Annotated in this window: 67 protein-coding genes and 1 pseudogene (1 of these 68 running past the window's edge); 12 read left to right on the top strand and 56 right to left on the bottom strand. The window is 69.8% G+C overall.

Annotated elements, in window-relative coordinates; all coding sequences use genetic code 11:
• Positions 1–215, top strand: the end of a protein-coding gene (locus tag QMF80_RS21735; RefSeq protein ID WP_283455897.1) for an ester cyclase. 475 nt of this gene lie to the left of the window's left edge; only the last 215 of its 690 coding nucleotides appear in the window; its start codon lies off the left edge, out of view; it ends in the stop codon at positions 213–215.
• Between the two features lie 108 nt (positions 216–323).
• Here QMF80_RS21735 and groL read toward each other — a convergent pair whose 3' ends face one another.
• On the bottom strand, positions 324–1,946 hold the full coding sequence (gene groL, locus QMF80_RS21740; RefSeq protein WP_283455898.1) for a chaperonin GroEL: 1,623 nt from the start codon (positions 1,944–1,946) through the stop codon (positions 324–326).
• 132 nt (positions 1,947–2,078) lie between these two features.
• On the bottom strand, positions 2,079–2,387 hold the full coding sequence (gene groES, locus QMF80_RS21745) for a co-chaperone GroES (protein WP_283455899.1): 309 nt from the start codon (positions 2,385–2,387) through the stop codon (positions 2,079–2,081).
• A gap of 245 nt (positions 2,388–2,632) precedes the next feature.
• Between groES and QMF80_RS21750 the strand changes: the two genes are divergently transcribed.
• From QMF80_RS21750 to QMF80_RS21765, 4 genes are read left to right on the top strand one after another with little or no spacing between them, the layout of a single operon-like run.
• Positions 2,633–3,322, top strand: a complete 690-nt coding sequence (locus tag QMF80_RS21750) for a response regulator transcription factor (protein ID WP_283455900.1) — start codon at positions 2,633–2,635, stop codon at positions 3,320–3,322.
• A gap of 3 nt (positions 3,323–3,325) precedes the next feature.
• The gene (locus tag QMF80_RS21755) at positions 3,326–4,744 is read left to right on the top strand and encodes a sensor histidine kinase (RefSeq protein ID WP_283455901.1); all 1,419 of its coding nucleotides are present in this window, start codon (positions 3,326–3,328) and stop codon (positions 4,742–4,744) included.
• A gap of 56 nt (positions 4,745–4,800) precedes the next feature.
• Positions 4,801–6,018: an LCP family protein gene (locus QMF80_RS21760; protein WP_283455902.1), complete on the top strand. Its 1,218-nt coding sequence runs from the start codon at positions 4,801–4,803 to the stop codon at positions 6,016–6,018.
• Positions 6,006–7,394: an FtsW/RodA/SpoVE family cell cycle protein gene (locus tag QMF80_RS21765; protein WP_283455903.1), complete on the top strand. Its 1,389-nt coding sequence runs from the start codon at positions 6,006–6,008 to the stop codon at positions 7,392–7,394. Before QMF80_RS21760 ends, QMF80_RS21765 begins: the two co-directional genes overlap by 13 nt.
• Before the next feature lie 42 nt (positions 7,395–7,436).
• On the opposite strand, the gene QMF80_RS38085 is transcribed toward QMF80_RS21765, so the two are convergent.
• Genes QMF80_RS38085 through QMF80_RS21780 form a run of 4 tightly spaced genes read right to left on the bottom strand, consistent with a single transcriptional unit; the run spans position 7,437 to position 10,094 of the window.
• Positions 7,437–7,850 carry a GNAT family N-acetyltransferase gene (locus QMF80_RS38085; protein WP_349372228.1) on the bottom strand — a complete coding sequence of 138 codons (414 nt, stop codon included), beginning with the start codon at positions 7,848–7,850 and terminating at the stop codon, positions 7,437–7,439.
• A gap of 1 nt (position 7,851) precedes the next feature.
• Positions 7,852–8,211 carry a hypothetical protein gene (locus tag QMF80_RS38090; RefSeq protein WP_349372229.1) on the bottom strand — a complete coding sequence of 120 codons (360 nt, stop codon included), beginning with the start codon at positions 8,209–8,211 and terminating at the stop codon, positions 7,852–7,854.
• Positions 8,212–8,253: 42 nt separating this feature from the next.
• A complete protein-coding gene (locus QMF80_RS21775) occupies positions 8,254–9,150 on the bottom strand; it encodes a polysaccharide deacetylase family protein (RefSeq protein WP_283455904.1) in 897 nt (298 codons plus the stop codon).
• Positions 9,147–10,094, bottom strand: coding sequence for a polysaccharide deacetylase family protein (locus tag QMF80_RS21780; RefSeq protein WP_283455905.1), 948 nt, complete (start codon positions 10,092–10,094; stop codon positions 9,147–9,149). The genes QMF80_RS21775 and QMF80_RS21780 overlap by 4 nt, the downstream gene beginning before the upstream one ends.
• Before the next feature lie 100 nt (positions 10,095–10,194).
• Here QMF80_RS21780 and QMF80_RS21785 point away from each other — a divergent pair, with 100 nt between their 5' ends.
• Positions 10,195–11,379 carry a class I SAM-dependent methyltransferase gene (locus tag QMF80_RS21785; RefSeq protein WP_283455906.1) on the top strand — a complete coding sequence of 395 codons (1,185 nt, stop codon included), beginning with the start codon at positions 10,195–10,197 and terminating at the stop codon, positions 11,377–11,379.
• On the opposite strand, the gene QMF80_RS21790 is transcribed toward QMF80_RS21785, so the two are convergent.
• From QMF80_RS21790 to tsaB, 5 genes are all read right to left on the bottom strand, one after another.
• Positions 11,309–12,064 carry a hypothetical protein gene (locus QMF80_RS21790; RefSeq protein WP_283455907.1) on the bottom strand — a complete coding sequence of 252 codons (756 nt, stop codon included), beginning with the start codon at positions 12,062–12,064 and terminating at the stop codon, positions 11,309–11,311. The genes QMF80_RS21785 and QMF80_RS21790 overlap by 71 nt on opposite strands.
• 48 nt (positions 12,065–12,112) lie before the next feature.
• The gene (locus QMF80_RS21795; RefSeq protein ID WP_283455908.1) at positions 12,113–12,391 is read right to left on the bottom strand and encodes a hypothetical protein; all 279 of its coding nucleotides are present in this window, start codon (positions 12,389–12,391) and stop codon (positions 12,113–12,115) included.
• Positions 12,388–13,530, bottom strand: coding sequence for a tRNA (adenosine(37)-N6)-threonylcarbamoyltransferase complex transferase subunit TsaD (tsaD, locus tag QMF80_RS21800; protein WP_283455909.1), 1,143 nt, complete (start codon positions 13,528–13,530; stop codon positions 12,388–12,390). Before tsaD ends, QMF80_RS21795 begins: the two co-directional genes overlap by 4 nt.
• Entirely contained in the window at positions 13,523–14,038 is a 516-nt protein-coding gene (gene rimI / locus QMF80_RS21805) for a ribosomal protein S18-alanine N-acetyltransferase (RefSeq protein WP_283455943.1), read from the bottom strand. Before rimI ends, tsaD begins: the two co-directional genes overlap by 8 nt.
• Positions 14,039–14,109: 71 nt before the next feature.
• The gene (gene tsaB / locus QMF80_RS21810; protein ID WP_283455910.1) at positions 14,110–14,772 is read right to left on the bottom strand and encodes a tRNA (adenosine(37)-N6)-threonylcarbamoyltransferase complex dimerization subunit type 1 TsaB; all 663 of its coding nucleotides are present in this window, start codon (positions 14,770–14,772) and stop codon (positions 14,110–14,112) included.
• Positions 14,773–14,915: 143 nt separating this feature from the next.
• Here tsaB and QMF80_RS21815 point away from each other — a divergent pair, with 143 nt between their 5' ends.
• Positions 14,916–15,482: a hypothetical protein gene (locus tag QMF80_RS21815; RefSeq protein ID WP_283455911.1), complete on the top strand. Its 567-nt coding sequence runs from the start codon at positions 14,916–14,918 to the stop codon at positions 15,480–15,482.
• Positions 15,483–15,537: 55 nt separating this feature from the next.
• On the opposite strand, the gene QMF80_RS21820 is transcribed toward QMF80_RS21815, so the two are convergent.
• The 8 genes from QMF80_RS21820 to QMF80_RS21855 all read right to left on the bottom strand — a co-directional run bounded on the left by QMF80_RS21820 (position 15,538) and on the right by QMF80_RS21855 (position 23,919).
• Positions 15,538–15,765, bottom strand: a complete 228-nt coding sequence (locus tag QMF80_RS21820) for a hypothetical protein (protein ID WP_283455912.1) — start codon at positions 15,763–15,765, stop codon at positions 15,538–15,540.
• A gap of 141 nt (positions 15,766–15,906) precedes the next feature.
• Entirely contained in the window at positions 15,907–16,494 is a 588-nt protein-coding gene (gene tsaE, locus QMF80_RS21825; protein ID WP_283455913.1) for a tRNA (adenosine(37)-N6)-threonylcarbamoyltransferase complex ATPase subunit type 1 TsaE, read from the bottom strand.
• Positions 16,454–17,626: an alpha/beta fold hydrolase gene (locus tag QMF80_RS21830; protein ID WP_283455914.1), complete on the bottom strand. Its 1,173-nt coding sequence runs from the start codon at positions 17,624–17,626 to the stop codon at positions 16,454–16,456. Before QMF80_RS21830 ends, tsaE begins: the two co-directional genes overlap by 41 nt.
• 145 nt (positions 17,627–17,771) lie before the next feature.
• Complete coding sequence (alr, locus tag QMF80_RS21835) at positions 17,772–18,911, bottom strand: alanine racemase (protein WP_283455915.1); 1,140 nt, start codon at positions 18,909–18,911, stop codon at positions 17,772–17,774.
• A gap of 359 nt (positions 18,912–19,270) precedes the next feature.
• Complete coding sequence (locus tag QMF80_RS21840; protein ID WP_283455916.1) at positions 19,271–20,725, bottom strand: NAD(P)H-hydrate dehydratase; 1,455 nt, start codon at positions 20,723–20,725, stop codon at positions 19,271–19,273.
• Positions 20,726–20,793: 68 nt separating this feature from the next.
• Entirely contained in the window at positions 20,794–21,162 is a 369-nt protein-coding gene (locus QMF80_RS21845; protein ID WP_283455917.1) for a holo-ACP synthase, read from the bottom strand.
• Positions 21,163–21,181: 19 nt separating this feature from the next.
• Complete coding sequence (gene glmS, locus QMF80_RS21850; protein WP_283455918.1) at positions 21,182–23,032, bottom strand: glutamine--fructose-6-phosphate transaminase (isomerizing); 1,851 nt, start codon at positions 23,030–23,032, stop codon at positions 21,182–21,184.
• Between the two features lie 107 nt (positions 23,033–23,139).
• Complete coding sequence (locus QMF80_RS21855) at positions 23,140–23,919, bottom strand: hypothetical protein (RefSeq protein WP_283455919.1); 780 nt, start codon at positions 23,917–23,919, stop codon at positions 23,140–23,142.
• A gap of 302 nt (positions 23,920–24,221) precedes the next feature.
• Between QMF80_RS21855 and coaA the strand changes: the two genes are divergently transcribed.
• The gene (gene coaA, locus QMF80_RS21860; protein ID WP_283455920.1) at positions 24,222–25,268 is read left to right on the top strand and encodes a type I pantothenate kinase; all 1,047 of its coding nucleotides are present in this window, start codon (positions 24,222–24,224) and stop codon (positions 25,266–25,268) included.
• Positions 25,269–25,291: 23 nt separating this feature from the next.
• The gene (locus QMF80_RS21865; protein ID WP_283455921.1) at positions 25,292–26,263 is read left to right on the top strand and encodes a DUF389 domain-containing protein; all 972 of its coding nucleotides are present in this window, start codon (positions 25,292–25,294) and stop codon (positions 26,261–26,263) included.
• Positions 26,264–26,276: 13 nt separating this feature from the next.
• Here the strand turns inward: QMF80_RS21865 and glmM are convergent, their stop codons facing one another.
• From glmM to rpsJ, 36 genes are all read right to left on the bottom strand, one after another.
• Positions 26,277–27,635 (bottom strand): phosphoglucosamine mutase, encoded by a 1,359-nt coding sequence (gene glmM / locus QMF80_RS21870; protein ID WP_283455922.1) that lies wholly within the window; start codon positions 27,633–27,635, stop codon positions 26,277–26,279.
• Positions 27,636–27,771: 136 nt separating this feature from the next.
• Entirely contained in the window at positions 27,772–28,296 is a 525-nt protein-coding gene (rpsI, locus tag QMF80_RS21875) for a 30S ribosomal protein S9 (protein ID WP_283455923.1), read from the bottom strand.
• A gap of 42 nt (positions 28,297–28,338) precedes the next feature.
• Entirely contained in the window at positions 28,339–28,782 is a 444-nt protein-coding gene (gene rplM, locus QMF80_RS21880; RefSeq protein ID WP_283455924.1) for a 50S ribosomal protein L13, read from the bottom strand.
• Positions 28,783–29,020: 238 nt separating this feature from the next.
• Positions 29,021–30,268 carry a glycosyltransferase family 87 protein gene (locus QMF80_RS21885; RefSeq protein ID WP_283455925.1) on the bottom strand — a complete coding sequence of 416 codons (1,248 nt, stop codon included), beginning with the start codon at positions 30,266–30,268 and terminating at the stop codon, positions 29,021–29,023.
• A 68-nt stretch (positions 30,269–30,336) separates the two neighbouring features.
• Complete coding sequence (locus tag QMF80_RS21890; protein WP_283455926.1) at positions 30,337–31,965, bottom strand: ATP-binding cassette domain-containing protein; 1,629 nt, start codon at positions 31,963–31,965, stop codon at positions 30,337–30,339.
• Positions 31,966–32,018: 53 nt separating this feature from the next.
• On the bottom strand, positions 32,019–32,870 hold the full coding sequence (gene truA / locus QMF80_RS21895) for a tRNA pseudouridine(38-40) synthase TruA (RefSeq protein ID WP_283455927.1): 852 nt from the start codon (positions 32,868–32,870) through the stop codon (positions 32,019–32,021).
• Positions 32,871–32,978: 108 nt separating this feature from the next.
• Positions 32,979–33,443, bottom strand: coding sequence for a 50S ribosomal protein L17 (gene rplQ, locus QMF80_RS21900; protein WP_283455928.1), 465 nt, complete (start codon positions 33,441–33,443; stop codon positions 32,979–32,981).
• A gap of 82 nt (positions 33,444–33,525) precedes the next feature.
• Positions 33,526–34,548: a DNA-directed RNA polymerase subunit alpha gene (locus QMF80_RS21905; RefSeq protein ID WP_283455929.1), complete on the bottom strand. Its 1,023-nt coding sequence runs from the start codon at positions 34,546–34,548 to the stop codon at positions 33,526–33,528.
• A gap of 139 nt (positions 34,549–34,687) precedes the next feature.
• Positions 34,688–35,092 (bottom strand): 30S ribosomal protein S11, encoded by a 405-nt coding sequence (gene rpsK / locus QMF80_RS21910; RefSeq protein ID WP_267751561.1) that lies wholly within the window; start codon positions 35,090–35,092, stop codon positions 34,688–34,690.
• Between the two features lie 66 nt (positions 35,093–35,158).
• Positions 35,159–35,539, bottom strand: coding sequence for a 30S ribosomal protein S13 (gene rpsM / locus QMF80_RS21915; protein ID WP_053682609.1), 381 nt, complete (start codon positions 35,537–35,539; stop codon positions 35,159–35,161).
• A gap of 200 nt (positions 35,540–35,739) precedes the next feature.
• A complete protein-coding gene (gene rpmJ / locus QMF80_RS21920; RefSeq protein WP_003956441.1) occupies positions 35,740–35,853 on the bottom strand; it encodes a 50S ribosomal protein L36 in 114 nt (37 codons plus the stop codon).
• A gap of 73 nt (positions 35,854–35,926) precedes the next feature.
• Entirely contained in the window at positions 35,927–36,148 is a 222-nt protein-coding gene (gene infA / locus QMF80_RS21925; RefSeq protein WP_003956442.1) for a translation initiation factor IF-1, read from the bottom strand.
• A 176-nt stretch (positions 36,149–36,324) separates the two neighbouring features.
• The gene (gene map / locus QMF80_RS21930) at positions 36,325–37,176 is read right to left on the bottom strand and encodes a type I methionyl aminopeptidase (RefSeq protein WP_283455944.1); all 852 of its coding nucleotides are present in this window, start codon (positions 37,174–37,176) and stop codon (positions 36,325–36,327) included.
• A gap of 125 nt (positions 37,177–37,301) precedes the next feature.
• Complete coding sequence (locus QMF80_RS21935; RefSeq protein WP_283455930.1) at positions 37,302–37,949, bottom strand: adenylate kinase; 648 nt, start codon at positions 37,947–37,949, stop codon at positions 37,302–37,304.
• A complete protein-coding gene (secY, locus tag QMF80_RS21940) occupies positions 37,949–39,262 on the bottom strand; it encodes a preprotein translocase subunit SecY (protein WP_283455931.1) in 1,314 nt (437 codons plus the stop codon). The genes QMF80_RS21935 and secY overlap by 1 nt, the downstream gene beginning before the upstream one ends.
• A 185-nt stretch (positions 39,263–39,447) precedes the next feature.
• Positions 39,448–39,903 carry a 50S ribosomal protein L15 gene (rplO, locus tag QMF80_RS21945; protein WP_214946842.1) on the bottom strand — a complete coding sequence of 152 codons (456 nt, stop codon included), beginning with the start codon at positions 39,901–39,903 and terminating at the stop codon, positions 39,448–39,450.
• Between the two features lies 1 nt (position 39,904).
• Positions 39,905–40,087 carry a 50S ribosomal protein L30 gene (rpmD, locus tag QMF80_RS21950; RefSeq protein WP_041985698.1) on the bottom strand — a complete coding sequence of 61 codons (183 nt, stop codon included), beginning with the start codon at positions 40,085–40,087 and terminating at the stop codon, positions 39,905–39,907.
• The gene (rpsE, locus tag QMF80_RS21955; protein ID WP_214946843.1) at positions 40,087–40,692 is read right to left on the bottom strand and encodes a 30S ribosomal protein S5; all 606 of its coding nucleotides are present in this window, start codon (positions 40,690–40,692) and stop codon (positions 40,087–40,089) included. Before rpsE ends, rpmD begins: the two co-directional genes overlap by 1 nt.
• Positions 40,693–40,737: 45 nt before the next feature.
• A complete protein-coding gene (gene rplR, locus QMF80_RS21960; protein ID WP_030026334.1) occupies positions 40,738–41,121 on the bottom strand; it encodes a 50S ribosomal protein L18 in 384 nt (127 codons plus the stop codon).
• 2 nt (positions 41,122–41,123) lie between these two features.
• Positions 41,124–41,663 carry a 50S ribosomal protein L6 gene (gene rplF / locus QMF80_RS21965; RefSeq protein ID WP_283455932.1) on the bottom strand — a complete coding sequence of 180 codons (540 nt, stop codon included), beginning with the start codon at positions 41,661–41,663 and terminating at the stop codon, positions 41,124–41,126.
• Between the two features lie 20 nt (positions 41,664–41,683).
• Positions 41,684–42,082, bottom strand: coding sequence for a 30S ribosomal protein S8 (gene rpsH / locus QMF80_RS21970; RefSeq protein ID WP_007265911.1), 399 nt, complete (start codon positions 42,080–42,082; stop codon positions 41,684–41,686).
• Between the two features lie 223 nt (positions 42,083–42,305).
• Entirely contained in the window at positions 42,306–42,491 is a 186-nt protein-coding gene (locus QMF80_RS21975; RefSeq protein ID WP_003956452.1) for a type Z 30S ribosomal protein S14, read from the bottom strand.
• A gap of 5 nt (positions 42,492–42,496) precedes the next feature.
• Positions 42,497–43,048 (bottom strand): 50S ribosomal protein L5, encoded by a 552-nt coding sequence (gene rplE, locus QMF80_RS21980; RefSeq protein ID WP_030388859.1) that lies wholly within the window; start codon positions 43,046–43,048, stop codon positions 42,497–42,499.
• Positions 43,048–43,371: a 50S ribosomal protein L24 gene (gene rplX, locus QMF80_RS21985; protein WP_283455933.1), complete on the bottom strand. Its 324-nt coding sequence runs from the start codon at positions 43,369–43,371 to the stop codon at positions 43,048–43,050. The genes rplE and rplX overlap by 1 nt, the downstream gene beginning before the upstream one ends.
• A 2-nt stretch (positions 43,372–43,373) precedes the next feature.
• Positions 43,374–43,742 carry a 50S ribosomal protein L14 gene (rplN, locus tag QMF80_RS21990; protein WP_003956455.1) on the bottom strand — a complete coding sequence of 123 codons (369 nt, stop codon included), beginning with the start codon at positions 43,740–43,742 and terminating at the stop codon, positions 43,374–43,376.
• 119 nt (positions 43,743–43,861) lie between these two features.
• On the bottom strand, positions 43,862–44,143 hold the full coding sequence (rpsQ, locus tag QMF80_RS21995; RefSeq protein ID WP_283455934.1) for a 30S ribosomal protein S17: 282 nt from the start codon (positions 44,141–44,143) through the stop codon (positions 43,862–43,864).
• A complete protein-coding gene (gene rpmC / locus QMF80_RS22000) occupies positions 44,143–44,367 on the bottom strand; it encodes a 50S ribosomal protein L29 (protein ID WP_073912892.1) in 225 nt (74 codons plus the stop codon). Before rpmC ends, rpsQ begins: the two co-directional genes overlap by 1 nt.
• Positions 44,367–44,786: a 50S ribosomal protein L16 gene (gene rplP / locus QMF80_RS22005; RefSeq protein WP_030026326.1), complete on the bottom strand. Its 420-nt coding sequence runs from the start codon at positions 44,784–44,786 to the stop codon at positions 44,367–44,369. Before rplP ends, rpmC begins: the two co-directional genes overlap by 1 nt.
• 5 nt (positions 44,787–44,791) lie before the next feature.
• Positions 44,792–45,631 carry a 30S ribosomal protein S3 gene (gene rpsC, locus QMF80_RS22010; RefSeq protein WP_283455935.1) on the bottom strand — a complete coding sequence of 280 codons (840 nt, stop codon included), beginning with the start codon at positions 45,629–45,631 and terminating at the stop codon, positions 44,792–44,794.
• Positions 45,631–45,978 carry a 50S ribosomal protein L22 gene (gene rplV / locus QMF80_RS22015; RefSeq protein WP_026249422.1) on the bottom strand — a complete coding sequence of 116 codons (348 nt, stop codon included), beginning with the start codon at positions 45,976–45,978 and terminating at the stop codon, positions 45,631–45,633. The genes rpsC and rplV overlap by 1 nt, the downstream gene beginning before the upstream one ends.
• Before the next feature lie 43 nt (positions 45,979–46,021).
• A complete protein-coding gene (rpsS, locus tag QMF80_RS22020) occupies positions 46,022–46,303 on the bottom strand; it encodes a 30S ribosomal protein S19 (RefSeq protein ID WP_023539342.1) in 282 nt (93 codons plus the stop codon).
• 12 nt (positions 46,304–46,315) lie between these two features.
• A complete protein-coding gene (rplB, locus tag QMF80_RS22025) occupies positions 46,316–47,152 on the bottom strand; it encodes a 50S ribosomal protein L2 (protein WP_283455936.1) in 837 nt (278 codons plus the stop codon).
• 39 nt (positions 47,153–47,191) lie between these two features.
• Complete coding sequence (gene rplW / locus QMF80_RS22030; protein ID WP_215143989.1) at positions 47,192–47,515, bottom strand: 50S ribosomal protein L23; 324 nt, start codon at positions 47,513–47,515, stop codon at positions 47,192–47,194.
• Positions 47,515–48,165 (bottom strand): 50S ribosomal protein L4, encoded by a 651-nt coding sequence (gene rplD / locus QMF80_RS22035; protein WP_283455937.1) that lies wholly within the window; start codon positions 48,163–48,165, stop codon positions 47,515–47,517. Before rplD ends, rplW begins: the two co-directional genes overlap by 1 nt.
• A gap of 4 nt (positions 48,166–48,169) precedes the next feature.
• Entirely contained in the window at positions 48,170–48,814 is a 645-nt protein-coding gene (gene rplC / locus QMF80_RS22040; protein ID WP_215015311.1) for a 50S ribosomal protein L3, read from the bottom strand.
• 14 nt (positions 48,815–48,828) lie between these two features.
• The gene (rpsJ, locus tag QMF80_RS22045; RefSeq protein ID WP_003948644.1) at positions 48,829–49,137 is read right to left on the bottom strand and encodes a 30S ribosomal protein S10; all 309 of its coding nucleotides are present in this window, start codon (positions 49,135–49,137) and stop codon (positions 48,829–48,831) included.
• 785 nt (positions 49,138–49,922) lie between these two features.
• Between rpsJ and QMF80_RS22050 the strand changes: the two are divergent.
• The 3 genes and pseudogenes from QMF80_RS22050 to QMF80_RS22060 form a co-directional block, all read left to right on the top strand.
• Positions 49,923–50,265: pseudogene (locus QMF80_RS22050) on the top strand (RHS repeat-associated core domain-containing protein); the annotation flags it as partial.
• 316 nt (positions 50,266–50,581) lie between these two features.
• Positions 50,582–50,959, top strand: a complete 378-nt coding sequence (locus QMF80_RS22055) for a hypothetical protein (RefSeq protein ID WP_283455938.1) — start codon at positions 50,582–50,584, stop codon at positions 50,957–50,959.
• A 404-nt stretch (positions 50,960–51,363) separates the two neighbouring features.
• Positions 51,364–52,131 (top strand): helix-turn-helix domain-containing protein, encoded by a 768-nt coding sequence (locus QMF80_RS22060; RefSeq protein ID WP_283455939.1) that lies wholly within the window; start codon positions 51,364–51,366, stop codon positions 52,129–52,131.
• Here the strand turns inward: QMF80_RS22060 and trpA are convergent.
• Positions 52,128–52,783 (bottom strand): tryptophan synthase subunit alpha (trpA, locus tag QMF80_RS22065; protein ID WP_283455940.1); only part of this gene is annotated, 656 nt, incomplete at its 5' end. The two genes, QMF80_RS22060 and trpA, sit on opposite strands and share 4 nt — an antisense overlap.

Here is a 52,783-nt window from a genome sequence, read left to right on the forward strand (position 1 = left end):
CCTTCGACCTCGGTCACCAGCTGGCCGAGGGCGACCACGTCACCACCCTGTGGACCTGGAAGGGCACCCAGAAGGGCCCGTTCATGGGCGCGCCGTCGACCGGCAGGACGGTCAGCATGAAGGGCTGTACGACCTTCCGGATCGCGGACGGCCGGATCGCCGAGGGCTGGTGGTACTACGACGCGCCGGGCCTGATGCGGCAGCTGGGCGCGTGAGCGGGGGGGCCGGGACGGCAACGCGGAAGGCCCCGCTCCAGGGGAACGGGGCCTTCTCACGGTGCTGTCGGATCACCGGGCTACCGGATCACCGGGCTACTGACGAGGTCAGTGGCTGTGGCCGTGGCCGTGACCGGCGTCGCCCTCGTCGTCAGCGGGCTTCTCGACGACCAGAGTCTCGGTCGTGAGCAGCAGCGACGCGATGGAGGCGGCGTTCTCCAGGGCGGAGCGGGTGACCTTGACCGGGTCGATGACGCCGGCCTTGACCAGGTCGCCGTACTCGCCGGTGGCGGCGTTGAAGCCCTGGCCCTTGTCCAGCTCGGCGACCTTCGCGGTGATCACGTAGCCCTCGAGGCCCGAGTTCTCCGCGATCCAGCGCAGCGGCTCGACGGCGGCGCGGCGGACGACCGCGACACCGGTGGCCTCGTCGCCGGTCAGGCCGAGGTTGCCCTCGAGGACCTTGACGGCGTGGACGAGCGCGGAGCCACCGCCGGAGACGATGCCCTCCTCGACCGCGGCGCGGGTCGCCGAGATGGCGTCCTCAAGGCGGTGCTTCTTCTCCTTGAGCTCCACCTCGGTGGCGGCGCCGACCTTGATGACGCAGACGCCGCCGGCGAGCTTCGCCAGGCGCTCCTGCAGCTTCTCGCGGTCCCAGTCCGAGTCGGTGGACTCGATCTCGGCCTTGATCTGGTTGACGCGGCCGACGACGTCCTCGTGGCTGCCGCCGCCGTCGACGATGACGGTGTCGTCCTTGGTGATCGTGACGCGGCGGGCGGAGCCCAGTACGTCCAGACCGGCCTGGTCGAGCTTGAGGCCGACCTCCTCGGCGATGACGGTGGCGCCGGTGAGGGCGGCCATGTCCTGGAGCATCGCCTTGCGGCGGTCACCGAAGCCGGGGGCCTTGACGGCCACGGCGTTGAAGGTGCCACGGATCTTGTTGACGACGAGGGTGGAGAGCGCCTCGCCCTCGACGTCCTCGGCGATGATCAGCAGCGGCTTCGAGGCGCCCGCCTGGATGACCTTCTCCAGCAGCGGCAGCAGGTCCTGGATGGACGAGATCTTGCCCTGGTTGATCAGGATGTACGGGTCGTCGAGGACGGCCTCCATACGCTCCTGGTCGGAGACCATGTACGGCGAGAGGTAGCCCTTGTCGAAGGCCATGCCCTCGGTGAACTCCAGCTCCAGGCCGAAGGTGTTGGACTCCTCGACGGTGATGACACCGTCCTTGCCGACCTTGTCCATCGCCTCGGCGATGAGCTCGCCGACCTGGGTGTCCTGCGCGGAGAGCGCGGCCACGGCGGCGATGTCGGACTTGTCCTCGATCGGGCGGGCGGTCTCCAACAGCTCGGCGGAGACGGCCTTGACCGCCGCGTCGATGCCCTTCTTCAGGGCGGCCGGGGAGGCACCCGCGGCGACGTTGCGCAGACCCTCGCGGACCAGGGCCTGGGCCAGCACGGTGGCGGTGGTGGTGCCGTCACCCGCGATGTCGTTGGTCTTGGTCGCCACCTCCTTCACGAGCTGGGCGCCCAGGTTCTCGAACGGGTCGTCCAGCTCGACCTCACGGGCGATGGTGACACCGTCGTTGGTGATGGTGGGGGCGCCGAACTTCTTGTCGATGACGACGTTGCGGCCCTTGGGGCCGATCGTCACCTTGACCGTGTCGGCAAGCTTGTTGACGCCGCGCTCCAGAGCGCGACGGGCATCCTCGTCAAACTTAAGAATCTTCGGCATGGGAGCGGTTCAGCCCTCTCGTTGCGATCCCCGGCCGCTCACCGCGACCGCCTTGAACGAACTGCGCCCCTCGCCGCCCGGCATCAGCAGGGGAGACCAGGGGCGCAGCTCAAAGCAAAACTGGAGAAGTGATTACTTCTCGACGATCGCGAGCACGTCGCGGGCCGAGAGGACGAGGTATTCCTCGCCGTTGTACTTCACTTCGGTGCCGCCGTACTTGCTGTACAGCACGACGTCGCCGACGGAGACGTCCAGCGGAAGACGCTGGCCGTCCTCGAAGCGACCCGGGCCCACGGCGAGGACGACGCCCTCCTGGGGCTTCTCCTTCGCGGTGTCCGGGATGACCAGGCCGGAGGCCGTGGTCTGCTCGGCGTCGAGCGGCTGGACCACAATGCGGTCCTCGAGCGGCTTGATGGCAACCTTGGAGCTGGTGGTCGTCACGTTCCGGTCTCCCCCTTCGGAGATCTCACGGGGTTAACTGTTTGGGGTGGCGACCAGGTCGATCCGTCGTCGCGGGTGCCGGACCTGCCTGTCGCTGTGTTGGCACTCACCAGTGGTGAGTGCCAGGTGCGACACTATTCCGGCGATTAGCACTCGGTCAAGCGGAGTGCCAATTACGAGCGTCCGGCGTTGCGTGCGATCCCTCGCCCCCAGGGGTTCGCGGCCCGATATGTGACGCTTGGCGGGTGCGCATTCTCGTGGTCGAAGACGAAGAGGGGCTGGCCGAGTCCCTGCGGCGCGGACTGTCCACAGAGGGCCACTGGGTCGAGGTCGCGCACGACGGCCACCGCGGCCTGGACCTCGCGCTCAGCGGCGGCCCGTACGACGTGGTCCTGCTGGACCTGATGCTGCCCGGGCTCAGCGGGTACGAGATCTGTACCCGGATGCGCGCCCACGGCGATTCCACCCCCGTGCTGATGCTCACCGCCAAGGACGGCGAGTACGACGAGGCCGAGGGCCTGGACTCGGGCGCCGACGACTACCTCACCAAGCCGTTCTCGTTCGTCGTACTGGGCGCACGCGTCCGGGCGCTGGCCCGGCGCGCCGGGGCCCCCGCGCGCACCACCCTCCAGGTGGGGGACCTCTTCCTCGACCCGGAGGCCCGGCGCTGCCGCCGGGGCACCCTGGACATCGAGCTGACCGCCCGCGAACTCGGCGTACTGGCCTGCCTCATGGAGCATCCGGGGCGCGCGGTGGCCAAGCAGGACGTCCTCGACGAGGTCTGGGGGGGCTCCGGCGGCGCCGAGGGCATCGACCCGAACATCGTCGAGGTGTACGTGTCCTCGCTGCGCCGGAAGATCGACGCCCCCTTCGGGCGCCGCTCCATCCGCACCGTCCACGGCACCGGCTACCGCATGGCCCCCGACGGTGGTTAGGCCGTGCCCCGGATCGGGCCCCGGATCGGGCCCCGGGCGCCCGTGCTGAGCAGCGTCCGGGCCCGCGCGGCCGTCGCCGCCGCCCTCGCGATGGCCGCCGTCCTCGCCGCGGGCGGGATCTGGCTCTACAGCCTGCTGCGCGCCAACCTGCTCGACAACACCACCGGCCGCACCGAACTCGCCGCCCGCAAGGTGGCCGCCCAGCTCGACACCCGCACCCCGACCCTGCCCTCGGGCAGGGTCGCCGCGCCGGAGAGCGGGGTGGACCTGGTCCTCGTCCTCGACGCGCGGGGCGGTCTCGCCGCCGCCAGCGCGGATCCGGGTCCCCTCCCGGCGGAACTGGCCGCGCTGCGGCCCGCCGCCGGGAACGACTCGCGCGCGGCCGTGCTCCCGGCGCCCCCGCCCGGCGGCGGGGAGCGGCGCGCGGTGGTGGTGGTGACCGCCCCCGGGCCGCCGGGCGGCGCCGACCCGGGGGCCCCGCACTACGTGTACGCCCTGACCGTCCTCGGCGACGTCGACGACGCCACCCGCTCCATCGCCCTCGGCATGCTGGGCGGCGCGCCCCCGCTGATCGCCTTCGCCGCCGGGCTCGCCTGGTGGGTGGCCGGGCTCGCGCTGCGCCCGGTCACCGCGATCCGTGACGGGCTGGCCGCGGTCACCGCGAGCGAGCTGGACCGGCGGGTGCCCGATCCGGGCGGGGCGGACGAGATCGCCCGGCTGGCCCGGACCGTGAACGACACCCTGGACCGGCTGGAGCGCTCCGACGCGCGCCAGCGCCAGTTCACCGCCGACGCCTCGCACGAGCTGCGCAATCCGCTGGCCGCCGTACGGTCCCGGCTGGAGGTGGCGCTGGAGCGCCCCGACCGGGAGTCGGTGGCGGCCGCCCTGGCCGATACCGAGCGGCTCCAGCGGATCGCGGCCGACCTGCTGCTGCTGGCCCGCCTCGACGGGCGGCCCGCGCCGCGCGCCGAGCCGGTGGACCTGGCGCTGCTGGCGGCGGAGGACGCGGCCCGGCGGCGCGCGCCGAGGGTGCGGCTGCGGCTGGAGGCGGGGGCGCCCGTACCGGCGGCCGGGGATCCGGCGCGGCTGGAGCGGGCGCTGGCCAACCTGGTGGACAACGCGTTGCGGCACGCCCGCGGCGAGGTCGTCGTACGGGCGTACGCGCGGGACGGCTGGAACGTGCTGGAGGTCGAGGACGACGGGCCGGGCATCCCGGCGGCGGACCGGGACCGGGTCTTCGAGCGGTTCGTCCGGCTGGACGCCGACCGGGGGCGGGCCAGCGGCGGCACCGGGCTGGGACTGGCGATCGCCCGGGAGATCGCCCGCTCGCACGGCGGCGGCCTGACGGCCGAACCGCCCGCGGGGCCGGGTCCGGGGGCCCGGCTGGTGCTGCGCCTGCCGGGCCTTTCGGCCGGGTCCTGAAGGGACCTTCAGGACCCTCAGGGTTTCTTCAGCGGCCGGGCCCCAGCATCACTGGCATGAGCGCGCATCGCAGGAAGACGGGCCGCGGCCGACGGCCGACACCGCGACGGATCGGGCGCACGCTGCTGATCACGGGCTGCGCCCTGACCGTCCTGGCGGGCGCGACGGGCTGGTACGCGTACCGCGACCTGGCCGGGAGCATCGGCAGTTCCAAGGCGCTGGAGGGCGCGGAGAAGTCCGGGCGCGGCGATGTGAACATCCTGCTGATGGGCCTGGACAGCCGCCGCGACCAGAACGGCGAGCCGCTGCCGGAGGCGGTCCTGGACAAGCTGCACGCGGGCAGTTCCGACATCGGCGGCTACAACACGAACACCCTGATCCTGTTGCACGTGCCCGCCGACGGGAGCAGGGCGAAGGCCTTCTCGGTGCCGCGCGACGACTTCGTGACGATGCGCGGGGTGCCCGGGGACACCGGCAAGCAGAAGATCAAGGAGGCGTACGGGCGGGCGAAGGCCGTGCGCGAGGAGCAGCTGTCCGGCCAGGGGGTCAAGGACGGGCGGCAGCTGGAGCACGAGGGCCGGGAGGCGGGTCGCAAGGCGTCGATCGAGACGGTACGGGCCTTCCTGGGCGTGCCGGTCGACCATTTCGCCGAGCTGAACCTGGCCGGTTTCTACCACCTGGCGGACGCGCTGGGCGGCGTACCGGTGTGTCTGAACAAGGCCGTCAAGGACAAGAACTCGGGCGCGGACTTCCCGGCGGGGCGCCAGACCCTCGACGGGCAGCAGTCGCTGGCCTTCGTCCGCCAGCGGATGGGGCTGGACGGCGGGGACCTGGACCGGACGAAGCGGCAGCAGGCCTTCCTGGCGGGGGCGACGCAGAAACTGAACGACGCCGGGACCTTCACGGATCCGGTGAAGCTGATCAAGCTGATCAACACGGCGAGGCAGGACGTGGTGACCGACGAGGGCTGGGATCTGCTGCCCTTCGTCAAGCAGGCGAAGAACCTCTCCGGCGGCCGTGTGGAATTCGCGACACTGCCCATTGAGGGGTTCGGAAGCAACCATGGCGCCGACATCAACGTCGTAGACGATATGAAGATAAAGCGCCTGATTGCCGAGCAGATAGGGCCCAGGGCCGCCGCGAGCCCGAGCGTACCGGGCGCCGCTGCCTCGTCACCGGGTGCGCGGACACCCGACGCGCCCCCGCCCGGGCCGTCGTCACCCGCCGAGCAGAAGGGCGCCATCGACGGCGGCGGCATCCCGTGCGTGGACTGACCCCGCGTACGACGTCGGGTGCCCGCCGTCGTACGGAAGCGCTGCTGCTGGCCCTGGTCGTCGCCATCACGGTCTTCGGACACGTGAGCGCGAGCCTGGCCATGAACGGGCAGCTCCCCGCCAACCTCACCGGCTTCGTGGTCAGCATGGCGCTGTTGTCGCTGGTGGGGCACCTCGGCGTGCGCCGGTTCGCCGCCTACGCCGATCCGCTGATCCTGCCGCTGGCGATGCTGCTGACCGGGCTCGGGCTGGTGCTGCTGCACCGGCTCGACCAGGCGTACATCGAGCGGTACAACTCCCCGACCTTCGCGCCCGGGCAGCTGATGTGGTCGGTGGTCGGGGTCGCCGCGTGCCTGGGGGTGGTGGCGCTGCTGCGCGACCACCGGCTGCTCCAGCGGTTCATTTACATCACGATGGCCGTCTCGCTGGTGCTGCTGATCGCGCCCGCGTTCTTCGGCGCGGACAAGTACGGCGCGAAGCGGTGGATCGTCCTCTTCGGGCTGTCGCTCCAGCCGGGCGAGTTCGTGAAGATCATGATCTCGATCTTCTTCGCGGGCTATCTGGTCATCCACCGCGACACGCTCGCGCTGGCCGGGCGCAAGTTCCTCGGCGTGCGGCTCCCGCCGATGCGCCAGCTCGGCCCGATCATCACGGTGTGGATCGTCTCGCTGCTGGTGCTCGTCTTCGAGCGGGACCTCGGCACCTCGCTGATCTTCTTCGGGGTGTTCGTGGTGATGCTCTACGTCGCCACCGAGCGCACCAGCTGGATCGTCTGCGGCGGGCTCATGGCCGCGGTCGGCGCCTTCGTGGTGGGCGCGACCGAGCCGCACGTGAAGGGACGCGTCGCCGCCTGGCTGGACCCGCTGTCGTACTACGCGAACCCCCGGCCGCCGGGGATCACCTCGGACCAGTCGGCGCAGGCCCTGTTCAGCTTCGGCACCGGCGGCGTGTCCGGGACCGGGCTGGGCATGGGGCACCCGGAGCTGATGGGCTTCGCGGGGCGCAGCGACTTCATCCTGACCACGGTCGGCGAGGAGCTGGGCCTGGCCGGGGTGATGGCGGTGCTGCTCCTGTACGCGCTGCTGGTCCAGCGGGGGCTGCGGATGGCGCTCGGCGCCCGCGACCCCTTCGGCAAGCTGCTGGCGGTGGGCCTGGCCTCGGCGCTGGCGCTCCAGGTGTTCGTGGTCGCGGGCGGGGTGACCGGGCTGATCCCGCTGACCGGAAAGGCGCTGCCGTTCCTGGCGAGCGGCGGTTCGTCACTGCTGGCGAACTGGATCATGATCGGGCTGCTGATCCGGATCAGCGACAGCGCGGAGCGCCAGCGGGAGGCCGACTCCCGGCCGATGACCGGGCCACCGGCGACGCTGGCGGCGTGAACGACGTACCCCTTGGGTCCCCCGCCGGTCCCGGCGGGGGACTCAGTCGCGTTCGAAGACGTGCACCTGCCCCACGGGGACGAAGCCGCGGCGGGCATACCAGTGGCGGGGCCAGTCCGCCGCGTCGGCGGTGAGGAAGCGCGTACCGCAGTGCGCGTCGGCGGCCCCGCGCAGGGCGGCGGCGAGGACGGCGTCGCCGTAGCCGTGGCCGAGGTGGGCCTCGGCGGTGACCAGGTCCTCGATCTGGGCGGTGCCGGAGGCCGGGTCGAGGTACAGGTCGGCCCAGGAGGCCACCTCGCCCCCGGGGGTGCGGGCGGCGAGGAAGCGCACGGTGTCGGCGCCCCGGTGGCGGGCGCCGCGCCGGTCCACGAGCTGCTGGACCAGCTCGTCGTCGGCGCCGGGCACGAACCCGCGCCAGCGCAGGGCGAGCGGCGCGCGGAGGGCATCGAGGTCCACGTCACCGGCGGTGCCGGGAGCGGGATCGGGGGACGGGCCCGGTGTGCAGCATGACCACGAGGGCGCAGTGTTCGTACCCGGCGCGCCGCATGGGCTCCGCGCAGGCCAGGCCCGGCGCGTCGTCGAGGACGCCGACCAGCCGGGAGGGCAGGTGTCCCAGGGCCCGCTCGGCGAGGGCGGGCAGCGCCTCGGGGTCCAGCTCGGCGGGCCGGTCGATGACGACCTGGTTGTCGCCGCGGGAGCGGTGGAAGGTGTCGTCGAGCGCGGCGAACCCGCCGGGCAGGTCGAGGGTCCGCTCGGCCTGGCGCCGGGCGAACCCGGTCAGGAACCCGTTGATCAGGGATGCTTCGGCTCCGCGCATGGCGGCAGCCTAACCGGGGGGCCGCGCATTCCCCGAAGGGGTTCAGAGGTAGTCCTCCAGGCGCCCGATCCGGTAGCCCTGCTCCTGTATGCGCTGGAGCATGTGGGTGGTCATCTGGACCTCCGTCGCCCCCTTCAGTTCGGCCGGGCCGCGGAAGTGGGCGAGGACTATGTCACCCGGTTTCAGGGCGCTGCCCTCCGCGTACTGGAAGCCGTTGATCTGCATTGAGACCCGCCACAGGACCGCGTACGAGAGTCCGCATTCCGAGGCGGCCCGCAGGGTGTCGTCGTTGTAGTTGCCGTACGGCGGGCGGAACAGCGGCGGCTTGGTGCCGAACCGCTTCTCCAGGCGTTCCTGCTGACCGCATATCTCCTTCTTCTGCGCCGCGAAGGACAGCGTGCGCAGGTTCGGGTGCGTCAGCGTGTGGTTGTTGATCGTGCTGCCCGAGCCGTTGTCGCGCAGCGTCTGGAAATGCCCGTAGTCCGACGAGGCGATGTTGTCGGTCAGGAACATGCTGATCGGCAGCTTGAGGTCGGCCGCCATCTTCAGGAACTCGGGGTCCTTCTCCGCGCCGTCGTCGAAGGTCAGGAAGACGGTCTTCTCCCCGGCGGGCACGGGTATTCGGTCCACCACGGGTATCTTGCCCGGCCCGGCCTTCGGGAGCTGCGGCTTCTGCGCGGGCTTGGCCGCGAATTCCAGGGGCTTGTCCAGGCCCCACCGCCTGTGCGCGTCGTTCGCGGACGCGCTCGCGGAGGGCGCGGGGGACGGCGTACCGCCGCCGCCCGTGCCCGTACCGCTCGTCGCGGTCCCCTGGGACGCGTCCTGCGTCTTGCGGCCCAGCCGCTCGATGGGGTCCACGCTGTTCCCGCACCCCGAAAGGGACAGCGCGAGCGCACCGGCCGCCAGCGTTCCGGCCGTCAACCGGCGCGCGATGCTCACAAGTAGTCCTCCAGGCGGGCCACGGCGTATCCCTTCGCCGTGACGGTCTTCATCATCTGGCGGATCATGTCAGGCATCGTGCCCTTCCAGTCCTCCCGCCCCCGGAAATGGGTGAGGATGATGTCACCAGGGTGCAGGTCCTTGTCCTCTTCCCGCCAGTCCATCTTGTCCACGAACGCCTCGGCGTTCCAGATCGGTGCGGCCTTGATCCCGCAGGACTTCGCCGCGCGCAGGGTGTCCTCGTTGTAGTTCCCGTACGGCGGGCGGAAGAGCGTCGGCCGCTTGCCGAACTCCTTCTCCATGGTGTCCTGCATGCCGCAGATCTCCTGGCGCTGCTTCTCGTAGGAGAGGGCGGGCAGGTAGCGGTGGTTGAGCGTGTGGTTGTTGAGCGAGACGCCCTGGGACTGCATCTGCTTGAAGTACGCGTAGTTGTCGCGCACCAGGTAGTCGCTGAGGAACGCCGTGAACGGGATCTTCAGCTCCTGCATCATCTTCAGGAACTCGGGGTCCTTCTCGGCCCCGTCGTCGATCGTCAGGAAGACGACCTTGTCCTCGGTGGGCACGGTCGTGAAGACCGGCGGGAGGCTGTCGCCGTCCTCCACCTCGAAGCCCTTGCGGAAGGTGATCTCCGGCTTGGTCTTCGGCGCCGCGGGCGCGGCCAGCGGTGTCGTGGCCAGCCCCCACTTCTTGGCGGCCAGCGCCCGTGCCTGCTGGAGCTGCTCGGCGCTGACCGCGGCGCCGCCCCGGGCGCCGGACGCGCCCGCCTGGCCGGACGCCGTCTTCGCCTGCTTGTCCTTGACCGCGGGGGCGGAGCCGGTGGAGCCGCAGGCCGTGCCGAGGGCGGCGACCAGCAGCGCGGCCAGCGCCGCCCCGTACCGGCCGCGCGTGCCCGCGACCCGGTGACCAATACGCGACGTATCTTCCTTTTTTCCTACTAGCTGCATAGCAGCGCATCCTGGCACCCGGACCCCGCCCGCCCGCGGCGACACCGCGACCGGCGCCGGACGATCCACCGGGTGGCCCACACTGTCCGACAATGAACCGGTGAACCCCGAAGAATTCGCCGCCCTGCTCGCCCCCGAGGGCCGCGCCCTGCTCGACTCGCTGCACGACTACGACCCGGCGCGGGAGATCGCCGTGGCCACCCGGCTGCGCCGCGAGCACCCCGCCACCCTGGTCTCCGCCGCCCTCGGCCAGGCCCGGCTGCGCCAGCGCGCGGTGGCGAAGTTCGGCGCCGAGGACGCCCGCCGCATGTACTTCACGTCCGGGGGCGGCGAGATGGCCACCCGCGCCCCGGTGGCCGCGTACCGCGCCGAGCGGATGGCCGCCCTCGGCGTACGGTCGGTCGCCGACCTGTGCTGCGGGATCGGCGGGGACGCCCTGGCCCTGGCCCGCGCCGGGATCCGGGTGCTCGCCGTGGACCGGGACCCGCTGACGGTCGCGGTGGCCCGCGCCAACGCGGAGGCGCTGGGCCTGGCGGACCTGATCGAGGTCGTGGAGGCCGACGTCACCGAGGTCGACACCTCGGGGTACGACTGCGTGTTCATCGACCCGGCCCGGCGCGGCGGACGCGGGCGGATCTTCGACCCCGAGGGGTACTCGCCGCCGCTGTCCTGGGCCGTCGGGGCGGCGCGCGCGGCGACGTACGCGGCCATCAAGATCGCCCCCGGGATCCCGCACGAGGCGGTCCCGGCCGAGGCCGAGGCCGAGTGGATCTCCGACGGCGGTGACGTGAAGGAGGCCGTGCTCTGGTTCGGCACCGCGCCCGGCACCATCCGCGCCACCCTGCTGCCCGGGCCGCGCACCCTGCGGACGGCGGACCCGCTGCCGGACCCCGAGGCCGGGCCGGTCGGCCGCTACCTCTACGAACCCGACGGCGCGGTCATCCGGGCCCACCTGGTCGCCGAGGTCGCCGAACAGCTCGGCGGGCGGCTGATCGACCCGACCATCGCCTACATCACCGCCGACGAGCTGCGGGCGACGCCGTACGCCACCGCGTACGAGATCACCGACGTGCTCCCCTTCGGCCTCAAGAAGCTCAAGGCGCTGCTGCGCGAGCGCGGGGTGGGGATCCTGACCGTGAAGAAGCGGGGCTCGGCGATCGAGCCGGAGGAACTGCGCAAGAAGGTCAAGCCGCAGGGGCCGAACTCCGCGACGGTCATCCTGACCCGAGTGGCGGGCTCTCCGTCGATGCTGATCGGCGCTCCTGCGCCGGTACCTGAGCGCTGACCCCGGCGGGGAGCGCCCGGGCCGGCTCGCCGTCGGGATCGGGCCGCGCCGGTGACGCGGGGGAAGCCGACGGGCCCGGCCGCAAGGCCCGCAGGGCCCACCGGTAGTGCGCGGCGGCCTTCCCCGCGCCCAGCAGCCCGGTGATCCACAGGATCATCCCGAGGCCCATGAAGTACGCCACCTCGCCGTAGGTGTCCGTGCCCGGCCGGGCCGTGCCCGCGCTCCCGAAGGTCACCCACAGCCCGAGCCCGGACAGCGCCAGCGAGGACAGCAGCCAGCCCAGGCTCCGGCCCGGCGCCCGCAGCAGGGCGGCGTCCCCCGGTTCGCGCTCGAACCCGGCCCAGGCGCACAGCAGCCGGCGCACCTCCCGGTCCCGCTTGGCACCCCACACGAACCAGAAACCAGCCGGGACCAGCACGCCCGCGCCGAGCACCAGGAAGACGGCGCCGACGAACTTCTCGGCCGCGCCGCCCTCCTCGAAGGCCATCAGGGCCATGCCGACGAAGGACCAGCCGAGGGCGAAGACCGCCGACACCAGCCAGAGCGTCAGCAGGCGCGCCGCGCCCAGGCTGAGCCGCCCCAGGTCCGTCAGGAACCGGGCCCGGTCGGCCCGGACGACGGCATCGTCCAGCCATGCGCGCAGGTGCGTGGGCGGCGGCGGTGGCGGCAGGTCACGGCGGGGCATGCGCATGACGATAGCCGCAGTCCGGAGCGGTCCCGTCCGCAGCTGCGGTCAGGTCAGCTCGACGGACTCGAAGCGCCAGCGGTGCACCGGACGCGCGATCAGATCGGCCGCCGGTTCGGGCAGTTCGGGCAGTTCGGGCGACTCGCCCGCACCCGCCGGCCCGGTCTGCCACCAGGTGATGACCAGCACGCGCTCCTGCGGGGCCCGGAACACCTCTCGGCGCACCGGCTCGCGCGCCAGGACCTGCGCGCGGGCCCACTCCAGCAGCTCGCCGCCCCGGCCGTCGACGGCCCGGGCCTCCCACATGACGGCGGTGGTGGTGCTCATGAGTACAGGTTGTCCTTGCTCAGCTCGTGCACGTGGTCGTGGGAGTGGGAGTGACCGTGCTGCTGCTCGTGCTCGTGCTCATGTCCCTGGGACCGGGTCCCCGGCACGTGCGGGTCGGTCACCGGCAGCGAGGAGTCCGCCGACAGGTCCCAGTCCGAGGCCGGACGGTTCCGCTTGACCATCTCCGCGCCCAGCGCCGCCACCATCGCGCCGTTGTCCGTGCACAGCCCCGGCCGCGGCACCCGCAGGATGATCCCCGCGGCGTCGCACCGCTCCTGGGCCAGCGCGCGCAGCCGCGAGTTCGCCGCCACACCGCCGCCGATCATCAGGTGGTCGACGCCCTCGTCCTTGCACGCGCGGACCGCCTTGCGCGTCAGCACGTCCACCACCGCCTCCTGGAAGGACGCGGCCACATCGCGCACCGGCACCTCCTCGCCCGCCTTCCGCTTCGCCTCGATCCAGCGCGCCACGGAGGTCTTGAGCCCGGAGAAGGAGAAGTCGTACGCCGCGTCGCGCGGCCCGCTCAGCCCGCGCGGGAAGTTGATCGCCTTCGGGTCGCCCTCGCGCGCCAGGCGGTCGATGACCGGGCCGCCCGGGAAGCCGAGCTGGAGCACCCGCGCGATCTTGTCGAAGGCCTCCCCCGCCGCGTCGTCGATGGTCGCGCCCAGCGGCCGTACGTCGCTGGTGATGTCCGGGGCCAGCAGCAGCGAGGAGTGCCCGCCGGAGACCAGCAGGGCCATCGTGGGCTCCGGCAGCGGGCCGTGCTCCAGCTGGTCGACGCAGATGTGCGAGGCCAGGTGGTTCACCCCGTAGAGCGGCTTGCCGAGCGCGTAGGCGTAGGCCTTCGCCGCCGATACGCCGACCAGCAGCGCCCCCGCCAGACCGGGACCGGCCGTCACCGCGATGCCGTCGAGGTCGCGGGCGCTGACCCCGGCCTCCTTGAGGGCGCGTTCGATGGTGGGGACCATCGCCTCCAGGTGCGCGCGGGAGGCCACCTCGGGCACGACCCCGCCGAAGCGCGCGTGCTCGTCCACGCTCGACGCGATCGCGTCGGCGAGCAGCGTGGTGCCGCGCACCACCCCGACGCCGGTCTCGTCGCAGGACGTCTCGATGCCGAGGACGAGCGGTTCGTCAGCCATGGGATTCACCTTGTACGGGTCCGTCTACGGGTACGGAGCTTGCGGGATCGGAGAGTCGCATCACGAGCGCGTCGACGTTGCCGGGCTGGTAGTAGCCGCGACGGAAGCCGATCGGCTCGAAGCCGAAGCGCTCGTAGAGCCGCTGGGCGCGGGTGTTGTCCACCCGTACCTCCAGCAGCACCTCGGCGCATTCGAACGCGGTGGCGGCGCCGAGCAGATCGGTGAGCAGCCGGGCGCCGAGCCCGGTCCCCCACTCCTCGCGGGCGACCGCGATGGTCTGTACGTCGCCCAGGTCACCGGCGGCGGCGAGCCCGGCGTAGCCGACCAGCCTGCCGTCCCCCGCGGCGGAGCCGCCGTCGGGCATGGTCTCGGCGACCACGTAACGGCGGGTGGCCAGGGGACCGCGCGCGTGCGCCAGCTCGGACCAGAACATCCCGGCGGACCAGGCGTCCTCGGGGAACAGCTCGTGTTCCAGTTCCAGTACGGGCTCGATGTCCCACCAGCGCATCTCGCGCAGGTGAGCGGCGCCGCCGTGCGACGACGTCGTCGAGGGGCGGTGGCCGGGCGACGGGTAGGCCGTCACTGGGGGGTGACCACCTTGTAGTTCTTGGGCACCTCGGCGTCGGGGCGCCGCAGGTAGAGGGGGGTCGGCGGCAGGAACTCGGCCCCGGCCGCCAGCCGCTCGGCCGCCAGCGCGGCCAGCGCGCCCGCCGACTGGTGCTCGGGCCCGCGCGCGTCCGGGAAGTGATCCGGGTAGAGCAGCGCGCCCGCGCCGACCACGGGCAGCCCGGCGAGCCGCTCGGCGATCTCGGCGGGGCGGTCCACGGCGGGTTCGGTGGTCCGGGTGCGCGGATCGTCGTAGCGCGCCCAGTACACCTCCTTGCGGCGGGCGTCGGTGGCCACCGCGAAGGGGCCCTCGATCCCGGCGCTGCGAGCGGCGTAGGCGAGCCCGTCGAGCGTGCACAGGCCGTGCACGGGCACGCCGAGGACGGAGGCGAAGGTGGCGGCCGTGACCAGGCCGACGCGCAGCCCCGTGTAGGGGCCGGGGCCGACGCCGACGACGATGCCGGTCACGGCGTCGAGGGAGCGCCCGGCCTCGGCGAGCACCTTGTCCACGGAGGGCAGGAGCAGCTCTCCGTGGCGGCGGGCGTCGACCTGGTTCGACTCGGCCAGGACGGACTCGCCGTCGTACAGGGCGACGGTGACGGCGGGCGTGGCGGTATCTACAGCGAGCAAGAGCACGCGAACAGCCTACGACTCCGCGGCCCGGGCCCCTTCCGGCCGGTCGCGCGGCACCCCGGCTGCTACCGTCAGCGCGGGTGTGACCAATGGTGTGACCAAGCGGAGGACCCGGATCGGCCGGGGAAGCGGAGAGGTGGAGCAAGGTGGCACGCAGCAGCTCGGGAATCGTGGCCGGGCTCACCGCCGCGGCACTGGCAGCGGTCGGTTTCCTCGGCTACCAGGCGTCGGCGAGCGCGCCGGCCCACCCGGCCGCGGCCGCCCAGCAGCCGTCCGCTTCCGCGTCCGCCGCGCCGAGCCAGTCGGGCGCGCCGCAGGCGCCGGGCAAGGCCGCGCCGGTGCCCGCGGATTCGGGCTCGGGCGTGCGGGTCGTCTACTCGGCGGCCCAGAAGCGGGTGTGGCTGGTCGGCGAGCAGGGCACGGAGACGAAGACCTTCACGGTGATGCCCAGCACGGTGCATCCCAAGGCGGGCAGCTACGCGGTCACCTCGCGCAAGGGCGCGATCCCCGGGTCGGACGGGGTGCCGATCGAGCACGTCGTGCTGTTCGCGACGACGGACGGGGTCGTGGTCGGTTTCAGCGCCCGTACGGACGGCGCGACGCCGGAGCCCGACGCGACGAAGAAGACCGGTGGCATCCGGATGGCCCGCGGCGACGGCGACGCGATGTGGAACTTCGCGACGGTCGGCGTCAAGATCGTGGTCATGCCGTGAGGCACCGGACCGCCGGGTCGCCCGGACCGAGAACTTAGCCCGTACGAGGGACAGCTCAGGCCGCTTCGGATTCCGGAGCGGCCTGTGTGCGTCCGGGCGCCGCCGGAACCGGGACGGACGGCCGCGCCGGCGGGGTGGAGACAGCGGTGGCGGCCCGGCACGCGGCGAGCAGCGCGCCCATCGACGGTCCACCGGGGGCGGTGGGCCCGGTGGGGGCGAGGGGCGTGGCGTGCGCGGTGGCAGGGGTGGGCGACGGGCGGGGAACTCGCTCTTCTGCCGACATGGGCTGCCTCCTGGGCGTTCGACCGATCGTCGAAGTTAGGCATACCTAACCAGCTCTCGGTACCATGTCACCACGGCCCCCGCCGTCAGCGCAACATTTTGCCGACGAGTTGTCGGTACCTTGTCGGAACGTCCAGCGGCACTAGGCCCTGTCCCCGGTCCCGGCCGCGGCCGGGGCCGGGGCCGGGGTCCCGGCGAGGGCCGCGATCCCCGCGGTGTCGGCCCAGCGCGCGCCCACCCCGTACACCGTCACCTGCCGCATGTCGTCGAGGACCTCCTCGTGTCCGACGGCGCGCGCGATCACCACGTGCAGCCGGTCGTCGGACAGCTCCTCCACCTTGCCGTCGCCCCATTCGACGACGACCACGGATTCGGGCAGCGAGACGTCGAGGTCCAGGTCCTCCATCTCGTCCAGACCGCCGCCCAGCCGGTACGCGTCCACGTGGACCAGCGCCGGACCGCCGCCCAGCGGCGGGTGCACCCGGGCGATCACGAAGGTCGGCGAGGTCACGGCCCCGCGCACGTCCAGGCCCTCACCGAGCCCGCGGGTCAGGGTGGTCTTGCCCGCGCCGAGTTCACCGGTCAGCAGGACGAGGTCCCCGGGGCGCAGCAGCGCGGCGAGCCTTCGGCCCAGTTCCCGCATGCCCTCGGGGGAGTCGATCGTGATCAGGGTCGCGCCGGTCGCGGCCTCAGCCGCCCGGTCGTGCGGAGCTTGCAGCGGTGCTTCCATGCCCGCCAACGTTAGTCGCTGCCGGGACCGTGCCCGTGCGGGCCAGGACCTCGCTCAGCAGTGCGGTGACGGTGTCCGGGCGCTCCAGCATCATCAGGTGCCCGGTGTTCTCCAGGATCACCAGTTCCGCGTCCGGCAGTTCCGCGGCTATCGCCTCGCTGTGCTCGGGCGGGGTGATCATGTCCCGGTCCCCGGCGATCACCGTGACCGGAACGTCCGTGAAGTGCCGCAGCGCGGCGGTCTTGTCGTGCAGCAGGAACGCCGGGAAGAACTCCGCCACCACGTCGATCGGGGTCGCCTCGATCAGCCGCTCCGCGAAGCGGGCCACGGCCGGGTCCACCTCGTCCGTGCCGAAGGAATACCGCTTGATCATGCCCGCGAAGAGGTCGGCGGTGGCCCGGCGCCCCTTCTCCACGAGTTCCACCTGCGAGCAGAGCGCGCGCAGCACGCTGGGCAGCACCCGGCGCACCGCGCCGACGCTGACCGCGGGGAGCCCGTACGTCACCTCGCCGAGCCGGCCGCTGGAGGTGCCGACGAAGACCGCGCCGACCACCCGGCCGCGCACCAGCTCGGGGAACTGGTCCGCCAGCGCCATGATCGTCATACCGCCCATGGAGTGGCCGACGAGGATCAGCGGGCCCTCGGGAGCGGCGGCGTCGATGACGGCCTTCAGGTCACGGCCGAGCTGGTCGATGCTGACCGGCTCCCCGTCGGCCTGGGCGAGCCCGCGGGCCGAGCGGCCGTGGCTGCGCTGGTCCCAGTACACGGAGCGGACCACTCCGCGCAGGGCGGCGCGCTGGAAGTGCCAGGAGTCCTGGGCGAGGCAGTAGCCGTGGCAGAACACGACGGTGGCGGCCGGGGCGGCCTTGCGGCGCAGGCGGCGGCGCTTGGCGCCGTCCTCGGGCAGCTCGTCGGTCTCGTAGTGGATCAGGGTGCCGTCCTCGGCGCGGCAGGTGCCTTCGGCCCCGCGCAGCGATCCGTAGGGGCCGGACGCGTCGAGGGCGAGGCGCGCCTTCATCCGCATGCCGCGGCCGACGGTGAGCCGCTCGACGGCCACTCCGGCCGCCGCACCCGCCGCCACGACGCCGATCGCGGCGCCCGCCCAGCCCGCCTTTCGCCAGTTCTCGCTCACGCCGACCTCACTCAGCCAGGATTTCCAGTCACACCGGACATTCGACGTTCAGTAACCCAACCATTCACTCACGTCACAAGAATCACGCACGCCACGCACGTCATGCACGTCATGCACACCACGTACGTCACGCACACCACGCCCGTCAGGCATGGAGGTGCACCCGGGGCACCCGGGCCCCGATCCGCGTGACGATCTCGTACGCGATCGTCCCGGCGGCCCGCGCCCAGTCCTCGGCCGTCGGCTCGCCCGCGTCGCCCGGGCCGAAGATGACGGCCTCGTCGCCGGGGCGCACGTCCGCGCCGGGTCCGAGGTCCACCACGAACTGGTCCATGGCCACCCGCCCGGCCACCGTCCGCACCGCGCCGCCGACCAGCACGGGGCCGGTGCCGGAGGCGTGCCGCGGGATGCCGTCGGCGTATCCGGCCGGGATCAGGGCGAGGCGGGTGTCGCCCGAGGTCGTGTAGTGGTGCCCGTAGCTGACGCCATGACCACCGGGTACGTCCTTGACCAGCGCGACCGAGGCCTTGAGCGTCATCGCGGGACGCAGGCCGAGCTCGGCCGAGGTACCGAGTTCGGGGGCGGGCGAGACGCCGTAGACCGCGAGCCCGCAGCGCACCAGGTCGAAGTGGCTCTCGGGGAGCGTGAGCGTGGCGGGCGAGTTGGCGATGTGCCGGACCTCGGGGTCCACGCCCTCCTTCTCGGCGTAGGCCAGCATGTCGCGGAAGGCGGTCAGCTGGAGCTGGATCGAGGGGTGGCCGGGCTCGTCGGCGCAGGCGAAATGCGACCAGACGCCGGTGACCTTGACGGTGCCCTCGGCCTGCGCGGCGACGGCCGCGCCGACGAGTTCCGCCCAGTCGCCGGGCTGGCAGCCGTTGCGGCCGAGGCCGGTGTCGGCCTTGAGCTGGATCCTGGCCGTCCGCCCGGCCGCGCGCGCGGCCGCCCGTACCTCGTCCAGCGCCCACAGCCCGCTCACGGCGACGTCCACATCGGCCTCGACGGCCTCGCGCCAGGGCCCGCCGGGGGTCCACAGCCAGCACATGATCCGGCCCTCGATACCGGCCGCACGCAGCGCGAACGCCTCCTGCGGGGTCGCCGTACCGAGCCAGGCCGCGCCCGCCTCCTGGGCAGCCCTGGCACAGGCCACGGCTCCGTGGCCGTAGGCGTCCGACTTGACGACGGCCATCAGCTGGGCCCGGGGTGCCCGGTCGCGCAAAGCGCGTACGTTCGCCCTTACGGCGTCAAGGTCGATCTCGGCGTGTACGCGCGGCGGTGTCTCGTTCATCGCCGCCAAGTGTCTCAGAACCGCACCAGCGCGCCGCTCAAGCACCCAACGAGCCCACACCTTGACCAGGTCCCTCCCCCCACCACCGGCCCGGGGGGCCATCCCAGCCCGGGGGCCTCGTCCAGGACCGGGGCCCTCATCCAGCCCCGAGGGGGCATGTCCAGCCCGTCCGGCGTTTGAGGACCCGCCGGAGGCCCCACGCACCCGCGCCGACCCGGTCCGGAGCCCGGCAGCCAACGTGACGGCGCAAGCACCGTGCCTCCGGCGGGCCCTCAATCGCCGGGCAGGCTGAAACAGCACACCCCGGCACACGACACTCCGGCCCAGCCACCCGCGCCCCCGCCGGGGGGCCCTCAAGCTCAGGGCAGGCGGGGCCGGCCGGGCCCGCGGGCCGATGTCACGTCCCGCCAGGCCCCCGCCAGGCCAGCCGCGACCTCCTGCGCCAGCACCGGCGCCCCCCGCGCCGCCCGCCGCCCCGCCAGCCCGTGCAGGTAGGCCGCCACCGCCCCCGCGTCCAGCGCCGAGAGCCCCGCCGCGAGCAGCGACCCCGCCAGCCCGGACAGCACGTCCCCGCTCCCGGCCGTGGCCAGCCACGACGTCCCCGTCGGGTTCAGGAACACCGGCCCGGGCACCGGCCCCGCCACCGGCCCCGCCACCAGAGTCGTGGACCCCTTCAGCAGCACGACCGCCCCGTACCGCCCCGAAAGCTCCCGCACCGACGCCAGCCTCGCCCGCTCCACTTCCTCCCGCGCCACCCCCAGCAGCGCCGCCGCCTCCCCCGCGTGCGGGGTCAGCAGCGCCGGGTGCCGACGGGCCCGCAGCGCACCGGCGTCCAGCCCCCGCAGCCCGTCCGCGTCCACCAGCACCGGCACCTCGGCCCCGTCCCCCGCCAGCAGCTCCGCGACCTCGTCCTCCCTCCCCTCCCCCAGACCCGGCCCGACGACCCACGCCTGGACGCGCCCGCGCCCGATCAGCGTCTCCGGGTACCGCGCCAGCACCGCCTCCGCCGCGTGGGCGGGCCCGACGTACCGCACCGCCCCCGCACCGCCCCGCACCGCGCCCGCGACGGCCAGCACGGCCGCCCCCGGGTACCGGTCGGACCCGGCGACGACGCCCACGACCCCGCGCCGGTACTTGTCGCTCTCCGCCGTCGGTACGGGCAGCAGCGCGGCCACGTCGGCGTGCTGGAGCGCCCGCGCCTCGGGCCCGTCCGGCAGCTCCAGCCCGATGTCCACCAGCCGTACCACCCCGGCCCGTTCGGCCCCGGGATCGATCAGCAGCCCCGGCTTGTACGCCCCGAAGGTGACCGTCACGTCGGCCCGTACGGCCGCCCCCGCCACCTCCCCGGTGTCCGCGTCCACCCCGCTCGGCAGGTCCACCGCGACCACCAGCGCCCCCTCGGGCACCTGGGCCACCAGCGCGGCCGCCGCCTCCCGCAGCGCACCGCGCCCGCCGATGCCGACGAGGCCGTCCAGGACGAGGTCCACCCGCTCCGGCAGCCGTTCCGCCACCCGTCCCCCGGCGGCCCGCAGCGCGGCCAGTCCGCCCGCGTGCGCCCGCGCGGGATCCATCAGCACGGCCGACACCCCCGCGCCCCTGCGCGCGAGGCGTGCGCCCGCGTAGAGCGCGTCACCCCCGTTGTCCCCGGGCCCCACGAGCAGCGCCACGCGCGCCCCGTAGACCCTCCCGAGCAGCCCGGCGCAGACGGTGGCCAGTCCGGCCGCCGCCCGCCGCATCAGGGCGCCTTCGGGCAGCCGCGCCATCAGCTCGCGCTCGGCGGCCCGTACGGTCTCCACGCTGTAAGCAGTACGCATCTCCCCAGCGTGCCCGATCCGGGCCCGCGGACACCGCTGACCACCAGCGGCGACCCCCGCCCAGGGGCTCAGCCCTCGGCGATCACCACGGCCGAAGCCACCCCGGCGTCATGGCTGAGCGACAGGTGCCAGGACCGCACCCCGAGCGCCTCGGCCCGCGCGGCCACCGTCCCGGAAACCCGCAGCCTCGGCTGCCCGCTCTCCTCGACGTACACCTCCGCGTCCGTCCACAGCATCCCGGCGGGCGCGCCGAGCGCCTTGGCCAGGGCCTCCTTGGCGGCGAACCGCGCGGCGAGCGAGGCGATCCCGCGCCGTTCACCGCTGGGCAGTGTCAACTCCGCCTCGACGAAGAGCCGTTGCGCCATCCTCGGCGTACGCTCCAGCGACTCCGCGAACCGTTCGATCGCGGCCACGTCGATCCCCACACCGATAATCACTTCTACGAACTCGCTTCGCTCACTCCACGGTCACCGACTTCGCGAGGTTACGCGGCTGGTCCACCTCATTGCCCCGCGCCGTCGCCAGCTCGCACGCGAACACCTGCAACGGCACCGTCGCCACCAGCGGCTGGAGCAGCGTCGGGGTGGCCGGGATCCGGATCAGGTGGTCGGCGTACGGCACCACCGCCTCGTCGCCCTCCTCCGCGATCACGATCGTGCGCGCCCCGCGAGCCCGGATCTCCTGGATGTTCGACACGATCTTGTCGTGGAGCACCGAACGCCCCTTCGGCGACGGCACCACGACCACCACCGGCACGTCCTCCTCGATCAGCGCGATCGGCCCGTGCTTGAGCTCGCCCGCCGCGAAGCCCTCGGCGTGCATGTACGCCAGCTCCTTGAGCTTGAGCGCGCCCTCCAGCGCCACCGGGTACCCCACGTGCCGCCCCAGGAACAGCACCGTGTTCTTGTCCGCGAGGGAGCGCGCCAGTTCCCGGACCGGCTCCATCGTCTCCAGTACGGTGTCCACCGCGCCCGCGATCTCCGAAAGCTCCCGGATCACCGACTGGATCTCGTCGCCCCACTTCGTACCGCGCACCTGGCCGAGGTACAGCGCGACCAGGTAGCAGGCCACCAGCTGGGTCAGGAACGCCTTCGTCGAGGCGACGGCGACCTCCGGACCGGCGTGCGTGTACAGCACGGCGTCGGACTCGCGCGGGATCGTCGACCCGTTGGTGTTGCAGACGGCCAGCACCTTCGCGCCCTGCTCGCGGGCGTGGCGCAGCGCCATCAGGGTGTCCATCGTCTCGCCGGACTGCGAGATGGCGATGACGAGCGTGCGCTGGTCGAGGATCGGGTCCCGGTAGCGGAACTCGCTCGCCAGCTCCGTCTCGCACGGGATCCGCGTCCAGTGCTCGATGGCCAGCTTCGCGATCATGCCCGCGTGGTACGCCGTACCGCAGGCGACGATCACCACCTTGTCGACCTCGCGCAGCACGGAGGCGGGGATGCGCACCTCGTCGAGCGTGAGCGAACCGCTCGCGTCGATCCGGCCGAGGAGGGTGTCGGCGACCGCCTTCGGCTGCTCGGCGATCTCCTTGAGCATGAAGTAGTCGTAGCCGCCCTTCTCTGCGGCCGAGGCGTCCCAGTCGACGTGGTAGGCCCGCACGGACGCGGCGGAGCCGTCGAAGTTCGTCACCGACACCCCGTCGCGGCGCAGTTCGACGACCTGGTCCTGTCCCAGCTCGATCGCGGACCGGGTGTGGGCGATGAAGGCGGACACGTCCGAGGCGAGGAAGTTCTCACCCTCTCCAACGCCCACCACCAGGGGGGAGTTCCGGCGCGCGCCGACCACCACGTCGGGCGCGTCCGCGTGCACGGCGACCAGCGTGAAGGCCCCCTCCAACTGGCGGCAGACCTGCCGCATGGCCTCCGCGAGGTCCCCGCCCGCCCCGGCGAACCGCTCGGCCAGCAGGTGGGCGACGACCTCGGTGTCGGTCTCGGACTCCAGCCGGTGCCCGCGCTCCGTCAGTTCGGCGCGCAGCACGGCGAAGTTCTCGATGATGCCGTTGTGTACGACGGCCACGCGCCCGGAGTTGTCCAGGTGCGGGTGGGCGTTGAGGTCGGTGGGCCCGCCGTGGGTCGCCCACCGGGTGTGCCCGAGTCCCGTGGAGCCGGCGGGCACCGGGTGCCCGACCAGCTCCTTCTCCAGATTGACCAGCTTCCCGGCCTTCTTGACGGAGGTGAGCCCCCCGTCGGCGAGCACGGCGACACCCGCCGAGTCGTAACCCCGGTACTCCAGCCGCTTGAGTCCGGCGATGACCACATCGAGCGCCGACTGCGCTCCCACGTAACCCACGATTCCGCACATAGGCGGCACCCTACGCCGCGGCCGACGCTCCGTCCGGGACCCGAACCGGACGAAAAACCCGCCCCGGCGAATGTGCCGGAACGGGTTCGACGTGACCTGACGGCAGATCAGCCGAGCTTCTTGACCTGCGCGTCGACGAGGGCCTTGGGCTGGGCCGCGTCGCCGGTCAGGGAGAGGGCGTAGAAGGACGCGAGGGTGTTGCCCTTGCGGACCACCACGAGCTGGGTGGCGACCTTGTCGGCGTCCAGCTCCCGCTCGACGGCGTAGGCGACGGCCTCGTCACCGGCGGTCACCGCGGCGCCCGGGGCGACCTTCGTGACCTTGCCCGTGTCGGCCTCCTTGGCGCCCGGGTAACCGGCGGCGCACTCGGCGCCCGCGGCCTTCACCGCCGCGAAGGCCTCCTGGGCGCCCTTGCCGTCGTAGGAGTTCAGCCCGACCATCGTGATCGTCGAGCCCATCGCGTCCTGGACGGCCTTGAGCTTCTCCTCCGGGGAGGCATCCGCGGCGGGCGCCTTCGGCTTCGCGGTGGCCTTGGTCGCCGCGTTGCCCGCGGCCTTGCCGGCCCCGGCGCCCGAGGTCGCCTGGCTGATGGGCAGGCAGGCGGCCTTGGTACTGGCGTTGGCCGCGGCGGCGGTGGCGACCTCGTCCGGGGCGGCCTCCTTGACGACGAAGTCCGCCAGCTCCGCCTGGGTGACCAGCAGCGGCTTCAGTTCCGCGGCGGTCTTCGCCTTGGCCGCCGCGGCGGCGTCGGACGGCGCCGAGGCGGAGGCCTTGCCGTCCTTCGGCTCGTCCTTCGCCGCCTTGTCCGAACCGCACGCGGTGACGAGCAGCGCCAGCGACACCGCCGAGGCGGTCAGGACGGAACGGCGGACGAGGGTGGAACGCACGATGAATCTCCCCTATGACTCAATGACCCGCCGCGCGGCAGGCGCGGCGGAGCACCGCACTCGAACACGGCGTCAGTAATGTACGAGTAAATTCGCAGTGCCGTCGTGCCATTTACGGCCCCTCGCGGCAATCGTGATCACCGTGAGACGGGCCCTCCCCCCCTCCCCGGCGCCCGCCCCGGCCGTTCAGACCGGCCCCGGAGCCTGGACTCCCGGTCGAAACGGCGGCTACCGGCCAAGATCAGCGCCCACGTGACCGACCACACCACCCACAACCTCGCCGGAACCCCGACAATGGCGGTGTGATCACTTCGCCGCCACGAAGCACCACGGACCTCCCCACGGACCGCGCAACGGAGCGCGCCGAACGGCCGGACCGACCCGCCCACCGCCGGGCGGAGGCCTCGCCGTACGTCGACCTCACCCGCGCCGAGTGGAGCGCCCTGCGCGAGCGCACCCCGCTGCCCCTGACCGCCGACGAGCTGGAGCGGCTGCGCGGCCTCGGGGACGTGATCGACCTCGACGAGGTCCGCGACGTCTACCTGCCGCTCTCCCGGCTCCTCAACCTGTACGTCGGCGCCACCAACAACCTGCGCGGCACCCTCAACACCTTCCTCGGCGACGCGGGCAACGGCCACGGCGCTCAGCAGGGCACTCCCTTCGTCATAGGGGTCGCGGGTTCCGTCGCCGTCGGCAAGTCCACCGTGGCCCGCCTGCTCCAGGCCCTGCTCGCCCGCTGGCCCGAGCACCCGCGCGTGGAGCTGGTCACCACCGACGGGTTCCTCTACCCGATGAAGGAACTCCAGCGGCGCGGACTGACCGCCCGCAAGGGTTTCCCCGAGTCCTACGACCGCCGCGCCCTCACCCGCTTCGTCGCCGACATCAAGGCGGGCAAGGACGAGGTCAAGGCCCCGGTCTACTCGCACCTCATCTACGACATCGTCCCCGGCGAGCAGCTCGTCGTACGCCGCCCCGACATCCTGATCGTCGAGGGCCTGAACGTCCTGCAGCCCGCGCTCCCCGGCAAGGACGGCCGCACCCGGGTCGGCCTCGCCGACTACTTCGACTTCAGCGTGTACGTCGACGCGCGCCCCGAGGACATCGAGCGCTGGTACCTGGGCCGGTTCCGCAAACTGCGCGAGACCGCCTTCCAGAATCCTTTCTCCTACTTCCGCAAGTACACCCAGGTCTCCGAGGAGGAGGCCCTGGACTACGCGCGCACCATGTGGCGGACGATCAACCGGCCCAACCTGCTGGAGAACGTCGCCCCGACCCGCGGCCGCGCCACCCTCGTCGTCCGCAAGGGCCCCGACCACAAGGTGCAGAAACTCAGCCTGCGCAAGCTCTGAGCTTCCCCGGCTAACCTGCCGGGATGCTGCATCTCAGGATGATCACCCCGGCGGGTCTCACCGACGAGGTCGTCGCGCTCGTCCAGCGGACGGTCGGGACCACCCATCTGGCGGTACTGACCGGCGCCGCCCGGGTTCCGGCCGGTGACGTGGTGCTGTGCGACGTCGCCCGGGAGGCCGCCGACGAGCTGCTCGCCGCGCTGCGCGCGCTCGGCGTCGACTCCCTCGGCTCGATCGCCGTCGAGCACATCGACCTCTCGCTCTCCCGCAGCGCGGACCGGGCCGAGCGCGAGGCCCCGGGCGAGGGCGCCGACGCGGTGATCTGGGAGCAGCTGACCGGGGCGACCCACGAGGAGTCCACCCTTTCGATCACCTACCTGGCCTTCCTCGCCCTCGCGACGATGATCGCGGCCTGCGGCGTGGTGCTGGACAACGCGATCCTGATCGTGGGCGCGATGGCGGTGGGCCCGGAGTTCGGCCCGGTCGCCGGGGTGTGCACGGGCCTGGTCCAGCGGGCGCCGAAGCTCGCCGCCCGGTCCCTGACCGCCCTGCTGGTGGGCTTCGCGGTCGCGATGGCGGCGACCACCCTGTTCAGCCTGGCCATGGACGCGCTGGGCCAGTTCGACCGGGGCATGCTGGAGAACCCGCGCCCGAACACCAGCTTCATCTGGCAGCCGGACCCGTTCTCGTTCATCGTCGCGGTCCTCGCGGGCGTGGCGGGCGTACTGTCCCTGACCTCGGCCAAGTCGGGCGCGCTGGTCGGCGTCGCGATCTCGGTGACCACCGTCCCGGCCGCCGCCAACGCGGCCGTGGCCCTCGGCTACGGCGAGTTCGCCCAGATGTGGGGATCGGCCGAGCAGCTGCTGCTGAACCTGGCCGGGATCATGGTCGCGGGCACGCTCACCCTCAGCGCCCAGAAACTGCTGTGGCGCACCCAGCAGAACCGGGTGCGCCATCACAAGGATGCGAACGGAGCCTCGAACGGGGTGTTCTGAGCGTCCTGGCGTCCTAGCCGAGCGCGGACTTCACCACGTCCGCCAGGCGCCCCGCGACCGCACGCGCCTGCTCGATGTCGGCCGCCTCCACCATCACCCGAACGAGCGGCTCCGTACCGGACGGACGCAGCAGCACCCGGCCCGTGGAGCCCAGCTCCCGCTCCGCCTCGGCCACCGCGGCCGCCAGCTCGCCGGAGGTCGCGACCCGCGAGCGGTCCACGTCGGGGACGTTCACCAGGACCTGCGGCAGCCGCCGCATCACCCCGGCCAGGTCGGCCAGCGTCCGCCCGGTCGCCGCGACGCGGGCCGCCAGCATCAGGCCGGTCAGCGTGCCGTCACCGGTGGTGGCGTGGTCGAGGATGATCACGTGGCCGGACTGCTCGCCACCAAGGGCGTATCCGTGCTCCTTCATCGACTCCAGCACGTAGCGGTCGCCGACGCCGGTCTGTACGACGGCGATGCCCTCGCCCTCCATGGCCAGCTTGAAGCCCAGGTTCGACATCACGGTGCCGACCACCGTGTTCTCGCGCAGCTGGCCCGCCTCGCGCATGCCCAGCGCCAGTACGGCGAGGATCTGGTCCCCGTCGACCTCGTTGCCCTCGGCGTCCACCGCGAGGCAGCGGTCGGCGTCGCCGTCGTGCGCGATGCCGAGGTCCGCCCCGTGCTCGATCACGGCCTGCTTCAGCAGCCCGAGGTGGGTGGAGCCGCAGCCGTCGTTGATGTTGAGCCCGGTGGGCTCGGTGCCGATCGTGATGATCTCGGCGCCCGCGCGGGTGAAGGCCTCGGGCGAGACGAAGGCGGCGGCGCCGTGCGCCTCGTCGAGGACGACCTTCAGACCGTCGAGGCGGTTGGGGAGCACCCCGATGAGGTGGGCGACGTACTTGTCGAAGCCCTCGGTGTAGTCGGAGATCCGGCCGACGCCGGAGCCGGTGGGCCGGTCCCAGGGAGCGCCGGTGCGGTGCTCCTCGTAGACGGACTCGATCCGGTCCTCCAGCTCGTCGGCCAGCTTGTGGCCGCCGCGCGCGAAGAACTTGACACCGTTGTCGGGCATGGCGTTGTGACTGGCGGAGAGCATCACGCCGAGGTCGGCGCCCAGCGCACCGGTGAGATACGCCACCGCCGGGGTGGGCAGCACACCGACGCGCAGGACGTCCACACCCGCGCTCGCGAGACCGGCGACGACCGCGGCCTCCAGGAACTCACCCGACGCGCGCGGGTCGCGGCCGACGACGGCGGTCGCCCGGTGGCCCTCGAAGGTGCCCGCTTCCGCGAGCACATGGGCGGCCGCCACGGAGAGGCCGAGCGCGAGCTCAGCCGTCAGATCCCCATTGGCGACACCGCGTACACCGTCTGTGCCGAAGAGTCGTCCCATGTGTGTCCTCCGAGGTTTCGCGTTGCGCGCAGTGACCGCTTGTGACAGTTATTTGCCGCTTGTGGCGGTAAACGAACCGCCCCGGCAGCACAGAGTGTGCCGCCGGGGCGGGATCGTGCAGACCAGCAGGCGCAGATTAACGCTTGCTGTACTGCGGAGCCTTACGGGCCTTCTTGAGACCGGCCTTCTTGCGCTCGACCGCACGGTCGTCGCGGGAAAGGAACCCGGCCTTCTTCAGCGCGGCGCGGTTGTTGTCCACGTCGGCCTCGTTCAGCGCACGGGCCACGCCGAGGCGCAGGGCGCCGGCCTGACCGGACACGCCGCCACCCGAGATGCGGGCGATGACGTCGTAGCGGTTGTCGAGCTCGAGCACCTTGAAGGGCTCGTTGACTTCCTGCTGGTGCACCTTGTTGGGGAAGTAGTCCTCAAGGGTGCGACCGTTGATCTTCCACTTGCCGGTGCCCGGAACGATCCGGACGCGGGCGATGGCGTTCTTGCGACGGCCCAGGCCGGCGGCCGGCTGCGGGTCGCCGAAGCGGCCGACGAGCGACTCGGAGGTGTAGTCACCCTCGATGACGTCCGCAGACTCGGTGGTGTACTCCTCGACGCTGCCCTCGAACTCTTCTTCGACGACGGGGGTCTCGGTGGTGGTCTCGGCCACGATGCTCCTCAGAATTTTCTACGGTCTAGGGGGTGGCCGGAACTACTGCGCGACCTGGGTGATCTCGAACGGCACCGGCTGCTGGGCAGCGTGGGGGTGCACATCGCCCGAGTAGACCTTCAGCTTCGAGAGCATCTGACGGCCCAGGGTGTTCTTCGGGAGCATGCCCTTGATGGCCTTCTCGACGGCCTTCTCGGGGTTGTTCGCGAGGAGGTCGTCGTAACGGACGGCGCGGAGACCACCCGGGTAGCCGGAGTGACGGTACGCCATCTTCTGCGACGCCTTGTTGCCGGACAGGTGAACCTTGTCGGCGTTGACGATGATGACGAAGTCGCCCATGTCCATGTGGGGGGCGTAAGTCGGCTTGTGCTTGCCGCGGAGCAGAGTCGCGGCCTGGGTCGCCAGACGGCCGAGGACGATGTCCCGGGCGTCGATGACGTGCCAGACGCGCGAGATGTCGCCGGGCTTGGGGCTGTACGTACGCACGGTCGTAGCCTTCGCTTCTTCAGTGATGGGTATTCCCATATGGGCGTGAGACCTTGGGAACGGGTCCTGACAAGGCCACCACGGACGATCACGACAGCCCTGGTCCACAACGGGGACGCAACCCGTGTGTACCGCTGGTCATCGGCCCGGTGGACCGGCGTAAGGGCCCTTTCACGTGAGAATGAACAAGCCAATACGCATAACGAACCAGCAGGATACCCGCGATCCCCCGGACGGGTCAAAACGCCGATCGAGCGCCTGCGTCCGCAGGCTCGTCGGCGCGAGCGCGACCGGGCGCGGCTCCTGCCGTTCGTACGTCATCAAGGTTAACCCGAACTGGCGCGATGCAGCGCCGCGCGAGGGTGACCGCGAGTACGCCCAGCGTGAAGAAATCCTTGAACGCGCGCCGCTTGTTCTCCAGCTCGGAGGGCCACGGCACCCCCGCGATCTGCGGCCCGACCCCCACCCAGAACCAGGGAGAACGCACCAGCGAGTCCTCCCGCACCGCCGACGCCAGCAGCAGCGGAAGCACCACCAGCAGGTAGTGGTCGAAGGACGGCCGCGACACCAGGAATGCGGCGAGCATCACCATGCAGCCCGTCTCCGTCAGCCGCATCTGACCCGTGTCCCGGTCGTCCGTACGGTGCCAGCGCCGCCACGCCCCCCACAGACCGGCCAGCGCCCCCGCCCCGGCCACCAGCACCGCCACCGGCTGCGGCACCCCCAGCCGCGGCAGCACCGCGATCGGTGAGGCGTCCCAGGGCAGCGCGTACGCGTCCTGGCCCTGGAGCAGGAACGGCAGGGTCTTGGTGAAGAACAGCATCGGGCTCGGCATCATCAGCGCCCCCGCCAGCGAGAGCCCCAGCGGCACCAGCACCGCCACCGCCAGCCCCCGCCACTGCCGGGCCACCAGGAACAGCAGCCCCACCGGCACCAGCATCGGCTTGCACGCGATCGCGAGCCCCACCACCAGCCCGGCCGCCACCCACCGCCGCCGGTGGGCCAGGAGCAGCGCCAGCGGCAGGGCCGCCGCCGAGATCGCCGTCCAGTTCCCGATCACCACGAGGTTGATGTACGGCTTGTAAGCGAGGGCGAACAGCGCGAAACCGCCCACCGCGAAGCGCGACCGCATCGGCACCGAGAACAGCTTCAGCGCCCCCCACCAGCCCAGCGCCAGCAGCCCCGACATCACCAGCGGCAGCACCCAGCGCAGCACCGTCATCGGCAGCAGCGCCTCCGGCACCGCCATCAGCACGGCACTCGGCAGGTAGAGGAAGCGCTTGTCCTCGTACGGGGAACCCCCCGACAGCAAGGTGTCCGCGGCCTTGGCCACGAAGGCGTTGTCCGAGCCCCAGTTCTGCCGCAGGCTCACCGACACCGCGATCCCCAGCACCACGGCCAGGGAGAGCGCCTTCCACGACCGCGGCGCGGGACGCAGCAGCCAGTCGACCGCTCGGTTCCCGGAGTCGCGCTTGTCCCACTTCATGAGCCAGATGCTAGGCCGCAGGCCCACAACGCCTCCCCCTCGACTCGCGCTGCGGGGCGGTCTCCCCCTCAACGCTTCCGGTCGACCCTACGTTCGTCCCACACGGGTTCCTGAGTCTCTCGCACAACACCGTCCGAACCGAAGACCAGATAACGGTCAAAAGTACGGGCGAACCAGCGGTCGTGCGTGACGCAGAGCACAGTGCCGTCGTAACTCTCCAGCCCGTCCTGCAGCGCCTCGGCGGACTCCAGGTCCAGGTTGTCCGTCGGCTCGTCCAGGAGCAGCGCGGTCGTGCCGGCCAGCTCCAGCAGCAGGATCTGGAAGCGCGCCTGCTGCCCGCCCGACAGCTTCTCGAAGGGCTGGTCCCCCTGCCGCTCCAGCTCGTAGCGCCGCAGGGCGCCCATCGCCTGGCCCAGGGGCTTCGCCGCCTCCGTCCACAGGATGTCGACGAGCGTGCGGCCGAACAGCTCCGGGTGGGCGTGGGTCTGCGCGAAGTGGCCGGCGACCACCCGGGCGCCGAGCTTCCACGTACCGGTGTGCTTGACCTCTTCCCCCGCCATCAGGCGCAGGAAGTGCGACTTGCCCGAACCGTTCGAGCCCAGCACCGCGACCCGCTCGCCGTAGAACACCTCCAGCGAGAACGGCTTCATCAGGCCGGTCAGCTCCAGGTTCTCGACGGTCAGGGCGCGCACGCCCGTACGGCCGCCCTTGAGCCGCATCCTGATGTCCTGCTCCCGCGGCGGCTCCGGCGGCGGGCCGGCCTCCTCGAACTTCTGGAAGCGGGTCTGCATCGCCCGGTAGCGCGAGGCCATGTCGGGGCTGGAGGCCGCCTGGTTGCGCAGCCGCAGCACCAGGGCCCTCAGCCGCGCGTGCTCCTCGTCCCAGCGCCGCTTGAGCTCCTCGAAGCGCGCGAAGCGCTCCTTGCGGGCCTCGTGGTAGGTGTCGAAGCCCGAGCCGTGCACCCAGACGTCGGAGCCCATCGGGCTCGCCTCCAGGCTGACGATCTTCTCGGCGGCCCGGGTCAGCAGTTCCCGGTCGTGCGACACGAACAGCACCGTCTTGCGGGTGGCCTTGAGCTGCTCCTCCAGCCACCGCTTGCCGGGCACGTCCAGGTAGTTGTCCGGCTCGTCGAGCAGGAGCACCTCGTCCGGCCCGCGCAGCAGCGCCTCCAGCACGAGGCGCTTCTGCTCACCGCCCGACAGCGTGCGCACCTCGCGGAACTGCGCGCTGTCGTACGGGACCGACAGCGCGGCCATCGTGCAGACGTCCCACAGGGTCTCCGCCTCGTAGCCCTGGACGTCCGCCCAGTCGCTCAGCGCCTGGGCGTACCCCATCTGCGCGGCCTCGTCGTCCACCGTCATGATCAGGTGCTCGGCCCGGTCGACGGCCTTCGCCGCCGCCCTGATCCGCGGCTGCGCCACCGATACCAGCAGGTCACGCACGGTGGTCTCGTCCCGGACCGAACCGACGAACTGCGACATCACCCCGAGCCCGCCGGTAACGGTGACCCCGCCACCGTGCGGCTGGAGCTCACCGGACATCAGCTTCAAGAGGGTGGTCTTGCCCGCCCCGTTCGCCCCGACCAGGGCGACCACGGAGCCCTCCCCCACCCGGAAGGAGACGTCGGGAAGCAGGACCCGCCCGTCGGGAAGGTAATACTCCAGATGACTCGCTTCGAGATGTCCCATGCCGGGCATTGTCCCGGTCCGCCCGCGATCCGCCCAAACGGATTAGCGGCCCGGGCGACGGTTCAGCAGCAGCCCGCGCCCGGCAGCGTCCGCATGTTCCGCGCTTCCTTGCTGCGCGCGGCGAGCAGCTCGTCCGCCGGGTAGCCGACCTCTTCGAGGGTCAGCCCGTGCGGCCGTACGACGTGCACGGAGGAATCCCGCACCGCGGCCTCCAGCACCTTCCCGGGCCATTCCACCGGCCGGTGCCCGTCCCCGACGTGCAGCAGCGCGCCCACCAGCGAGCGCACCATGTTGTGGCAGAAGGCGTCGGCCCGCACGGTCGCGGTGATGATCCCCTCCGCGTCCCGCTCCCAGCTGAGCCGCTGGAGCGTACGGATGGTCGTGGCGCCCTCGCGCTTCTTGCAGTACGCGGCGAAGTCGTGCTCGCCGAGCAGCGCCTTCGAGGCCTCGTTCATCGCGTCCACGTCCAGCGGCCAGGAGTGCCACAGCACGTGCCCGCGGCGCAGCGGGTCGACCCCGGCCGTGTGGTCCCCCACGCGGTAGGCGTACCGGCGCCAGACGGCCGAGAAGCGCGCGTTGAACCCGGCGGGGGCCTCGGCCACCTTCCACACCCGGATGTCGTGCGGCAGCCGCCCCGCGAGCCGCCGCAGCAGCTTGTCGTGGTGCTCGGCCCAGACCTCTTCGGCCACGTCGAACTGGGCCACCTGTCCGCGTGCGTGGACGCCCGCGTCCGTCCGTCCGGCCACGGTCAGCTCCACCGGCCCGGGCAGCCGCATCACGGTCGCCAGGGCCGACTCCAGCTCGCCCTGGACGGTCCGCAGCACCCGCTGCTTCGCCCAGCCGGAGAAGTCCTTGCCGTCGTACGACAGGTCCAGCCGTACCCGGACGTGACCGGGCTCCACCTCGTCACTCACGTGACCGATCCTCTCAGCTGCGTCTTTCCAAGGAAATGCGAAACGGGCCCGCCCCGGAAGGGGCGGGCCCGTTCAGAGCCGTTCAGGCGAGCGAGATCCCGGAGGGGATCAGGCCTCCTTGGTCTCCTCGGCGGCGGGAGCCTCAGCGGCCTCCGCCTCCTTGACCGCGCGCTTGGTGGCAGCCTCGGCCTCACCGGTGGCGGCCTGCGCCACGGTCAGGGCCTCGACGAGCTCGATGACCGCCATCGGGGCGTTGTCGCCACGACGGTTGCCGATCTTGGTGATGCGCGTGTAACCACCGGGGCGGTTCTCGTAGCGCGGGGCGATCTCGGTGAAGAGCGTGTGCACGATGCTCTTGTCCGTGATCGTCTGCAGCACCAGGCGACGGTTGTGGATGTCGCCCTTCTTCGCCTTGGTGACCAGACGCTCGGCGTAGGGACGCAGGCGGCGGGCCTTGGCCTCGGTCGTGGTGATGCGGCCGTGCTCGAAGAGCGCCTTCGCGAGGTTCGCGAGGAGGTGCTTCTCGTGCGCGGCGCTGCCGCCGAGACGGGCACCCTTTGCGGGACGCGGCATGGTCTAACTCCTTCATATCTGCACCGGCCGTGTCAGGTACCGGTGTCAGTTCCCCCGGGGCGGACGCCCCGGGAAAGTTCTCTTAGTACTGCTCGGTCTCGACGAAACCGGCGTCCGCGTCGTCGTCGGCGCCGAAGGCGTCGGCGGCGGCGGTCGGGTCGAATCCGGGCGGGCTGTCCTTGAGGGCCAGACCCATGCCGGCGAGCTTCGCCTTGACCTCGTCGATCGACTTCGCACCGAAGTTGCGGATGTCGAGCAGGTCCGCCTCGGAGCGGGCCACGAGCTCACCCACGGAGTGGATGCCCTCGCGCTTGAGGCAGTTGTACGAGCGGACCGTGAGCTCCAGCTCCTCGATCGGCAGCGCCAGATCGGCGGCCAGGGCCGCGTCCGTCGGCGAGGGGCCCATGTCGATGCCCTCGGCGTCGATGTTGAGCTCGCGGGCCAGACCGAACAGCTCGACCAGTGTCTTACCGGCGGACGCCATGGCGTCGCGCGGGCGCATGGCCTGCTTGGTCTCGACGTCGACGATGAGCTTGTCGAAGTCGGTGCGCTGCTCGACTCGGGTCGCCTCGACCTTGTAGGTGACCTTCAGCACGGGGCTGTAGATGGAGTCGATCGGGATGCGGCCGATCTCCTGGCCGATCTGCTTGTTCTGGACGGCGGAGACGTAGCCGCGACCGCGCTCGACGGTCAGCTCCATCTCCAGCTTGCCCTTGCCGTTGAGCGTGGCGAGGACCAGGTCCGGGTTGTGCACCTCGACACCGGCCGGGGGCGCGATGTCAGCGGCGGTGACCAGGCCGGGACCCTGCTTGCGCAGGTACATCACGACCGGCTCGTCGTGCTCCGAGGAGACGACCAGCTGCTTGATGTTGAGGATGAGGTCGGTGACGTCTTCCTTGACACCCGGCACGGTGGTGAACTCGTGCAGGACGCCGTCCACGCGGATGCTGGTGACGGCGGCACCCGGGATCGAGGACAGCAGGGTGCGGCGCAGGGAGTTGCCGAGGGTGTAACCGAAGCCCGGCTCGAGGGGCTCGATCACGAACCGCGAGCGGTACTCGTCGACGACCTCTTCGGTCAGCGACGGACGCTGAGCGATAAGCATGTGTGTGTTCCTTCAGTCGTGGACGCCCACTATTTGACGTCCTACGGGCACTGCATACAGCAAGGGTACGGGCGGCACGTCCCCCGCTAAGGGTTCGTACCGCCCGGACACTCAAAGACGCACGAGTGCGTCCGGCGCGTCAGACGCGGCGGCGCTTCGGCGGGCGGCAGCCGTTGTGCGGGGTGGGGGTGACGTCCTGGATCGAGCCGACCTCGAGGCCAGTGGCCTGGAGGGAGCGGATCGCGGTCTCGCGACCGGAACCCGGACCCTTGACGAAGACGTCAACCTTGCGCATGCCGTGCTCCTGCGCGCGACGGGCGGCCGACTCGGCGGCCATCTGCGCGGCGAAGGGGGTGGACTTGCGCGAGCCCTTGAAGCCGACGTGGCCGGCGGAGGCCCAGGAGATCACGTTGCCCGCGGGGTCCGTGATCGACACGATGGTGTTGTTGAACGTGCTCTTGATGTGGGCGTGCCCATGAGCGATGTTCTTCTTTTCCTTGCGGCGCACCTTCTTGGCAGCGCCCTGACGACCCTTGGGGGGCATCTAAATCTCCTACGGGAGGTGGTCGGTCCTACAGCGAAGACCGCTGAGTAAGCGTCCGGCTGAGGACTACTTCTTGCCCGGCTTCTTCTTACCGGCGATCGCGCGACGCGGACCCTTGCGGGTACGGGCGTTCGTGCTGGTGCGCTGACCGTGCACGGGCAGGCCGCGACGGTGACGGACACCCTGGTAGCACTGGATCTCGACCTTGCGGCGGATGTCGGCCTGGATCTCGCGGCGGAGGTCACCCTCGGTGCGGAGGTTGGCGTCCACGTACTCGCGGATCTTGACGAGGTCCTCTTCGGCCAGGTCACGAACGCGGGTGTCGGGGTTCACACCGGTGGCCGCAAGGATTTCCTTGGACCGGGTGCGACCGACACCGAAGACGTAGGTAAGTGCGATCTCCACACGCTTTTCGCGCGGGATGTCAACACCGGAAACGCGTGCCATTCAATGGCTCCTGTGTGTTCGGGGGTCTTCAGCAGAACCGAACCCCGGCCGCCGACCACACCTGTTGGGTGGTGGTACGTCCGGGTCCCCGGCCCCCGCCGGAGGTGCCGCCGGCCCTGGTCGGGGCTAGGCGGGTTCTGCGTATGTACGTTTTCTTACGTCGCGCGAAGAACTGCGAAAGGCAGGTCGGTCGGCGTGCGTCAGCCCTGGCGCTGCTTGTGGCGCAGGTTGTCGCAGATGACCATGACCCGACCGTGACGGCGGATCACCTTGCACTTGTCGCAGATCTTCTTGACGCTCGGCTTGACCTTCATGTTGGTGAGGTTCTCCGGGTCAGTGCCACCACCCGCACCGGGACGGATGCCCAGGCAGGAGTGAAGACAAGATCTACTTGTATCGGTAGACGATCCGGCCACGCGTCAGGTCGTACGGAGACAACTCCACCACGACCCGGTCATCCGGCAGGATTCGGATGTAGTGCATCCGCATCTTCCCGCTGATGTGCGCGAGGACCTTGTGACCGTTCTGGAGTTCCACCTTGAACATCGCGTTCGGGAGGGACTCGATCACGGTGCCCTCGATTTCGATGGCACCTTGCTTCTTGGCCACGCTTCGCCTTTCGAATCGGCTACCTTGATCGACTCCGCGCCCATGCAGGGCATGGAGATGCACGAGAGCCGACGAGTCAGTCTACGTCAGGGCACCAGGAAAGACGAATCCGGAAAGTGTGCCCCGCAGTCTAGATCATTAACCGAACGGGACCCCTTGAACGGGGCCCGCCCGGTCTAGCCCAGCGGGTCGGGGGCCGTGGTGATCCCGTACTCCGCCAGCTTCGCCTTGCCGCAGTCCGGCGAGGTCAGGACGATGGGTCCGGCCTCGGTCAGTGCGATGGAGTGCTCCCAGTGGGAGGACCAGGTGCCGTCGGTCGTGATGACGGTCCAGTCGTCCGCCAGGACTTCCGTCTGGGCCGTGCCCAGGGAGACCATGGGCTCGATCGCCAGGCAGACGCCCGGGACGAGCTTGATGCCCTTGCCCCGCTTGCGCGAGACGTAGTTCAGCAGGTGGGGGTCCATGTGCATCTCGGACCCGATGCCGTGGCCGCCGTAGTCCTCGATGATCCCGAACTTGCCGAGGCTGTGCTCACCGGTCGAGGGGCGCGGCTGGCGCTTGATGTAGGTCTCGATCGCCTTCGAGATGTCCACGAGCCGGTTGCCCAGCTTCATGGCGGCGATGCCCGCCCACATGGACTCCTCGGTCACCCGGGACAGCTCCACCAGCTCGGGCGCGTGCCCGGTGCCCACGAAGGCCGTGTAGGCGGCGTCGCCGTGCCAGCCGTCGACGATCGCCCCCGCGTCGATGGAGATGATGTCGCCGTCCTTGAGGACGGTCTTGTCGTCCGGGATGCCGTGGACGACGACCTCGTTGGCGGACGTGCAGATGGTCGCGGGGAACCCGCCGTAGCCGAGGAAGTTCGACTTCGCTCCGGCGTCGGCGATCACCTTGCGCGCGACCATGTCCAGGTCCCGCGTCGTGGCGCCCGGCACGGCCGCCTCACGGGTGGCGGCGTGAATGGCCGCGACGACCAGTCCGGCCTCCCGCATCTTCGCGATCTGCTCGGGGGTCTTCAGCTGGACCATGAACGTGCCTTCCACCTTCGGGTCGGGATCGTCGACCGAGTCGTACGACGGGTCGTGCGGGGGTCCTACAACAGTACGGCCGCGGTGCCCAGAGGACACCGCGGCCGGACTCAGTGACGCGGGTACTACTTCTTCAGGGCGTCCATCGCGCGCTGCGTGACGTCCTTGACCTCACCCAGCGCCGGGATCGTCGACACGAGGCCCTGGGCCTTGTAGTAGTCGATGATCGGCTCGGTCTGCGTGTGGTAAACGTCCAGCCGGTTGCGGACCGCGTCCTCGGACTGGTCCTCGCGCACGTACAGCTCGCCGCCGCAGATGTCGCAGACGTCCTCGACCTTCGGCGGACGGTTCGTGACGTGGAAGACGTGCGCGCTGTCCTTGCGGCAGGTGCGCCGACCGGCGAGCCGCTTGACGACCTCGTCCTCCTCGACCTCCAGGTCGAGGACGGCGTCGAGCTTCATGCCCGCCTTCTTGAGCATCACGTCGAGCGCCTCGGCCTGCGAGACGTTGCGCGGGAAACCGTCGAGCAGGAAGCCGTTGACGGCGTCCGGCTGTTCCATGCGGTCCTTGGCCATGCCGATGGTGACTTCGTCCGGCACCAGGTCGCCCGCGTCCATGAACGCCTTCGCCTGCTTGCCGAGCTCGGTGCCCTGGCTGATGTTCGCGCGGAACAGGTCGCCCGTGGAGATGTGCGGGATGGACAGGGTTTCGGCAAGCACGGTTGCCTGCGTTCCCTTGCCCGCACCAGGAGGTCCGACGAGGACAATACGCATCAGCGGAGGAACCCTTCGTAATTGCGCTGCTGGAGCTGGCTCTCGATCTGCTTCACGGTCTCCAGACCCACACCCACGATGATCAGGATGCTCGTCCCGCCGAACGGGAAGTTCTGGTTCGCGCCGAAGCCCGCCAACGCCATCGTCGGCACAAGAGCGATGAGTCCCAGGTACAGCGACCCCGGCCAGGTGATCCGGTTGAGCACGTAGCTCAGGTACTCGGCAGTAGGTCGGCCTGCCCGGATGCCCGGGATGAACCCACCATACTTCTTCATGTTGTCTGCAACTTCCTCGGGGTTGAACGAGATCGCCACGTAGAAGAACGCGAAGAAGACGATCAGGAGGAAGTACGCAGCGATGTAGTAGGGGTGGTCGCCCTTGACGAAGTGCTTCTGGATCCAGATGGCCCAGTCGGCCTTCGAGCCGCTGAACTGAACGATCAAGGCCGGGATGTAGAGCAGCGACGAGGCGAAGATGACGGGGATGACGCCCGCCTGGTTCACCTTGAGGGGGATGTAGGTCGAGGTGCCGCCGTACGCACGGCGTCCGATCATCCGCTTCGCGTACTGGACCGGGATCCGGCGCTGGGCCTGCTCGACGAAGACCACGAGGGCCACCATCGCGAGACCCACCAGGATGACCACGCCGAACTCGACCCAGCCACCGGCGATCTTGCCCTGGAGCTTGATGGTCCACAGGGCGCTGACGAAGCCCGCGGCGATCGAGATGAACATGAGGATCGACATGCCGTTGCCGATGCCGCGGTCGGTGACGAGCTCACCGAGCCACATGACGACACAGGTACCGGCGGTCATGGTGATGACCATGGTGACCATGGTGAAGATCGAGCGGTTCGGGACGATCTGACTGGCGACCTGGCAACCCTGGAACAGGGCGCCGCTCTTGGCGGTGGCGACGAGGCCGGTGCCTTGGAGGATCGCGAGCGCGACCGTCAGATAGCGCGTGTACTGAGTGATCTTCGCCGTGCCGGACTGACCCTCTTTTTTGAGGTTCTCCAGCTTCGGGATGACCACGGTCAGCAGCTGCAGGATGATGCTCGCCGTGATGTACGGCATGATGCCGAGCGCGAAGATCGTGATCTGCAGCAGCGCACCGCCGCTGAACATGTTGACCAGACCGAAGAGGCTGTTACTGCTGCCCGCGGCCTGGACACAGATCTGAACGTTCTTGTAGCTCACGCCGGGGACGGGGATGTGGGACCCGAGCCGGAACAGCACGATGATGCCGAGCGTGAAGAGCAGCTTCTTGCGCAGGTCGGGCGTCTTGAACGCCCGGGCGAACGCGGTGAGCACGGTGCCTCCTGCGACCCCCGCGCTACTGCGTCAGAGGTGACGGTCTGAGGGATCGACGAATACGACAAAGCAAAGGTGCAGGCCACCATACCGGCGACACGGCCCCCTAGGAACGACCAACCGGGGATGCCCCATATGTGAGGCATCCCCGGTCGGGTTTCTAGCTATAAATCACTGGGTTCGTCTTAGACGAGCTCAGTGACGGTGCCACCAGCGGCGGCAATCTTCTCCTTGGCGGAGCCGGAGACGGCGTCAACCGAAACCTGCAGCGCAACGGAGATCTCGCCCTGTCCGAGGACCTTGACGAGGCTGTTCTTGCGAACCGCGCCCTTGGCGACCAGGTCGGCCACCGTGACCTCTCCACCCTCGGGGTAGAGAGCGCCGAGCTTGTCCAGGTTGACAACCTGGAACTCGGTGCGGAACGGGTTCTTGAAGCCCTTGAGCTTCGGCAGGCGCATGTGGAGGGGCATCTGCCCACCCTCGAAGCGCACCGGGATCTGGTAACGGGCCTTCTGGCCCTTCGTACCACGACCAGCCGTCTTACCCTTCGACGCCTCACCACGACCGACACGGGTCTTCGCGGTCTTGGCACCGGGGGCGGGACGGAGGTTGTGGGCCTTCAGCGGGCTGTTCTCAGCCATGTTAGTCAACCTCCTCAACCGTCACGAGGTGGCGGACGGTGTTAGCCATTCCGCGGAACTCGGGGCGGTCCTCCTTGACGACCACGTCGTTCAGGCGCTTGAGCCCGAGCGAACGCAGAGTGTCGCGGTGGTTCTGCTTGCTGCCGATGTACGACTTCGTCTGCGTGATCTTGAGACGGGCCATTACGCACCCGCTCCCGCAGCACGTGCACGAAGGAGAGCCGCGGGGGCGACGTCCTCGAGGGGCAGACCACGGCGAGCCGCGATCTCCTCGGGACGCTGCAGGCCCTTGAGGGCCGCCACGGTCGCGTGCACGATGTTGATCGCGTTGGAAGAGCCGAGCGACTTCGACAGGATGTCGTGAACGCCGGCGCACTCCAGAACGGCACGCACCGGGCCACCGGCGATAACGCCGGTACCAGGGGACGCCGGCTTCAGCAGCACGACGCCCGCAGCACGCTCGCCCGTGATCGGGTGAGGAATGGTGCCCTGGATGCGCGGAACCTTGAAGAAGGACTTCTTGGCTTCCTCGACACCCTTGGCGATGGCCGCGGGAACTTCCTTGGCCTTGCCGTAACCGACACCTACAGTGCCGTCACCGTCGCCCACCACGACCAGCGCGGTGAAGCTGAAGCGGCGACCACCCTTGACAACCTTGGCGACGCGGTTGATCGCGACAACGCGCTCAACGTAAGCGGTCTTCTCGGCGGCAGGGCCACCGTCGCGACCCTTCCGGTCCCGCCGCTCGCCGCCACCGGCACCGCTTCCGCGGCGCTGGGGTCCAGCCATTGGATTACCTCTCTCTGTTACGTCCGTTAGTCCCGGAACCGGGGCTTAGAACTTCAGCCCGGCTTCGCGGGCGGCGTCAGCCAGAGCGGCAATGCGCCCGGCGTATCGGTTGCCACCGCGGTCGAACACGACGGTCTCGACACCCGCGGCCTTGGCGCGCTCGGCGACGAGTGCACCGACAGCCTGGGCCTGAGCGCTCTTGTCGCCTTCGCCACCGCGGATCGAAGCGTCCAGGGTCGACGCCGACGCCAGGGTGTGACCCTGGAGGTCGTCGATGACCTGAGCAACGATGTTGCGGTTGGAACGCGTCACGACGAGGCGCGGACGCTCCGCCGTACCCGAGACGTTCTTGCGGATGCGGATGTGGCGGCGAGCCTTGGCGGCACGCTTGTACGCGTCGCCCTTGGCGATCTTTACACCGTATGCCATGGCTACTTACCAGCCTTTCCGACCTTGCGGCGGATGACTTCGCCGGCGTACTTGACACCCTTGGCCTTGTACGGGTCGGGCTTCCGCAGCTTGCGGATGTTGGCGGCGACCTCGCCGACCTTCTGCTTGTCGATGCCCTCGACCGTGAACTTGGTGGGCGACTCGACCTTGAAGGAGATGCCCTCGGGCGCCTCGATCAGGATCGGGTGGCTGTAACCAAGCTGGAACTCCAGGTTGGAGCCCTTCGCGGCGACGCGGTAACCGACACCGCTGATCTCGAGCGCCTTGACGTAACCCGTGGTCACGCCGGTGATCATGTTCGCCACCAGCGTGCGGGACAGGCCATGCAGGGCCTTGTTCTGACGCTCGTCGTTGGGACGCGTGACGGTGAGGACACCGTCTTCGCCCTTAACGACACCGATGGGCGACGCGACGGTGTGCGAGAGGGAACCCTTGGGGCCCTTCACGCCGACCGTGCTGCCATCGATGGTGACGTCCACACCGGCGGGAACCTGGATGGGGAGCTTGCCGATTCGCGACATTGCTTTTCCTCCGTTCCCGACTACCAGACGTAGGCGAGGACTTCCCCACCTACGCCCTTCTTGCCTGCCTGCTGGCCGGTGAGCAGACCGTGGGACGTGGAGATAATCGCCACGCCCAGGCCGCCGAGCACCTTGGGCAGGTTGGTGGACTTCGCGTACACGCGCAGACCGGGCTTCGAGATCCGCTTGATGCCCGCGATGGAGCGCTCACGGTTCGGCCCGAACTTCAGCTCGAGGACGAGGTTCTTGCCAACCTCGGCGTCCTCGACCTTCCAGCCAGTGATGAAACCCTCTTGCTTGAGGATCTCCGCGATGTGCGACTTGATCTTGCTGTGGGGCATCACGACAGTGTCGTGGTACGCCGAGTTAGCGTTACGCAGACGAGTCAGCATGTCTGCGATCGGGTCAGTCATGGTCATGAATCGGCCTTCGGCCTCTCTCGCCGGGGTTTCCTGTATGCGCCATCCCTCTCCCCACTCAGTGGCGGGACGGGTGCGGTGCGGGGACCTACGGCGTAGTAAGTCGTTATGGACGGCGGGCGCCCAACCCCACAAGCCTACGGCATGCGGAACGGGGCACCCACCGGCCAGGTGCTTACCGAGAGTCTCTGGTGATTCCCAAGTCCCTAAGGACTAGAAGGAATTACCAGGAGCTCTTGGTTACGCCCGGCAGCTCGCCACGGTGAGCCATCTCACGAAGGCAGACGCGGCACAGGCCGAACTTGCGGTACACGGAGTGAGGGCGACCGCAGCGCTGGCAGCGGGTGTACGCACGCACACCGAACTTGGGCTTGCGGGCAGCCTTCGCGATGAGAGCCTTCTTCGCCATCTCGCTTACGCCTCCTTGAAGGGGAAGCCGAGGTGACGAAGGAGGGCGCGGCCCTCATCGTCGTTGGTCGCCGTGGTGACCACGGTGATGTCCATACCCCGGGTACGGTCGATCTTGTCCTGGTCGATCTCGTGGAACATGACCTGCTCCGTGAGACCGAAGGTGTAGTTGCCACGGCCGTCGAACTGCTTCGGCGACAGACCACGGAAGTCACGGATACGCGGAAGCGCGAGCGACAGCGTACGGTCCAGGAACTCCCACATGCGGTCACCACGGAGGGTGACGTGGCAGCCGATCGGCTGACCCTCGCGCAGCTTGAACTGCGCGATGGACTTGCGGGCCTTCGTGACGGCCGGCTTCTGACCGGTGATCGTCGTCAGGTCCTTGATGGCGCCGTCGATCAGCTTGGAGTCGCGGGCGGCGTCGCCCACACCCATGTTGACCACGATCTTCACGAGGCCGGGAATCTGCATGACGTTCTCGTAGGAGAACTCTTCACGCAGCTTGCCCGCGATGTCCTCGCGGTACTTCGTCTTGAGTCGCGGAGTGGTAGCCATCAGATGTCCTCACCCGTCCGCTTGGCAACGCGGATCTTGTTGCCCTCGTCATCGAAGCGGAAACCGACGCGGGTAACGACCTTCTGGCCGTCCTTCTCCACAACCAGCTGAACGTTGCTGACGTGGATCGGCGCCTCGGTGATCACGATGCCACCGGTCTGCGAGCCACCAGCGGTCTGGCCGGCCTTGGTGTGCTTCTTGACCCGGTTGACACCCTCGACGAGGACGCGGTTCTCAGTAGGGATGGCCACAATGACCTTGCCCTGCTTGCCCTTGTCCTTACCGGTGATGACCTGAACCAGGTCGCCCTTCTTGATCTTCATGCTTACAGCACCTCCGGCGCGAGCGAGATGATCTTCATGAACTTCTTCTCGCGCAGCTCACGGCCCACCGGGCCGAAGATACGGGTGCCACGAGGGTCGCCGTCGTTCTTGAGAATGACAGCGGCGTTCTCGTCGAAGCGGATGTACGAGCCGTCCTGGCGGCGGCGCTCCTTGACGGTGCGAACGATGACAGCCTTGACGACGTCACCCTTCTTCACGTTGCCGCCCGGGATAGCGTCCTTGACGGTGGCAACGATGACGTCGCCGATGCCCGCGTAGCGGCGACCCGAACCACCGAGAACACGGATGCAAAGGATTTCCTTGGCACCAGTGTTGTCGGCGACACGCAGTCGCGACTCCTGCTGGATCACGTCTATCTCCTGTTTGTCTGCCGGTTCCCGGCAGGGGCTTCGCGGTGCTCTTTCAAGCGGTGGAAGCCCCTACCGAGCCTGGCGGAACTGACCTGAGGGAAACCCCTCAGGCAATTTCCTTACTTGGCCTTCTCGAGGATCTCGACGATGCGCCAGCGCTTGCTCGCCGACAGCGGACGCGTCTCCATGATGATGACGCGGTCGCCGACGCCGGCAGCGTTCTGCTCGTCGTGAGCCTTGAGCTTGTTCGTACGGCGGATGACCTTGCCGTACAGCGCGTGCTTCACGCGGTCCTCGACAGCGACGACGACGGTCTTGTCCATCTTGTCGCTGACGACGAGACCCTCACGGGTCTTGCGGAAGCCGCGGGCAGTCGTTTCAGTCACGTTCTTCTCGCTCATCAGGCGCTCTCCACCGTCTCGATACCGAGCTCACGCTCGTGCATCAGGGTGTAGATGCGAGCGATGTCCTTACGGACGGACCTGAGCCGGCCGTTGTTCTCCAGCTGACCCGTGGCCGCCTGGAAGCGCAGCTTGAACAGCTCTTCCTTGGCCTCGCGCAGCTTGCCAACGAGCTCCTCGTTACCGAGCTCACGCAGCTCGGACGCCTTGGTTCCCGTCGCCATCACGACTCACCTGCCTCGCGCCGAACAATCCGGCACTTCATCGGAAGCTTGTGAGCAGCGCGGGTGAGCGCCTCACGAGCAATCTTCTCGTTCGGGTAGGACAGCTCGAACATGACCCGACCCGGGTGCACGTTCGCGATCCACCACTCGGGAGAACCCTTACCGGAACCCATGCGGGTCTCGGCAGGCTTCTTCGTCAGGGGACGGTCCGGGTAGATGTTGATCCAGACCTTGCCGCCACGCTTGATGTGGCGGGTCATCGCGATACGAGCCGCCTCGATCTGGCGGTTCGTCACGTAGGCCGGGGTAAGCGCCTGGATGCCGTACTCGCCGAACGAGACCTCAGTACCGCCCTTGGCCATACCGCGGCGCTTGGGGTGGTGCTGCTTGCGGTGCTTGACCCTACGAGGGATCAGCATGTCGGTCAGGCCTCCGTTCCGGTGCTCTCAGCCGGAGCGGCGGCAGCGGCCTCGGCCTTGGGGGCCTCGGCGCCGGCAGCCTGCTGCGGCTTGCGGCCGCCACGGCCGCCACGCTCGCCACCACGACCACCACGGCCACCGGCCGGACGGTCGTTCGCGCCACCACGGGCCGGGCGGTTACCCGCACGGGCCGCAGCGTTCTCGGCGCGAACCTCGGCGATGTTCTTGACGTCGCCCTTGTAGATCCAGACCTTCACGCCGATACGGCCGAAGGTGGTCTTGGCCTCGAAGAAGCCGTAGTCCACGTTCGCGCGCAGCGTGTGCAGCGGCACACGACCCTCGCGGTAGAACTCGGAACGGCTCATCTCGGCGCCGCCGAGACGGCCACCACACTGGATCTTGATGCCCTTGGCGCCGGCCTTCATCGTGCCCTGCATGCTCTTACGCATGGCGCGACGGAAGGAGACGCGGGAGGACAGCTGCTCCGCAACGGCCTGAGCAACCAGCTGAGCGTCCATCTCGGGGTTCTTGACCTCGAGGATGTTCAGCTGGACCTGCTTGCCCGTGAGCTTCTCGAGGTCACCGCGGATGCGGTCGGCCTCGGCGCCACGGCGGCCGATGACGATGCCGGGACGCGCGGTGTGGATGTCCACACGCACACGGTCACGGGTGCGCTCGATCTCAACCTTCGAGATGCCGGCGCGCTCCATGCCGGACGTCATCATCCGACGGATGGCGACGTCTTCCTTGACGTAGTCCTTGTACAGCTTGTCGGCGTACCAACGCGACTTGAAGTCGGTGGTAATGCCGAGCCGGAACCCGTGCGGGTTTACCTTCTGGCCCATTACCGGGTTCCTTCCTTGCTGCTGACGACCACGGTGATGTGGCTGGTCCGCTTGCGGATCCGGTAGGCACGGCCCTGAGCACGCGGACGGAACCGCTTCAGGGTCGGGCCCTCGTCCACGTACGCCTCGCTGATGACCAGCGAGTTGGCGTCCGTGTGGTCGTAGTTGTGAGCCGCGTTGGCAATGGCGCTGTCCAGCACCTTGCCAACGGGCACGCTCGCGGCCTGCGGGGCGAAACGCAGGACCGCCTGAGCCTCCGTGGCATCCATGCCACGGATAAGGTCCACCACTCGGCGGGCCTTCATGGGCGTGACGCGGATGTACCGCGCCTGGGCCCTGGCTTCCATGGTTGTCCCTTCGGTGTAAGTCATAGTCGTTACCACCCCGCCTTTAGCGGCGCTTCGACTTCCGGTCGTCCTTGACGTGGCCGCGGAAGGTGCGAGTCGGCGAGAACTCGCCGAGCTTGTGGCCGACCATCGACTCGGTGACGAACACCGGGACGTGGATCTTGCCGTTGTGCACCGCGATGGTGTGACCCAGCATGGCCGGGATGATCATCGAGCGACGGGACCAGGTCTTGATGACGTTCTTGGTACCAGCTTCGTTCTGTACGTCCACCTTCTTGATGAGGTGTCCGTCGACGAAGGGTCCCTTCTTGAGACTGCGCGGCATCTAAACCCGCTCCTAGCGCTTCTTGTTCGTCTTGCGGCGGCGGACGATGTACTTGCTCGAAGCCTTCTTCGGCGAGCGAGTACGACCCTCCTTCTGACCCCACGGGGAGACCGGGTGACGACCACCGGAGGTCTTACCCTCACCACCACCGTGCGGGTGGTCGACCGGGTTCATCGCGACACCGCGGACGGAGGGGCGAACACCCTTCCAGCGCATACGGCCGGCCTTGCCCCAGTTGATGTTCGACTGCTCGGCGTTGCCGACCTCGCCGACCGTGGCGCGGCAGCGGACGTCGACCAGGCGGACCTCGCCCGACGGCATACGCAGGTGGGCGTACTGGCCCTCCTTCGCCAGCAGCTGCACGGAAGCACCGGCAGAGCGGGCGAACTTGGCGCCACCACCGGGACGGAGCTCGATCGCGTGGATCGTGGTACCGACCGGGATGTTGCGGAGCGGGAGGTTGTTACCCGGCTTGATGTCGGCGCCAGGGCCGTTTTCAATCCGGTCGCCCTGGACCAGCTTGGCCGGGGCGATGATGTAGCGCTTCTCGCCGTCTGCGTAGTGCAGGAGCGCGATGCGCGCAGTGCGGTTCGGGTCGTACTCGATGTGCGCGACCTTGGCCGGCACGCCGTCCTTGTCGTGACGACGGAAGTCGATCACGCGGTAGGCGCGCTTGTGCCCACCACCCTGGTGGCGAACAGTGATCCGACCGGTGTTGTTACGGCCGCCCTTGCTGTGCAGGGGGCGAACCAGCGACTTCTCCGGCGTGGACCGCGTGATCTCGACAAAGTCGGCGACGCTGGAGCCACGACGGCCCGGGGTCGTCGGCTTGTACTTGCGGATACCCATTTCTCAGTCCTCGTCCGATTCCGGACGACTAGACCTCCGTTAGGAGGCCTGGCCGCCGAAGATGTCGATTCGGTCGCCCTCAGCGAGGGTCACGATGGCGCGCTTGGTGTCAGCGCGCTTGCCGAAACCGGTCTTGGTGCGCTTGCGCTTACCCTGACGGTTGATCGTGTTGACCCCGGTGACCTTGACCGAGAAGACCGCTTCCACAGCCTGCTTGATCTGGGTCTTGTTCGAGCCGGGCGCGACGATGAACGTGTACTTGTTCTCGTCGAGCAGCGCGTAGCTCTTCTCCGAGACAACCGGCTTGATCAGCAGGTCGCGCGGGTCGTTGAAGGTCTTGCTGGTAACGGTGGCGTCAGACATCACGCATCGCTCCCTTCGGTCTCGTCGGCCTTGGGGCCAGACACGAAGGACTCGAAAGCGGCCTGAGTGAAGACCACGTCGTCAGAGACGATCACGTCGTACGTGTTCAGCTGGCCCGGCTCCAGGATGTGCACCTGGGGCAGGTTGCGGGCGGACAGCCACGCGGCCTCGTCGGCGCGGTCGACGATCAGGAGCAGGTTCTTGCGCTCCGAGATCTTGCCGAACAGCGTCTTGGCGGCCTTCGTGGAGGCGGCACCCTCGACCACACCGGTGACGATGTGGATGCGGGAGTGACGCGCACGGTCCGACAGGGCACCACGGAGAGCGGCGACCTTCATCTTCTTCGGGGTCCGCTGCGAGTAGTCACGCGGCTGCGGGCCGTGAACGACGCCACCGCCGACGAACTGCGGAGCGCGGGTCGAACCCTGACGGGCGCGGCCGGTGCCCTTCTGGCGGTACGGCTTGCGGCCACCACCACGGACTTCGCCGCGACGCTTGGTCTTGTGCGTGCCCTGACGGGCAGCAGCCAGCTGAGCGACAACGACCTGGTGGATCAGCGGAACGCTGGTCTTGGCGTCGAAGATCTCCGCGGGGAGATCGACGGTACCGGCCTTGTCGCCTGCCGGCGAAAGGATGTCAATGGTGCTCATTACCTCAAGCCCCCTTGGCCGCGGTACGGACCAGGACGAGGCCGCCGTTCGGACCGGGGACCGCACCCTTGATGAGGAGCAGACCCTTCTCCGCGTCAACCGCGTGGATGGTCAGGTTCTGGGTGGTGACGCGCTCGTTACCCATACGACCGGCCATGCGCATGCCCTTGAAGACACGCCCAGGGGTGGCGCAGCCACCGATCGAACCGGGGGAGCGGTGCTTGCGCTGCACGCCGTGACCGGCGCCGAGCCCCTTGAAGTTGTGACGCTTCATGACACCGGCGAAGCCCTTGCCCTTGCTGTTGCCCGTGACGTCAACCTTGACGCCGGACTCGAACACAGCGGCGGTGATCTCCTGGCCGAGCGTGTACTCGCTGGCGTCGGAGGTACGGAGCTCCACCAGGTGGCGGCGCGGGGTTACATCGGCCTTGGCGAAGTGACCCTTGAGGGGCTTGTTCACCTTGCGCGGGTCAATCTCGCCGAAGGCGATCTGGACCGACTCGTAGCCATCGATGTCGTTCTTACGGACCTGGGTAACGACGCAGGGCCCGGCCTTGACGACGGTCACCGGGACGACACGGTTGTTCTCGTCCCAGACCTGGGTCATGCCGAGCTTCTCGCCCAGGACGCCCTTGATCTGCTTTGCCATCTTCTCCGTGCCTCTCAGAGCTTGATCTCGATGTCAACGCCGGCCGGAAGGTCCAGGCGCATCAGCGAGTCAACGGTCTTGGGCGTCGGGTCGAGGATGTCGATCAGGCGCTTGTGCGTGCGCATCTCGAAGTGCTCGCGCGAGTCCTTGTACTTGTGCGGCGACTTGATGACGCAGTACACGTTCTTCTCAGTGGGCAGCGGCACCGGGCCCGCGACCGACGCACCAGTGCGCGTCACCGTCTCGACGATCTTCTTCGCCGAGGAATCGATGACCTCGTGGTCGTAGGCCTTGAGCCGAATGCGGATCTTCTGTCCCGCCATGGCTACTCCGTAGTCCTGTCTGTTGTGGAAACGCTCTGGCTCCCGGTCGGCCGCGGATTTCCCCGCTGCCTCTCCTCCGACCCACGCGGTCGGGCGTGTCGCACTCCCTCCAAAGAAATTTCCTTACAGAAATTCCCTGCCAAGGGGGTGCGGTCCCAGGACCGCGCATCGGGGGAGAAACACCCACCGAGTGCCTGGCTGGCTCCGTGCTGACACTTCCCAGAAGATTCCCGTACGTCCGCCCTCAGTGCTGCCCCGAGGGGCAGGTAAAGGCGACGAGTACTGTGGGACTCGCTTCCGGTCCTCCCGGCGGGAGGCGCGCAGCATCGGCACTCAGCCGAGCAACTTGAGTAGTCTGCCATACGCGACACGTATGGCGCCAATCGGGCGCAGAACAATACCCCGCCCCCGTGTGACGTCAAACCGCGCCACGCGCCGGTGCGTGCGTCCGGGGCGCGGATCGCGCCCCGGGCCCCTGGTGAGCCCGTACCGGCGCCGTGACCGACCGCCAAACCCCCGCGGGCGCGCCACCCCGAACCCCCGGTTCGAGCGCCCGCCGCCGGGTGGCCGGATCCGCGCCAGCAAAGATCACCCCTCCCCTCCCGGCCTCGTACCGTGCTGCGCAGACCATGGGGGTGGGGGCATGAGCGGTGACAGCAGCAAAGACGGGTCGATGGATCTGGCGGTGGACCGGGGGGCGGTCGAGGAGGTCCTGGGCGGCCTGAAGGCGACGACCGCGGAGCTGGGCGAGATCGGCGGCCTCATGGCGTCCTCGGCGGGACGGTCAGGAGGGGGTGGACGAGCGCTTCTTCGTGATCGTCACAGACCTGATCGGCACCCCGACCCAGCTGATCGACGAGTCGGGCGAGGTCGCGTGGCACACGCGCACCACCCTGTGGGGCACGACGACGTGGAACCGCGACGCCACCGCCTACACCCCGCTCCGCTTCCCGGGCCAGTACTACGACCCGGAGTCCGGCCTCCACCACAACGTCTTCCGCACCTACGACCCGGAAACGGCCCGCTACCTCACCCCGGACCCCCTGGGCCTCTCCCCCGCCCCGAACCCGACGACGTACGTCCACAACCCGCACACGTGGGCCGACCCGCTGGGCCTGGCGGCGTGCGAGCCTCCGGCCGCCACTGTCATCGAAACGCCCGAGCAGGTGGCTTCGAGGCCGCTCAAGCCGCATCAAGCAATGGAAGAATGGGAGAAGTTCCTGAGCGAAGGTCCTTACACCAGCATTCACCCAAGGACCGGAGTAATTGACCCCCACAGGCTCGTATCAGCCGACGGAACACACAGCATCCGACCGCGGAACCATGAAATGAACAGCAAACCCACAAAATTCCACTTCCACATGGAAACCTGGACATTCATATCCCCAACCAATACGTGGATTGTCGGCAACACAATGGTTCGAGTTCCCTTGGGGATCAAATAATGAACGTCGAGATCGTGCAGGCATACGGATCCGATGGCGGCCGCAGCCTCGTCCGCTTCGCGAGCAGAGCCGGACTTGCCTGGGGGCTGTGGTGCGGCGACGGCACACCACAGCCTGGCGAGGAGAATGTCGAGGTCGACATCCCCGACACGATCCACTCATGGTCGTCCACAGACGAACCTGACTCTCTGAGCGGGGTACCGGGCTCACACCTGAAGATGTGCGGCCGTGTCGAGACGGCCGACGAGGGCGTGGTTTCGATCCGCATCCATTCGACGGTCCTCCTCGTCGAGATGGACGGCAACCAGCACCCCGCCCCAGGGCAACGCATCACGTTCTACGCCCCCGCCGCGCACCTCTACCCGTACGCGCTCTAGCCGCTGGGGCAGTAGCAACCCCGTTCGCCGAACGGCCGGGTCGCGGGGGGCCGCGATGCGGTGGGGTTAGACGTATAGAGGAGTAGTACCAGGGAAGGGAAAGACCCTTGCCAAGCCCCTCCAGCCTCCCGGGGTGGCGGTCGGGGCGGCGGTCGGGGCGGGGGTCGCTCGGATGGGTGAACCGGGGCAACTTGGCTGGCTTTTACGGGGGTTGGCTGGCATATGCTCGCCGCGACAACTCCAGACATGCGACGACCCCCGGCCGGGACGGCAATCCCGAGCGGGGGTCTAGCCAGCACGGAAGAAGAACCTTCCCGATGGGTGCACAGAAGCCTAGCGCGCTCCCGCGCGCCTCGTCCGAGAATGCCGACGGGATCCCCCGGTCAGGGGTCATCCACGTCAACGTGAAGCACGGGCGACGGTTCACCGTCGTCGGGAACCACCTCGCCCAGCACGCCCAGATGTCCCTCGTCGCCATCGGGCTCGCTCTCCACGTCCAGTCGCTGCCCACCGGCGCCCTCATCGGCATCAAGGACCTCGCCGCCCGGTTCCCCGAGAGCGAGTACCGGATCGCCCGGGCGCTGCGCGAGCTGGAGGAGTACGGGTACCTGCGGCGCACCCGGGAGCGGCTGCCCAGCGGGCAGGTCGTCACGCGGACCGTGTCCTACAACCGGCCCGGGTGCACGGCCCCCGATCCGGAGCCGGACGCGAAGCCTCCGCCCGCGGCTGGTCCGGAACCCAAGGCGCCCACCCAGCTCAGCCCCCTCCCCCGGCCCAGTGGCGGGGACAGCGCGCCGCGCAGAGCCGCCGCCGAGGGGATCCTCCAGGGGTTGCGCGGGGTGGATGCGCGGCTGTTGCTCGGGGCGCGGGACATCGAGCGGCTCGCGCCCGCCGTCGAGGCATGGCTGGAGCGCGGGGCCGGTCCGGACGCCGTGACCGCCGCGCTCACCGCCAATATGCCCGCGCGGCCGCGCAGCCCCGCCGGTCTGATCGCCCACCGGCTCACCGAGCAGATTCCGCCCGAAGGGGTGCGCGGGCCGGGAGGCGTCGCAGGCGCGCAAGCACCCTTGCCGCTGCGGAACTGCGAGGGGTGCGACCGGGCCTACCGGGGGGCCGGGCCCGAGTACTGCGACGGGTGCACGACCGCACAGGGCACTACACCCCGGCACTAGGTCCTGCGTACGCCTTCCGCAAGCTCGGCCGCCAGGGCCCGTACGGCTTCCAGGCCCGCGGGCAGGTCGGGGGCGTCCAGCAGCAGCTTCACGAAGGCGGAGCCGACGATCACGCCGTCGGCGAAGACCGCGACCTCCTTGGCCTGTGCCGCGTTGGAAACGCCCAGGCCCACGCAGACCGGCAGGTCCGTGGTCCTGCGGGTCCGGGCCACCAGATCCTGCGCCTGCTCACCGACCGACACCCGAGTGCCCGTGACACCCATCAGCGAAGCGGCATAGACGAAACCGGAACCCGCCGCGGTGATCGTCGCCAGACGGGCGTCCTTGCTCGACGGAGCAACCACGAACACCGTCGCGAGACCATGCCTGCCCGCGTGCTCGCGCCACAACGCCGACTCCTGGACCGGCAGGTCCGGCAGAATGCAGCCCGCCCCGCCCGCCGCCGCCAGCTCAGCCGTGAACCGCTCGACACCATAACGGTCGATCGGATTCCAGTACGTCATCACCAGCACCGGGGCACCCGTTGCCTCGTACGCCTCACGCACCGTCCGCAGCACATCGGCGATCTTCACCCCGCCACGCAGCGCGATGTCATCAGCCGTCTGGATCACCGGACCATCCAGCACCGGATCACTGTGCGGCAACCCGATCT

The organism is Streptomyces sp. G-G2 (assembly GCF_030063135.1).
GTDB lineage: Bacteria > Actinomycetota > Actinomycetes > Streptomycetales > Streptomycetaceae > Streptomyces.

Excerpts from the sequence above, each read along its gene's own strand:
- groL (WP_283455898.1), bottom strand. The coding sequence starts at position 1,946 with ATGCCGAAGATTCTTAAGTTTGACGAGGATGCCCGTCGCGCTCTGGAG.
- QMF80_RS21760 (WP_283455902.1), top strand. The coding sequence starts at position 4,801 with ATGAGCGCGCATCGCAGGAAGACGGGCCGCGGCCGACGGCCGACACCG.
- QMF80_RS38090 (WP_349372229.1), bottom strand. The coding sequence starts at position 8,211 with ATGCGCGGAGCCGAAGCATCCCTGATCAACGGGTTCCTGACCGGGTTC.
- QMF80_RS21780 (WP_283455905.1), bottom strand. The coding sequence starts at position 10,094 with ATGCAGCTAGTAGGAAAAAAGGAAGATACGTCGCGTATTGGTCACCGG.
- QMF80_RS21790 (WP_283455907.1), bottom strand. The coding sequence starts at position 12,064 with ATGCCCCGCCGTGACCTGCCGCCACCGCCGCCGCCCACGCACCTGCGC.
- QMF80_RS21795 (WP_283455908.1), bottom strand. The coding sequence starts at position 12,391 with ATGAGCACCACCACCGCCGTCATGTGGGAGGCCCGGGCCGTCGACGGC.
- tsaD (WP_283455909.1), bottom strand. The coding sequence starts at position 13,530 with ATGGCTGACGAACCGCTCGTCCTCGGCATCGAGACGTCCTGCGACGAG.
- rimI (WP_283455943.1), bottom strand. The coding sequence starts at position 14,038 with ATGCGCTGGTGGGACATCGAGCCCGTACTGGAACTGGAACACGAGCTG.
- QMF80_RS21820 (WP_283455912.1), bottom strand. The coding sequence starts at position 15,765 with ATGTCGGCAGAAGAGCGAGTTCCCCGCCCGTCGCCCACCCCTGCCACC.
- tsaE (WP_283455913.1), bottom strand. The coding sequence starts at position 16,494 with ATGGAAGCACCGCTGCAAGCTCCGCACGACCGGGCGGCTGAGGCCGCG.
- alr (WP_283455915.1), bottom strand. The coding sequence starts at position 18,911 with ATGAACGAGACACCGCCGCGCGTACACGCCGAGATCGACCTTGACGCC.
- QMF80_RS21840 (WP_283455916.1), bottom strand. The coding sequence starts at position 20,725 with ATGCGTACTGCTTACAGCGTGGAGACCGTACGGGCCGCCGAGCGCGAG.
- glmS (WP_283455918.1), bottom strand. The coding sequence starts at position 23,032 with ATGTGCGGAATCGTGGGTTACGTGGGAGCGCAGTCGGCGCTCGATGTG.
- QMF80_RS21865 (WP_283455921.1), top strand. The coding sequence starts at position 25,292 with ATGCTGCATCTCAGGATGATCACCCCGGCGGGTCTCACCGACGAGGTC.
- glmM (WP_283455922.1), bottom strand. The coding sequence starts at position 27,635 with ATGGGACGACTCTTCGGCACAGACGGTGTACGCGGTGTCGCCAATGGG.
- QMF80_RS21885 (WP_283455925.1), bottom strand. The coding sequence starts at position 30,268 with ATGAAGTGGGACAAGCGCGACTCCGGGAACCGAGCGGTCGACTGGCTG.
- QMF80_RS21890 (WP_283455926.1), bottom strand. The coding sequence starts at position 31,965 with ATGCCCGGCATGGGACATCTCGAAGCGAGTCATCTGGAGTATTACCTT.
- rplQ (WP_283455928.1), bottom strand. The coding sequence starts at position 33,443 with ATGCCGCGTCCCGCAAAGGGTGCCCGTCTCGGCGGCAGCGCCGCGCAC.
- QMF80_RS21905 (WP_283455929.1), bottom strand. The coding sequence starts at position 34,548 with ATGCTTATCGCTCAGCGTCCGTCGCTGACCGAAGAGGTCGTCGACGAG.
- rpsK (WP_267751561.1), bottom strand. The coding sequence starts at position 35,092 with ATGCCCCCCAAGGGTCGTCAGGGCGCTGCCAAGAAGGTGCGCCGCAAG.
- rpsM (WP_053682609.1), bottom strand. The coding sequence starts at position 35,539 with ATGGCACGCGTTTCCGGTGTTGACATCCCGCGCGAAAAGCGTGTGGAG.
- rpmJ (WP_003956441.1), bottom strand. The coding sequence starts at position 35,853 with ATGAAGGTCAAGCCGAGCGTCAAGAAGATCTGCGACAAGTGCAAGGTG.
- map (WP_283455944.1), bottom strand. The coding sequence starts at position 37,176 with ATGGTCCAGCTGAAGACCCCCGAGCAGATCGCGAAGATGCGGGAGGCC.
- QMF80_RS21935 (WP_283455930.1), bottom strand. The coding sequence starts at position 37,949 with ATGCGTATTGTCCTCGTCGGACCTCCTGGTGCGGGCAAGGGAACGCAG.
- rplO (WP_214946842.1), bottom strand. The coding sequence starts at position 39,903 with ATGGCTGAGAACAGCCCGCTGAAGGCCCACAACCTCCGTCCCGCCCCC.
- rpmD (WP_041985698.1), bottom strand. The coding sequence starts at position 40,087 with ATGGCCCGTCTCAAGATCACGCAGACGAAGTCGTACATCGGCAGCAAG.
- rpsE (WP_214946843.1), bottom strand. The coding sequence starts at position 40,692 with ATGGCTGGACCCCAGCGCCGCGGAAGCGGTGCCGGTGGCGGCGAGCGG.
- rplR (WP_030026334.1), bottom strand. The coding sequence starts at position 41,121 with ATGGCATACGGTGTAAAGATCGCCAAGGGCGACGCGTACAAGCGTGCC.
- rplF (WP_283455932.1), bottom strand. The coding sequence starts at position 41,663 with ATGTCGCGAATCGGCAAGCTCCCCATCCAGGTTCCCGCCGGTGTGGAC.
- rpsH (WP_007265911.1), bottom strand. The coding sequence starts at position 42,082 with ATGACCATGACTGACCCGATCGCAGACATGCTGACTCGTCTGCGTAAC.
- QMF80_RS21975 (WP_003956452.1), bottom strand. The coding sequence starts at position 42,491 with ATGGCGAAGAAGGCTCTCATCGCGAAGGCTGCCCGCAAGCCCAAGTTC.
- rplE (WP_030388859.1), bottom strand. The coding sequence starts at position 43,048 with ATGGCTACCACTCCGCGACTCAAGACGAAGTACCGCGAGGACATCGCG.
- rplX (WP_283455933.1), bottom strand. The coding sequence starts at position 43,371 with ATGAAGATCAAGAAGGGCGACCTGGTTCAGGTCATCACCGGTAAGGAC.
- rpsQ (WP_283455934.1), bottom strand. The coding sequence starts at position 44,143 with ATGAGCGAGAAGAACGTGACTGAAACGACTGCCCGCGGCTTCCGCAAG.
- rpmC (WP_073912892.1), bottom strand. The coding sequence starts at position 44,367 with ATGGCGACGGGAACCAAGGCGTCCGAGCTGCGTGAGCTCGGTAACGAG.
- rplP (WP_030026326.1), bottom strand. The coding sequence starts at position 44,786 with ATGCTGATCCCTCGTAGGGTCAAGCACCGCAAGCAGCACCACCCCAAG.
- rpsC (WP_283455935.1), bottom strand. The coding sequence starts at position 45,631 with ATGGGCCAGAAGGTAAACCCGCACGGGTTCCGGCTCGGCATTACCACC.
- rplV (WP_026249422.1), bottom strand. The coding sequence starts at position 45,978 with ATGGAAGCCAGGGCCCAGGCGCGGTACATCCGCGTCACGCCCATGAAG.
- rpsS (WP_023539342.1), bottom strand. The coding sequence starts at position 46,303 with ATGCCGCGCAGTCTCAAGAAGGGACCCTTCGTCGACGGACACCTCATC.
- rplB (WP_283455936.1), bottom strand. The coding sequence starts at position 47,152 with ATGGGTATCCGCAAGTACAAGCCGACGACCCCGGGCCGTCGTGGCTCC.
- rplW (WP_215143989.1), bottom strand. The coding sequence starts at position 47,515 with ATGTCTGACGCCACCGTTACCAGCAAGACCTTCAACGACCCGCGCGAC.
- rplD (WP_283455937.1), bottom strand. The coding sequence starts at position 48,165 with ATGAGCACCATTGACATCCTTTCGCCGGCAGGCGACAAGGCCGGTACC.
- rplC (WP_215015311.1), bottom strand. The coding sequence starts at position 48,814 with ATGGCAAAGCAGATCAAGGGCGTCCTGGGCGAGAAGCTCGGCATGACC.
- rpsJ (WP_003948644.1), bottom strand. The coding sequence starts at position 49,137 with ATGGCGGGACAGAAGATCCGCATTCGGCTCAAGGCCTACGACCACGAG.
- QMF80_RS22055 (WP_283455938.1), top strand. The coding sequence starts at position 50,582 with ATGAACGTCGAGATCGTGCAGGCATACGGATCCGATGGCGGCCGCAGC.